At 54.6% G+C, this 57,671-nt stretch carries 53 protein-coding genes (1 of these 53 running past the window's edge); 19 read left to right on the top strand and 34 right to left on the bottom strand.

What is annotated here, in order from left to right:
* The 9 genes from dgoD to dnaA all read right to left on the bottom strand — a co-directional run.
* Positions 1 to 380, bottom strand: the start of a protein-coding gene (gene dgoD, locus C0560_RS00265) for a galactonate dehydratase (protein ID WP_102105116.1). The gene continues 769 nt to the left of window position 1, outside the view; only the first 380 of its 1,149 coding nucleotides appear in the window; it begins with the start codon at positions 378 to 380; its stop codon lies beyond the left edge, outside the window.
* A complete protein-coding gene (locus C0560_RS00260) occupies positions 377 to 994 on the bottom strand; it encodes a 2-dehydro-3-deoxy-6-phosphogalactonate aldolase (protein WP_100778273.1) in 618 nt (205 codons plus the stop codon). The genes dgoD and C0560_RS00260 overlap by 4 nt, the downstream gene beginning before the upstream one ends.
* Complete coding sequence (locus C0560_RS00255) at positions 978 to 1,856, bottom strand: 2-dehydro-3-deoxygalactonokinase (protein WP_248859379.1); 879 nt, start codon at positions 1,854 to 1,856, stop codon at positions 978 to 980. The genes C0560_RS00260 and C0560_RS00255 overlap by 17 nt, the downstream gene beginning before the upstream one ends.
* Positions 1,853 to 2,542 (bottom strand): D-galactonate utilization transcriptional regulator DgoR, encoded by a 690-nt coding sequence (dgoR, locus tag C0560_RS00250; protein WP_100778275.1) that lies wholly within the window; start codon positions 2,540 to 2,542, stop codon positions 1,853 to 1,855. Before dgoR ends, C0560_RS00255 begins: the two co-directional genes overlap by 4 nt.
* Before the next feature lie 223 nt (positions 2,543 to 2,765).
* The gene (yidA, locus tag C0560_RS00245) at positions 2,766 to 3,578 is read right to left on the bottom strand and encodes a sugar-phosphatase (RefSeq protein WP_248859378.1); all 813 of its coding nucleotides are present in this window, start codon (positions 3,576 to 3,578) and stop codon (positions 2,766 to 2,768) included.
* Positions 3,579 to 3,751: 173 nt separating this feature from the next.
* On the bottom strand, positions 3,752 to 6,166 hold the full coding sequence (gene gyrB, locus C0560_RS00240) for a DNA topoisomerase (ATP-hydrolyzing) subunit B (RefSeq protein WP_100778277.1): 2,415 nt from the start codon (positions 6,164 to 6,166) through the stop codon (positions 3,752 to 3,754).
* Positions 6,167 to 6,194: 28 nt separating this feature from the next.
* Positions 6,195 to 7,268, bottom strand: a complete 1,074-nt coding sequence (recF, locus tag C0560_RS00235; RefSeq protein WP_248859377.1) for a DNA replication/repair protein RecF — start codon at positions 7,266 to 7,268, stop codon at positions 6,195 to 6,197.
* Positions 7,268 to 8,368 (bottom strand): DNA polymerase III subunit beta, encoded by a 1,101-nt coding sequence (dnaN, locus tag C0560_RS00230; protein WP_100778279.1) that lies wholly within the window; start codon positions 8,366 to 8,368, stop codon positions 7,268 to 7,270. The genes recF and dnaN overlap by 1 nt, the downstream gene beginning before the upstream one ends.
* Positions 8,369 to 8,372: 4 nt before the next feature.
* Positions 8,373 to 9,767, bottom strand: coding sequence for a chromosomal replication initiator protein DnaA (gene dnaA, locus C0560_RS00225; RefSeq protein ID WP_100778280.1), 1,395 nt, complete (start codon positions 9,765 to 9,767; stop codon positions 8,373 to 8,375).
* Positions 9,768 to 10,367: 600 nt separating this feature from the next.
* On the opposite strand from dnaA, the gene rpmH reads away from it, so the two are divergent.
* From rpmH to C0560_RS00180, 9 genes are all read left to right on the top strand, one after another.
* The gene (gene rpmH, locus C0560_RS00220) at positions 10,368 to 10,508 is read left to right on the top strand and encodes a 50S ribosomal protein L34 (protein ID WP_003023858.1); all 141 of its coding nucleotides are present in this window, start codon (positions 10,368 to 10,370) and stop codon (positions 10,506 to 10,508) included.
* 16 nt (positions 10,509 to 10,524) lie between these two features.
* Positions 10,525 to 10,884, top strand: a complete 360-nt coding sequence (gene rnpA / locus C0560_RS00215; RefSeq protein WP_095284128.1) for a ribonuclease P protein component — start codon at positions 10,525 to 10,527, stop codon at positions 10,882 to 10,884.
* Entirely contained in the window at positions 10,848 to 11,105 is a 258-nt protein-coding gene (yidD, locus tag C0560_RS00210) for a membrane protein insertion efficiency factor YidD (protein WP_100778281.1), read from the top strand. The genes rnpA and yidD overlap by 37 nt, the downstream gene beginning before the upstream one ends.
* A 2-nt stretch (positions 11,106 to 11,107) precedes the next feature.
* Positions 11,108 to 12,754, top strand: coding sequence for a membrane protein insertase YidC (yidC, locus tag C0560_RS00205; RefSeq protein ID WP_123429747.1), 1,647 nt, complete (start codon positions 11,108 to 11,110; stop codon positions 12,752 to 12,754).
* A 72-nt stretch (positions 12,755 to 12,826) separates the two neighbouring features.
* Positions 12,827 to 14,191 carry a tRNA uridine-5-carboxymethylaminomethyl(34) synthesis GTPase MnmE gene (mnmE, locus tag C0560_RS00200; RefSeq protein ID WP_095284122.1) on the top strand — a complete coding sequence of 455 codons (1,365 nt, stop codon included), beginning with the start codon at positions 12,827 to 12,829 and terminating at the stop codon, positions 14,189 to 14,191.
* A gap of 111 nt (positions 14,192 to 14,302) precedes the next feature.
* Positions 14,303 to 15,478, top strand: a complete 1,176-nt coding sequence (locus tag C0560_RS00195; RefSeq protein WP_248859376.1) for an MFS transporter — start codon at positions 14,303 to 14,305, stop codon at positions 15,476 to 15,478.
* The gene (yidZ, locus tag C0560_RS00190; RefSeq protein ID WP_100778284.1) at positions 15,447 to 16,430 is read left to right on the top strand and encodes an HTH-type transcriptional regulator YidZ; all 984 of its coding nucleotides are present in this window, start codon (positions 15,447 to 15,449) and stop codon (positions 16,428 to 16,430) included. Before C0560_RS00195 ends, yidZ begins: the two co-directional genes overlap by 32 nt.
* A gap of 121 nt (positions 16,431 to 16,551) precedes the next feature.
* A complete protein-coding gene (locus C0560_RS00185) occupies positions 16,552 to 17,298 on the top strand; it encodes a 4'-phosphopantetheinyl transferase superfamily protein (protein WP_100778285.1) in 747 nt (248 codons plus the stop codon).
* Between the two features lie 37 nt (positions 17,299 to 17,335).
* On the top strand, positions 17,336 to 17,902 hold the full coding sequence (locus tag C0560_RS00180) for an NADPH-dependent FMN reductase (protein ID WP_102105123.1): 567 nt from the start codon (positions 17,336 to 17,338) through the stop codon (positions 17,900 to 17,902).
* A 38-nt stretch (positions 17,903 to 17,940) separates the two neighbouring features.
* On the opposite strand, the gene adeP is transcribed toward C0560_RS00180, so the two are convergent.
* Complete coding sequence (adeP, locus tag C0560_RS00175; RefSeq protein WP_142503673.1) at positions 17,941 to 19,278, bottom strand: adenine permease AdeP; 1,338 nt, start codon at positions 19,276 to 19,278, stop codon at positions 17,941 to 17,943.
* A gap of 166 nt (positions 19,279 to 19,444) precedes the next feature.
* Between adeP and yieH the strand changes: the two genes are divergently transcribed.
* A complete protein-coding gene (yieH, locus tag C0560_RS00170; protein WP_123429750.1) occupies positions 19,445 to 20,110 on the top strand; it encodes a 6-phosphogluconate phosphatase in 666 nt (221 codons plus the stop codon).
* Between the two features lie 96 nt (positions 20,111 to 20,206).
* On the opposite strand, the gene phoU is transcribed toward yieH, so the two are convergent.
* From phoU to glmU, 7 genes are all read right to left on the bottom strand, one after another.
* Positions 20,207 to 20,932, bottom strand: a complete 726-nt coding sequence (phoU, locus tag C0560_RS00165) for a phosphate signaling complex protein PhoU (protein ID WP_095284109.1) — start codon at positions 20,930 to 20,932, stop codon at positions 20,207 to 20,209.
* 26 nt (positions 20,933 to 20,958) lie between these two features.
* Positions 20,959 to 21,732, bottom strand: a complete 774-nt coding sequence (gene pstB / locus C0560_RS00160; protein ID WP_100778288.1) for a phosphate ABC transporter ATP-binding protein PstB — start codon at positions 21,730 to 21,732, stop codon at positions 20,959 to 20,961.
* Positions 21,733 to 21,778: 46 nt separating this feature from the next.
* On the bottom strand, positions 21,779 to 22,669 hold the full coding sequence (gene pstA, locus C0560_RS00155; RefSeq protein ID WP_100778289.1) for a phosphate ABC transporter permease PstA: 891 nt from the start codon (positions 22,667 to 22,669) through the stop codon (positions 21,779 to 21,781).
* The gene (gene pstC / locus C0560_RS00150; RefSeq protein ID WP_100778290.1) at positions 22,669 to 23,628 is read right to left on the bottom strand and encodes a phosphate ABC transporter permease PstC; all 960 of its coding nucleotides are present in this window, start codon (positions 23,626 to 23,628) and stop codon (positions 22,669 to 22,671) included. The genes pstA and pstC overlap by 1 nt, the downstream gene beginning before the upstream one ends.
* Positions 23,629 to 23,704: 76 nt before the next feature.
* Complete coding sequence (pstS, locus tag C0560_RS00145; protein ID WP_102105125.1) at positions 23,705 to 24,745, bottom strand: phosphate ABC transporter substrate-binding protein PstS; 1,041 nt, start codon at positions 24,743 to 24,745, stop codon at positions 23,705 to 23,707.
* A gap of 321 nt (positions 24,746 to 25,066) precedes the next feature.
* Positions 25,067 to 26,896: a glutamine--fructose-6-phosphate transaminase (isomerizing) gene (glmS, locus tag C0560_RS00140; RefSeq protein ID WP_248859375.1), complete on the bottom strand. Its 1,830-nt coding sequence runs from the start codon at positions 26,894 to 26,896 to the stop codon at positions 25,067 to 25,069.
* Positions 26,897 to 27,184: 288 nt separating this feature from the next.
* Positions 27,185 to 28,555, bottom strand: a complete 1,371-nt coding sequence (gene glmU / locus C0560_RS00135; protein WP_248859374.1) for a bifunctional UDP-N-acetylglucosamine diphosphorylase/glucosamine-1-phosphate N-acetyltransferase GlmU — start codon at positions 28,553 to 28,555, stop codon at positions 27,185 to 27,187.
* Positions 28,556 to 28,899: 344 nt separating this feature from the next.
* Between glmU and C0560_RS00130 the strand changes: the two genes are divergently transcribed.
* On the top strand, positions 28,900 to 30,996 hold the full coding sequence (locus C0560_RS00130) for a right-handed parallel beta-helix repeat-containing protein (RefSeq protein WP_248859372.1): 2,097 nt from the start codon (positions 28,900 to 28,902) through the stop codon (positions 30,994 to 30,996).
* Positions 30,997 to 31,298: 302 nt separating this feature from the next.
* Here C0560_RS00130 and C0560_RS00125 read toward each other — a convergent pair whose 3' ends face one another.
* From C0560_RS00125 to asnC, 13 genes are all read right to left on the bottom strand, one after another.
* Entirely contained in the window at positions 31,299 to 31,718 is a 420-nt protein-coding gene (locus C0560_RS00125) for a F0F1 ATP synthase subunit epsilon (RefSeq protein ID WP_248859370.1), read from the bottom strand.
* 20 nt (positions 31,719 to 31,738) lie between these two features.
* Positions 31,739 to 33,121 carry a F0F1 ATP synthase subunit beta gene (gene atpD / locus C0560_RS00120; protein ID WP_100778296.1) on the bottom strand — a complete coding sequence of 461 codons (1,383 nt, stop codon included), beginning with the start codon at positions 33,119 to 33,121 and terminating at the stop codon, positions 31,739 to 31,741.
* Positions 33,122 to 33,147: 26 nt separating this feature from the next.
* Positions 33,148 to 34,011 (bottom strand): F0F1 ATP synthase subunit gamma, encoded by an 864-nt coding sequence (gene atpG, locus C0560_RS00115; protein ID WP_100778297.1) that lies wholly within the window; start codon positions 34,009 to 34,011, stop codon positions 33,148 to 33,150.
* 50 nt (positions 34,012 to 34,061) lie between these two features.
* A complete protein-coding gene (atpA, locus tag C0560_RS00110) occupies positions 34,062 to 35,603 on the bottom strand; it encodes a F0F1 ATP synthase subunit alpha (RefSeq protein ID WP_100778298.1) in 1,542 nt (513 codons plus the stop codon).
* Positions 35,604 to 35,615: 12 nt separating this feature from the next.
* A complete protein-coding gene (atpH, locus tag C0560_RS00105) occupies positions 35,616 to 36,149 on the bottom strand; it encodes a F0F1 ATP synthase subunit delta (RefSeq protein WP_100778299.1) in 534 nt (177 codons plus the stop codon).
* Between the two features lie 14 nt (positions 36,150 to 36,163).
* Positions 36,164 to 36,634 carry a F0F1 ATP synthase subunit B gene (gene atpF / locus C0560_RS00100; RefSeq protein WP_015961084.1) on the bottom strand — a complete coding sequence of 157 codons (471 nt, stop codon included), beginning with the start codon at positions 36,632 to 36,634 and terminating at the stop codon, positions 36,164 to 36,166.
* A 47-nt stretch (positions 36,635 to 36,681) separates the two neighbouring features.
* Positions 36,682 to 36,921, bottom strand: a complete 240-nt coding sequence (gene atpE, locus C0560_RS00095; protein WP_000429386.1) for a F0F1 ATP synthase subunit C — start codon at positions 36,919 to 36,921, stop codon at positions 36,682 to 36,684.
* Positions 36,922 to 36,971: 50 nt separating this feature from the next.
* On the bottom strand, positions 36,972 to 37,787 hold the full coding sequence (atpB, locus tag C0560_RS00090) for a F0F1 ATP synthase subunit A (protein ID WP_100778300.1): 816 nt from the start codon (positions 37,785 to 37,787) through the stop codon (positions 36,972 to 36,974).
* Between the two features lie 8 nt (positions 37,788 to 37,795).
* Positions 37,796 to 38,176 carry a F0F1 ATP synthase subunit I gene (gene atpI / locus C0560_RS00085; protein ID WP_100778301.1) on the bottom strand — a complete coding sequence of 127 codons (381 nt, stop codon included), beginning with the start codon at positions 38,174 to 38,176 and terminating at the stop codon, positions 37,796 to 37,798.
* A 622-nt stretch (positions 38,177 to 38,798) separates the two neighbouring features.
* The gene (rsmG, locus tag C0560_RS00080) at positions 38,799 to 39,416 is read right to left on the bottom strand and encodes a 16S rRNA (guanine(527)-N(7))-methyltransferase RsmG (RefSeq protein WP_100778302.1); all 618 of its coding nucleotides are present in this window, start codon (positions 39,414 to 39,416) and stop codon (positions 38,799 to 38,801) included.
* A gap of 117 nt (positions 39,417 to 39,533) precedes the next feature.
* Positions 39,534 to 41,423, bottom strand: a complete 1,890-nt coding sequence (gene mnmG / locus C0560_RS00075) for a tRNA uridine-5-carboxymethylaminomethyl(34) synthesis enzyme MnmG (RefSeq protein WP_248859369.1) — start codon at positions 41,421 to 41,423, stop codon at positions 39,534 to 39,536.
* Between the two features lie 373 nt (positions 41,424 to 41,796).
* Entirely contained in the window at positions 41,797 to 42,246 is a 450-nt protein-coding gene (gene mioC, locus C0560_RS00070) for an FMN-binding protein MioC (protein WP_123429758.1), read from the bottom strand.
* 89 nt (positions 42,247 to 42,335) lie between these two features.
* Entirely contained in the window at positions 42,336 to 42,794 is a 459-nt protein-coding gene (gene asnC / locus C0560_RS00065; protein WP_088221282.1) for a transcriptional regulator AsnC, read from the bottom strand.
* Between the two features lie 150 nt (positions 42,795 to 42,944).
* Between asnC and asnA the strand changes: the two genes are divergently transcribed.
* The gene (gene asnA, locus C0560_RS00060) at positions 42,945 to 43,937 is read left to right on the top strand and encodes an aspartate--ammonia ligase (protein ID WP_102105131.1); all 993 of its coding nucleotides are present in this window, start codon (positions 42,945 to 42,947) and stop codon (positions 43,935 to 43,937) included.
* Here the strand turns inward: asnA and viaA are convergent, their stop codons facing one another.
* Entirely contained in the window at positions 43,938 to 45,389 is a 1,452-nt protein-coding gene (viaA, locus tag C0560_RS00055; RefSeq protein WP_248859367.1) for an ATPase RavA stimulator ViaA, read from the bottom strand.
* Complete coding sequence (gene ravA, locus C0560_RS00050; RefSeq protein ID WP_100778307.1) at positions 45,383 to 46,879, bottom strand: ATPase RavA; 1,497 nt, start codon at positions 46,877 to 46,879, stop codon at positions 45,383 to 45,385. The genes viaA and ravA overlap by 7 nt, the downstream gene beginning before the upstream one ends.
* Before the next feature lie 222 nt (positions 46,880 to 47,101).
* Here ravA and kup point away from each other — a divergent pair, with 222 nt between their 5' ends.
* The 7 genes from kup to rbsR all read left to right on the top strand — a co-directional run bounded on the left by kup (position 47,102) and on the right by rbsR (position 55,069).
* A complete protein-coding gene (gene kup / locus C0560_RS00045; protein WP_100778308.1) occupies positions 47,102 to 48,970 on the top strand; it encodes a low affinity potassium transporter Kup in 1,869 nt (622 codons plus the stop codon).
* Positions 48,971 to 49,196: 226 nt separating this feature from the next.
* Positions 49,197 to 49,616: a D-ribose pyranase gene (gene rbsD / locus C0560_RS00040; RefSeq protein WP_102105134.1), complete on the top strand. Its 420-nt coding sequence runs from the start codon at positions 49,197 to 49,199 to the stop codon at positions 49,614 to 49,616.
* A 7-nt stretch (positions 49,617 to 49,623) separates the two neighbouring features.
* Positions 49,624 to 51,129, top strand: coding sequence for a ribose ABC transporter ATP-binding protein RbsA (gene rbsA / locus C0560_RS00035; protein ID WP_107702587.1), 1,506 nt, complete (start codon positions 49,624 to 49,626; stop codon positions 51,127 to 51,129).
* Between the two features lie 4 nt (positions 51,130 to 51,133).
* Complete coding sequence (gene rbsC / locus C0560_RS00030; protein WP_100778311.1) at positions 51,134 to 52,099, top strand: ribose ABC transporter permease; 966 nt, start codon at positions 51,134 to 51,136, stop codon at positions 52,097 to 52,099.
* 27 nt (positions 52,100 to 52,126) lie between these two features.
* Positions 52,127 to 53,017, top strand: coding sequence for a ribose ABC transporter substrate-binding protein RbsB (gene rbsB / locus C0560_RS00025; RefSeq protein WP_100778312.1), 891 nt, complete (start codon positions 52,127 to 52,129; stop codon positions 53,015 to 53,017).
* Positions 53,018 to 53,125: 108 nt separating this feature from the next.
* Complete coding sequence (gene rbsK, locus C0560_RS00020; protein WP_102105138.1) at positions 53,126 to 54,055, top strand: ribokinase; 930 nt, start codon at positions 53,126 to 53,128, stop codon at positions 54,053 to 54,055.
* A 3-nt stretch (positions 54,056 to 54,058) separates the two neighbouring features.
* Complete coding sequence (gene rbsR / locus C0560_RS00015; RefSeq protein WP_100778314.1) at positions 54,059 to 55,069, top strand: ribose operon transcriptional repressor RbsR; 1,011 nt, start codon at positions 54,059 to 54,061, stop codon at positions 55,067 to 55,069.
* Here the strand turns inward: rbsR and mdtD are convergent.
* Both mdtD and C0560_RS00005 read right to left on the bottom strand, forming a co-directional pair.
* Complete coding sequence (gene mdtD / locus C0560_RS00010; RefSeq protein WP_100778315.1) at positions 55,017 to 56,444, bottom strand: multidrug transporter subunit MdtD; 1,428 nt, start codon at positions 56,442 to 56,444, stop codon at positions 55,017 to 55,019. The two genes, rbsR and mdtD, sit on opposite strands and share 53 nt — an antisense overlap.
* The gene (locus C0560_RS00005) at positions 56,441 to 57,148 is read right to left on the bottom strand and encodes a FadR/GntR family transcriptional regulator (RefSeq protein ID WP_107702591.1); all 708 of its coding nucleotides are present in this window, start codon (positions 57,146 to 57,148) and stop codon (positions 56,441 to 56,443) included. The genes mdtD and C0560_RS00005 overlap by 4 nt, the downstream gene beginning before the upstream one ends.
* Positions 57,149 to 57,671 lie beyond the last annotated feature (523 nt).

Genomic DNA, 57,671 nt, shown 5'->3' with positions numbered 1-57,671 from the left:
TCTGCCGGACGGTCACCGCCGACCCAGCTGTAGGCTTTAATTTTGTCGCGCACCAGACCGCCCATCAGCTGCCAGACAGGGGCGTTCAGCACTTTGCCTTTGATATCCCACAGCGCCTGATCGATACCGGCGATGGCGCTCATCAGGATCGGGCCGCCGCGATAAAATCCACCGCGGTACATTACTTGCCACAGGTCGTTAATACGCGCCGGGTCCTGACCGATCAGGAACTCTTTCAGCTCATGCACCGCCGCTTCAACGGTACGCGCGCGGCCTTCAATTACCGGCTCGCCCCAGCCGACGACGCCTTCGTCGGTTTCGATTTTTAGAAACATCCAGCGCGGGGGTAAACGGTACGTGGTGATGTTGGTAATTTTCATTTCACTGCCTCTCGATACGCCTTAACAAACGCGGCTGCCTGCGCTGCAGTACGCTCAACGGACTGCCCGGCGCGATAGAGATCGCTGCCAAGCCCTGCCCCTGCACAACCGGCATTCAGCCACTGCGTCAGGTTTTCCGGCGTCACGCCCCCCACGGCAAAGACCGGAACATCAGCCGGAAGTACCGCTTTCAGCGCTTTGATGTAATCCGGGCCGAAGGCCGACGACGGGAAAATTTTCAGCGCCTGCGCGCCCGCATCCAGCGCGGTAAAAGCTTCGGTGGCAGTCGCACAGCCAGGGCAGACGGTCATGCCGTAACCTACCGCGCGGCGGATGACCTCGGGCTGAATGTTTGGCGTGACGATAAGCTTGCAGCCCATACTGGCAAGTTGCTCTACCTGCTCGGGTTTTAAGACCGTACCCGCGCCAATTAACGCTCTGTCGCCAAACGCGTCCACCACTGCCGGGATGCTCTTTTCCCACTGAGGTGAATTGAGCGGGATTTCCACCGCGTCAAATCCGGCGTCGATGACTGCGCCCACGTGTGCGAGCGCGTCGTCCGGCGTAATGCCGCGCAAAATCGCGATGAGAGGGAGATTAGTTTGCCACTGCATGAGCGATGCTCCTTATACCTGCCTGGAATGCCACGTCGCCTTCAAGCGTTGAAACTTCGCGACCACAGGCGCGAAACGCCTGCTGGTAACGAGCGGTTAACGATGAACCCGCGACAAGGGTGATGTCCTGCTGCCCGGCGAACTGCTCGCCCAGGGTGGCGACTTCTGCGCCAATCAGCAGACCGGAGAGAAATTCGCTGACCTGTTCACGCGGGAGAGTCCCCAGCACGTGTGAAGCGCGAACTTCAAAAAGTTGTGGCAGAACGGCAGGCGAAGCGAGACCGCGTGCAAGCCCTGCAGCAAAAGCCTCAGGAGAGGGTTGCTGCTCCGGCAGGCCTGCTCCCACCAGCGAATGGCGCAGCAGCACGTGATGCAATTCGCCGGTCAGTACGGTCCGAAAATCGTGGATCTGCTCCGCGTCGGCTTGCACCCATTTACAGTGCGTGCCGGGCATAACATAGACAGAAGAAGGAGAAAGGGTGCGCGCGCCGAGCAGCTGTGTCTCTTCGCCGCGCATCACGTTATGGTTATCGTCACGGGAAACGCAAAGTCCGGGAATAATCCAGATATTGTCGCCAACGGACGTTAACGTCTCACCAATGGCAGAGAAATAGGCAGGAACAGGCAAGTACGGCGCGACTTTCCAGCCCACGTTGCTGCCTACCATCCCTGCCATGACCACCGGTGTCGCGCCTTCGCGCCAGTTTTCAGTGACTTCTGCTAACACCGCCTGAGGGGATTTACCGTTGAGGCGCGTGACGCCTGCTTCTGATTGCCTGTTATCCAGGCATTTATCGCCTTCATAAAGCCAGGCGCGCAGATTGGTCGATCCCCAGTCAATAGCGATGTAGCGAGATGTCATGTGATTTCCTTTAACCTTCGTGTCGAGCTGGCGATCATGGCGAGCGCCGCTTGCTCTGCCGCATTGCTGTCCTGATGTCGTATCGCATCGAACAGCACTTTATGTTCCTGCAGGGTCTTGGGCATGTTGGCCTCATCCCCCATCCAGGTCCGTTCAAAAACTGCGCGCTGTAGCGAGCTGATCGCCACGCTAAGCTGCTGTAAAACCGGGTTATGCACTGATTCCAGCACCGCCTCGTGATAGCGGATATCCGCTTCGTTAAAGGCGTCCCTGTCCTGGTTGTTGGCGATCATGTCGTTGAGCGCCGCTTCGATCTGGGCCAGGTCCCCTGATGTCGCCCGCTCGGCTGCCCAGCGGGCAATTGCCGGTTCCACCAGGTTTCGTACCTCGCTCATCGCACCGATGAGCTGCGGGTCGTCGTCGTTTGCCAGCACCCACTGCAGAACGTCGGTGTCGAGGTAGTTCCACTGTTTACGCGGGGCGACAAAGGCGCCGCGATAACGCTTCATTTCGATCAGCCGTTTCGCCATTAGCGAGCGAAACACTTCGCGGATGATGTTGCGCGAGGTTTCAAACTCCTCGCACAGCTCGGCCTCGGCGGGCAGCGGCGAACCCGGTACGTACTTACCGCTGACAATCTGATTGCCCAGCGCGATGACGATGCGGTCGGTTTTGTTGAGAGTCATGGAGAATCCTTGTTTCTTTTGTCCATCACTACTTTACCGCGACCGATGAGTTTCACCTCACTTTTGCAGTACAAACGTGAGGTTGTTCGTCAATTCCATGGCCGTAATGTAGTACAATCGCATTGTGTTGTACTACAATCCAGATCACAAAAAGAACAACCCATCGATCGACAGGCAAAAAAAAGCCCCGGTTAATCGCCGGGGCTGATGCGGTTGAGACGGTTTAGTTCAGCACGAACTTCTCGATCGCGTAGGCTACGCCATCTTCGAGGTTAGATTTGGTGACGAAGTTGGCCACTTCCTTCACCGACGGGATCGCGTTTTCCATTGCCACGCCCATACCCGCGTATTCGATCATCGCGATGTCATTTTCCTGATCGCCCAGGGTCATGATCTCTTCCGGCTTGATGCCCAGCGTATCGGCCAGCGATTTCACGCCGGTGCCTTTATTGACGCGTTTATCCAGGATTTCGAGGAAGTACGGCGCGCTTTTCAGCACGGTGTATTTCTCTTTCACTTCCGCCGGGATGCGGGCGATAGCCTGATCCAGAATCGCAGGCTCATCAATCATCATCACCTTCAGGAACTGCGTGGCCGGGTCCATATTTTCCGGCTCGCAGAACACCAGCGGAATGGTCGCCACGAAGGATTCATGCACGGTGTAGTAGCTGATGTCGCGGTTAGCGGTGTACAGCGTGTTGCGATCGAGCGCGTGGAAGTGAGAACCCACTTCGCGGGACAGTTTTTCCAGATACCGGTAATCGTCATAGCTCAACGCCGTTTGCGCGACCGTGCTGCCATCGCTGGCGTTCTGCACCAGCGCACCGTTGTAGGTGATGCAGTAATCGCCCGGTTGTTCCATGTGCAGCTCTTTCAGATAGCTGTGAACACCGGCATACGGACGCCCCGTGGTCAGTACCACGTTCACGCCTTTTGCACGAGCGGCGGCAATCGCATTTTTAACGGCTGGAGAGATAGTGTGGTCTGGCAGCAGCAGCGTGCCGTCCATATCGATTGCAATGAGTTTGATGGCCATGAGATCCCCGATTTAAATGAGTCTGTCCTCATGCTAACGCGATTCCGCACAGAAAACAGTAAAAGAGTCGTCGAGAAAGGGGGATGGGATTTAAAGAGGAGATTCCTCTTTTGCAGGCAAAGAAAAGCCCGGTGAGGCTACGCCTACCGGGCTTACAGAATCGACGGCCTGAATTAAATGTCGATATTCGCGGCTTTCAATGCGTTCTCTTCGATGAAGGCGCGGCGCGGTTCAACGGCGTCGCCCATCAGGGTAGTGAACAGCTGGTCAGCGGCGATCGCATCTTTCACGGTCACGCGCAGCATGCGGCGGCTTTCCGGGTCCATGGTGGTTTCCCACAGCTGATCCGGGTTCATTTCGCCCAGACCTTTATAACGCTGAATAGAGAGACCACGACGGGACTCTTTCACCAGCCACTCCAGTGCCTGCTCGAAGCTGGCAACCGGCTGACGGCGTTCGCCACGTTCGATAAACGCGTCTTCTTCGATAAGACCACGCAGTTTTTCGCCCAGCGTGCAGAGACGACGGTATTCGCCACCGGTCACAAACTCGTGATCCAGCGGATAGTCGGTGTCTACGCCGTGTGTACGTACGCGGATGATTGGCTCGAACAGGTGCTGTTCAGCGTTCTCGCGAACGTCAAACTGCCACATGCTGCCGTGCTGCTCGCTTTCGTTCAGCTCAGTCACCAGGGCGTTCACCCAGCGCGTCACTTTCTGCTCGTCGCTGAGATCGGCTTCAGCCAGCGTCGGCTGATAAACCAGCTCTTTCAGCAGCGTGCGCGGGAAGCGACGCTCCATACGACCAATCATTTTCTGCGTCGCATTGTACTCAGAGACCAGTTTCTCCAGTGGCTCACCCGCCAGCGCCGGAGCGTGGGCATTCGCATGCAGGGTAGCGCCATCCAGAGCGATAGAGATCTGATACTGATCCATCGCTTCGTCGTCTTTAATGTACTGTTCCTGCTTGCCTTTCTTCACTTTGTACAGCGGTGGCTGTGCAATGTAGATGTGGCCGCGTTCAACTATTTCTGGCATCTGACGGTAGAAGAAGGTCAACAGCAGCGTACGGATGTGTGAACCATCGACGTCCGCATCGGTCATGATGATGATGCTGTGATAGCGCAGTTTGTCCGGGTTGTACTCGTCGCGACCGATGCCGCAGCCGAGGGCGGTGATCAGCGTCGCCACTTCCTGAGAGGAGAGCATTTTGTCAAAGCGCGCTTTCTCAACGTTCAGGATTTTACCTTTCAGCGGCAGAATCGCCTGGTTCTTACGGTTACGGCCCTGCTTCGCAGAACCGCCCGCGGAGTCCCCTTCCACCAGGTACAGTTCGGAGCGAGCCGGATCGCGTTCCTGGCAGTCCGCCAGTTTGCCCGGCAGACCGGCCAGATCCAGCGCACCTTTACGACGGGTCATTTCACGAGCTTTACGCGCCGCTTCACGGGCACGCGCCGCATCAATGATTTTGCCGACAACGATTTTCGCGTCAGACGGGTTTTCCAACAGGTATTCGCTCAGCAGTTCGTTCATCTGCTGTTCAACCGCAGATTTCACCTCGGAAGAGACCAGTTTGTCTTTGGTCTGAGAGGAGAATTTCGGGTCTGGCACTTTCACGGAAACCACAGCAATCAGGCCTTCACGGGCATCGTCGCCGGTGGCACTGACTTTCGCTTTTTTGCTGTAGCCTTCTTTGTCCATGTAGGCGTTCAGGGTACGGGTCATGGCGGTACGGAAGCCGACCAGGTGCGTACCACCGTCACGCTGTGGAATGTTATTGGTGAAGCAGTAGATATTTTCCTGGAAACCGTCGTTCCACTGCAGCGCCACTTCCACGCCGATACCGTCTTTTTCGGTGGAGAAGTAGAAGATATTTGGGTGGATCGGCGTTTTGTTCTTGTTGAGGTACTCAACAAACGCCTTAATGCCGCCTTCGTAGTGGAAATGATCTTCTTTACCGTCGCGCTTATCGCGCAGGCGGATGGACACGCCGGAGTTCAGGAACGACAGCTCGCGCAGACGTTTTGCCAGAATGTCGTATTCGAAGTCAGTCACATTAGAGAAGGTTTCGTGGCTCGGCCAGAAACGCACGGTGGTCCCGGTTTTTTCCGTTTCGCCAGTAACCGCCAGCGGTGCCTGTGGCACGCCGTGGGTATACACCTGGTGATGGATTTTACCTTCGCGGTAGATAACCAGTTCCAGCTTCTGCGACAGGGCGTTAACAACGGAAACGCCCACGCCGTGCAGGCCGCCGGACACTTTATAGGAGTTGTCATCGAATTTACCGCCTGCGTGCAGGACGGTCATGATCACTTCCGCAGCGGATACGCCCTCTTCCGGGTGAATGCCGGTCGGAATACCACGGCCATCATCCTGTACGGAAACGGAGTTATCGCCGTGGATGGTGACGATAATATCTTTACAGTGACCCGCGAGCGCTTCGTCGATAGCGTTATCCACAACCTCGAATACCATGTGGTGCAGACCGGTGCCGTCATCGGTATCGCCGATATACATACCTGGGCGCTTACGCACCGCATCCAGTCCTTTCAGGACTTTGATACTGGAGGAGTCATAAGAATTCGACATCAACGTTTCTCGCTCATTTAATCTTGGGTTAATCCGTTATTTTACCCTTTTCCACGGTGAACATCTTCGAATTTTTGTCCGACATGTCCATAACGTGTTCAGCGCTAATGGCGCTGACGAAAACCTGCGACTGCGTGGCTTTTAAGCGGCTGGCAAGCAGCCCGCGCCGTGCATCGTCGAGTTCCGAGGCAAAATCATCTATTAGATACAGGCAACGTCGCCCACTCTCGCGAGTTAAAAACTCACCCTGCGCCAGGCGCAGTGCGCACATCAAAAGCTTGAGTTGCCCGCGCGACAGCGTGTCTTCCACCGGCGCACCGTCGGCGCGAATGCGGAAATCCGCTTTGTGCGGGCCGTGTGCGGTGTAGGTCAGCATACGGTCACGCTCGAAGCCTTTCTCCAGTACCTCGGCATAATCCGTCTCTTTCTCCCAGCCACGCTGGAAGGAGAAGGTCAGAGAAAACTCGGGCAAAAACTGTTTACAGGTATCAGCCATATCTTCGGCGATACCTGCGCTGTATTCGGCACGCCAGCGGCTGATTTGTTCCGCAAGCGGAACCAATTCCATATCCCACGGGCGCAACTGGGCATAGCGGGTCACCTGACGCAGCGCGGCGTTGCGATGTTTAAGCAGCCGTTTCAGGTTGCTCCAGGCAGTAAAGAAACCCGCTTCGTTGTGAAAGCATCCCCAGTCGAGGAAGGCTCTTCGGTATTTGGGGCCGCCATTGAGTAATGTAAACCCCTCTGGCGTAATCAGCTGCATGGGCATCAGCAGCGCCAGTTCAGCCACTTTATGGCCGTCGGTGCCGTCGATACGCACTTTGCTGTCGCCCAGCTTGTCTTTCGTCAGGCCAATCGAGGTTTCACGCTCGCTGCCCTGAAGTCGTCCGTGCAGCACAAATGCGTCCTGCTCGTGACGAATAACGCGACCAATCTGCAGGCTGCGAAACGCACGACCGTGGCCAAGCGTGTAGATGGCTTCCAGCACGCTGGTTTTGCCGCTACCGTTCGCGCCAACCAGGAAATTAAAGCCGGGGGATAAAGCGAGATCCGCGCTTTCGATATTGCGAAAGTCGCGGATCAGCAAGCGGGTGAGCGACATTACAGTCTCATTGGCATGACAACATAAGCCGCGCTTTGGCTAGCAGCATCTTCAATCTGTACGCTTGAAACCGAATCGGTCAGCAGAATGCGCACGTTTTCGCATTTCAGCGCATTGAGCACATCCAGCACGTAGCTAACGTTAAAGCCGATTTCCATTTCAGTACCGGCGTAGGTGACGTCCAGAATCTCTTCTGCCTCTTCCTGCTCCGGGTTGTTGGCGGTGATTTTGATCTGGTTTTCACTCACATACAGGCGCACGCCGCGGAATTTCTCGTTAGAGAGGATCGCCGCACGGGCAAAAGCCTGTTTGAGGATATCGCAGCCCGCTTCCAGCGTTTTGTCGGGATTTTTCGGCAATACGCGGCGATAATCCGGAAAACGACCGTCAACCAGCTTCGACGTGAAGATAAAATCACCCACGTGAGCGCGAATATTATTGCTGCCGATCTGCACGCGCAGCGGAGTATCACCGCCGTCGAGCATACGCATCAGCTCAATCACACCTTTACGCGGGACGATCACCGAATGGTTGGGCAGCGTCACGCCAATCGGCATGGAACAGACTGCCAGACGGTGGCCGTCTGTCGCCACGGTACGCAGTTCTTCACCTTCGGTTTCGAACAACATGCCGTTTAAGTAGTAGCGAACGTCCTGATGCGCCATCGAGAACTGGGTCGCTTCAATCAGACGTTTCATCGTCGCCTGCGGCAGGGTGAATTCGACTTCACTCTGCCAGTCGTCCAGATTCGGGAAGTCCGCGGCAGGCAGTGTAGAGAGCGAGAAACGGCTGCGGCCAGAGCGAACCAGAATACGGTCGCCTTCCAGCTGGACAGCAATTTCAGCGCCTTCCGGCAGCCCACGGCAGATATCAAAGAATTTACGCGCCGGAACGGTGGTGGCACCCGCATCATGCGGTTGAGAAAGTGTCACGCGCGCGACCATTTCCATTTCGAGGTCTGTGCCGGTCAGCGACAGCGTACCGTCAGCGACCTGAAGCAGCAGGTTTCCAAGAATAGGCAGCGTCGGGCGGCCACCTAATGGGCCACTCACCTGTTGCAGCGGTTTTAATAAATGTTCACGTTCAACGGTAAATTTCATAGCATCACGATGATAATGTTCTGATTAAATTGGAGAAATCTTCTTTTATGTCGTGGCTTTCTTCGCGTAACTGCTCGATCTTGCGACAAGCGTGCAGCACGGTCGTATGGTCACGGCCACCAAACGCATCGCCGATTTCCGGCAGACTGTGGTTGGTTAATTCCTTCGCCAGCGCCATCGCCATCTGACGTGGTCTCGCCACCGAGCGGGAACGACGTTTAGACAACAAATCTGCCACTTTGATTTTGTAGTACTCAGCCACGGTCTTCTGAATATTGTCGATAGTGACCAGTTTTTCCTGTAACGCCAGCAGATCGCGCAGCGCTTCACGCACAAAATCGATGGTAATCGCCCGGCCAGTAAAGTTGGCGTTGGCGATCACGCGGTTCAGTGCGCCTTCGAGTTCACGCACGTTTGAGCGCAGACGCTTCGCAATAAAGAACGCCACTTCACCCGGCAGGCGAATGTCGTTTTCATCGGCTTTTTTCATCAGGATCGCAACGCGGGTTTCCAGCTCCGGTGGCTCGATCGCCACGGTCAGGCCCCAGCCGAAGCGGGATTTCAGACGATCCTCAACTCCATTGATCTCTTTCGGGTAACGATCCGAGGTCAAAATGATCTGTTGGTTACCTTCCAGCAGGGCATTGAAGGTGTGGAAAAACTCTTCCTGGGATCGTTCTTTATTCGCAAAGAACTGGATGTCATCGATCAGCAGCGCATCAACAGAACGGTAGTAGCGTTTAAACTCTTCGATCGCGTTGTTTTGCAGGGCTTTTACCATGTCCTGAACGAAGCGCTCGGAGTGCATATACACCACTTTCGCATTGGGCTTACGCGCCACAATGCCGTTGCCCACCGCGTGTAACAGGTGAGTTTTACCGAGACCCGTGCCGCCATACAGGAACAGCGGGTTATAGGCGCCGCCTGGGTTGTCCGCAACCTGACGAGCCGCCGCACGGGCCAGCTGGTTCGATTTACCCTCAACGAAGTTATCGAAGGTGTGCTTCACGTTAACGTTGGAGCGGTAGGTGGGTTCAGCCGGAGCCGGAACGTTGTCCCAGCCAGAACGCGCGGGCTGAATAATGCGCGGTGTCGGGACGTGAATCTGGGCCGGAGCCGCCACGTTTACCGTCTCTCTGACGGTTTGCGTGACCGGTTTAGTACCGACTTCAAAACGCAGCTGCGGGGCATCAGTGCCGCAGAAATCATTGAGCAATCCATTGATATTATTTAGGTATTTATCCCTTACCCAATCGAGCACGAAACGGTTTGGCGCATACAAAGCCAGCGTGTTATCGCTCAGTTCCGCCTGCAACGGGCGGATCCACATACTGAATTCTGTGGCTGGTAACTCATCCTGCAATCGGGCAAGACACTGCTGCCAAAGCGAAAGTGACACGGCGGACTCCACTCGAACAATAAAAGAAAGATACTGAATATTCGTGATTGTTGGCACACGTCGACAAGACCCTGTGCAAAGGGTGACGTGCGAATTGCTATCTGCAATTTTTACCTGACCAGACCCCTTTGGATCCCGATCAGGACCGCGGATCATAGCCTAAACTGAGCCAGAGATCTTCTGTTTCTCACAGATTCTTCCCGATTTATCCACAGGAAGATCCGAAACCGGGTAAGTGTAAACGATCCTGGAGGGAGTGCCCCACGATTTAGCCCGCATATTGGAAAAATTAATGAGCACAGACAATTTTTTGCTTAAAAGATCTAATGATGATCCTGGACGATCCTTGCGCTTTGGTTGGGAGGTCGTATAATCCCCCACCCGGCGCGTGATGCTCGTCCTCCGCGCGGGACGCTGCTCATTTTCCACACGAAATCGTGCGGAAATACGCGGGAAATAAGGAAAGAGAATTGACTCCGGAGTGTACAATTATTACAATCCGGCCTCTTTAATCACCCACGCTGAGGCGTTAGTCGTTCGATAATCGTTCGGGTATACGCGAAAGTCAGTGAATTTATTCAAGTTTAGGTAGAAATCGCCATGAAACGCACTTTTCAACCGTCTGTACTGAAGCGCAACCGTTCTCACGGCTTCCGTGCTCGTATGGCTAATAAAAATGGTCGTCAGGTTCTGGCACGTCGTCGTGCTAAAGGCCGTTCTCGTCTGACCGTTTCTAAGTAATAAAAGCTAACCCCTGGTGGTTAAGCTAGCATTTCCCAGGGAGTTACGTTTGTTAACTCCCACTCATTTCACTTTCGTCTTCCAGCAGCCACAACGGGCTGGCACGCCGCAAATCACCATCCTCGGCCGCCAAAATTCGCTGGGGCATCCCCGCATCGGTCTAACTGTCGCCAAGAAAAACGTTAAGCGTGCGCATGAACGCAATCGGATTAAACGTCTGACGCGTGAAAGCTTCCGTTTACGTCAACATGAACTGCCTTCAATGGATTTCGTGGTGGTGGCTAAAAAAGGGGTTGCCGACCTCGATAACCGTGCTCTCTCGGAAGCGTTGGAAAAACTATGGCGCCGCCATTGTCGCCTGGCTCAAGGGTCCTGATAGCCTGTATTCGGGTCTATCAGCGCCTGATCAGTCCGCTGCTCGGGCCGCATTGTCGTTTCACTCCAACCTGTTCCAGCTACGGAATTGAGGCATTGCGCAGGTTTGGAGTGATAAAAGGCAGTTGGTTGACGGTGAAACGCGTATTAAAATGCCACCCTTTACACCCTGGTGGTGACGACCCCGTCCCACCCGGACCATTTGATACCAGAGAACACTAACGATGGATTCGCAACGCAATCTTTTAGTCATCGCTTTGTTGTTCGTGTCTTTCATGATCTGGCAGGCATGGGAGCAGGATAAAAATCCTCAACCACAGCCGCAACAGACCACGCAGACAACGACCACCGTAGCGGGTAGCGCCGCCGACCAGGGCGTACCGGCCAGTGGCCAAGGGAAGCAGATTACGGTGAAAACCGATGTGCTTGAGCTGACTATCAACACCCGTGGTGGCGATATTGAGCAGGCACTGCTGCTGACTTACCCGAAAGAGCTGAAGTCAAACGAGCCGTTCCAGTTGCTGGAAACGACGCCTGAGTTCCTGTATCAGGCTCAGAGCGGTCTGACCGGTCGTGATGGCCCGGACAATCCGGCTAATGGCGCTCGTCCGCTGTATAACGTCGACAGTGACACCTTTGTACTGGCTGATGGTCAGAACGAACTCGCGATCCCGATGACTTACACTGACGCCGCGGGCAACACCTTCACCAAAACCTTCACCCTGAAACGCGGTGAGTATGCGGTGAATGTGGGCTATAACGTGCAGAACGCCAGTGAGAAACCACTGGAAGTTTCCACGTTTGGTCAGCTGAAGCAGTCCATCAATCTGCCGTCTCACCGTGACACCGGAAGCAGCAACTTTGCGCTGCACACCTTCCGTGGCGCGGCGTACTCCACGCCAGATACCAAGTACGAGAAATACAAATTCGACACCATCGCCGATAACGAAAACCTGAACGTCAGTGCTAAAGGCGGTTGGGTTGCGATGCTGCAACAGTATTTCGCGACAGCGTGGGTGCCAAATAACAACGGTACCAACAACTTCTACACTGCGAATCTGGGCAATGGTATTGCGGCTATCGGCTACAAATCGCAGCCGGTTCTGGTTCAGCCTGGTCAAACAGGTCAACTGGCCAGCACCCTGTGGGTCGGTCCTGAAATTCAGGACAAAATGGCAGCCGTGGCACCGCATCTGGATCTGACCGTAGATTACGGTTGGTTGTGGTTCATCTCTCAGCCGCTGTTCAAACTGCTGAAGTGGATCCACAGCTTCCTGGGTAACTGGGGCTTCTCCATTATCGTTATTACCTTCATCGTTCGTGGCATCATGTACCCGCTGACCAAAGCGCAGTACACCTCCATGGCGAAGATGCGTATGCTGCAGCCGAAGATTGCGGCGATGCGTGAGCGTCTGGGCGATGATAAACAGCGTCAGAGCCAGGAAATGATGGCCCTGTATAAAGCAGAGAAAGTAAACCCACTGGGTGGTTGCTTCCCGCTGCTGATTCAGATGCCAATCTTCCTTGCGCTGTACTACATGCTGATGGGTTCCGTTGAGCTGCGCCACGCGCCATTTGCTCTGTGGATCCATGACTTGTCTGCACAGGACCCGTACTACATCCTGCCGATCCTGATGGGCGTGACGATGTTCTTCATCCAGAAGATGTCGCCAACCACCGTGACCGACCCGATGCAGCAGAAGATCATGACCTTCATGCCGGTCATCTTCACCGTGTTCTTCCTGTGGTTCCCGTCAGGTCTGGTGCTGTACTATATCGTCAGCAACCTGGTGACCATCATCCAGCAGCAGCTGATCTACCGTGGTCTGGAAAAACGTGGCCTGCATAGCCGCGAAAAGAAAAAATCCTGATTCGGTAAGAGAACGCTAAAATAAGGGCGGTCATTTGACCGCCTTTTTTATTTGTATTTGACGAGACATCCCATGAGCCATAACGACACGATCGTCGCCCAGGCAACCCCACCGGGACGCGGTGGTGTAGGCATTCTGCGTATCTCCGGCCTCAAGGCGCGCGAGGTGGCCGAAGCCGTGCTGGGCAAACTGCCAAAGCCCCGTTACGCCGACTACCTGCCGTTTAAAGATGCAGACGGTACCGCGCTGGATCAGGGCATCGCGCTCTGGTTCCCAGGTCCGAACTCCTTTACCGGTGAAGACGTACTGGAGCTGCAGGGCCACGGCGGTCCGGTGATCCTCGACCTGCTGTTAAAACGTATTCTGACCTTGCCGGGCCTGCGTATTGCTAAGCCGGGCGAGTTCTCCGAGCGTGCGTTCCTCAACGACAAGCTCGACCTGGCACAGGCCGAAGCCATTGCTGACCTGATCGACGCCAGCTCTGAACAGGCGGCACGTTCTGCCCTGAACTCCCTGCAGGGCGCATTTTCCGCACGCGTGAACCATCTTGTGGAAGCACTCACTCACCTGCGAATCTACGTGGAAGCTGCCATCGACTTCCCCGATGAAGAGATCGACTTCCTCTCCGACGGTAAAATCGAAGCGCAGTTGAACAGCGTCATGTCCGATCTCGACGCCGTGCGCGCCGAAGCGCGACAGGGCAGCCTGCTGCGCGAAGGGATGAAAGTGGTTATCGCCGGTCGCCCTAACGCCGGGAAATCGAGCCTGCTGAACGCCCTGGCGGGCCGCGAAGCGGCGATCGTGACGGATATTGCCGGCACGACCCGCGACGTACTGCGTGAGCATATTCATATCGACGGTATGCCCTTGCACATTATCGACACCGCCGGTCTGCGCGACGCCAGCGACGAAGTGGAGCGCATCGGTATCGAGCGTGCGTGGCAGGAGATCGAGCAGGCTGACCGCGTGCTGTTTATGGTCGACGGAACCACCACCGACGCCGTCGATCCCGCTGAAATCTGGCCGGACTTTATCGCCCGTCTGCCCGCCAAACTACCGATTACCGTGGTGCGTAACAAAGCCGACAAAACAGGTGAAACGCTGGGGCTGAGCGATGTGAATGGTCACTCACTCATCCGTCTGTCGGCGCGTACCGGCGAAGGCGTTGATGACCTGCGTAACCATCTCAAACAGAGCATGGGCTTTGATACGAGCATGGAAGGCGGTTTCCTGGCCCGTCGCCGCCACCTCCAGGCGCTGGAACAAGCGGCTAATCATCTCGATCAGGGCAAAGCACAGCTGCTCGGTGCCTGGGCGGGTGAACTGCTGGCGGAAGAGCTGCGTCTTGCGCAGCAGAGCCTGAGTGAAATTACCGGTGAGTTTACTTCCGACGATTTGCTGGGCCGCATCTTCTCAAGCTTCTGTATCGGGAAATAACCTCCCACCTCAAAGGTGATTTCCTCCTGGGAAATCACCTTTGTCCAAATGGCAACTCGCTTCTTCCCGTTTCTCCCCCTATGCTTCCAGCCTGCCGATCATGGGGGGTTTATGGCGCGTTTTCTGTTTTGTAGTTTTGCACTGGTTCTGCTTTATCCATCGGGCATTGATATGTATCTGGTCGGCCTGCCGCACATCGCGCAGGATCTGGGGGCCAGTGAAGCGCAATTGCATATCGCGTTTTCCGCCTATCTGGCAGGGATGGCGTCGTCGATGGTATTTGCCGGTAAGATTGCCGACAAAGCCGGGCGCCAGCCGGTGGCGATTACCGGTGCGGTGATTTTCGCCCTGGCTTCGGTCCTCTGCTCAATGGCGCAGGACAGCACGCTGTTCCTGACCGGGCGCTTCATTCAGGGCATTGGGGCGGGCGGCTGTTATGTGGTCGCGTTTGCCATTCTGCGCGATACCCTGAGTGCGCAGCGCCGCGCGAAGGTGCTTTCGATGCTTAACGGTATCACCTGCATTATTCCGGTGCTGGCTCCGGTGATCGGTTATCTGATTATGCTCAAACTGCCGTGGCAGAGCCTGTTCTGGACGATGGCGGTGATGGGCCTGCTGGTCTTTATCCTTTCTATCACCGTGCTGAAAGAGACGCATCCTGGCTCGCATCACGCGGGGAATGCCGCGACGATTCACCCGGCCGAAAAGCTCCTGAACCGCTTTTTCATCAGCCGTCTGCTGATCACCACCTTAAGCGTCGTGGTAATCCTCACCTATGTAAACGTTTCCCCGGTTTTACTGATGGAAACCATGGGCTTTGATCGCGGGGAATACTCCTCGGTAATGGCCTTAACGGCAATGGTCAGCATGGCGGTCTCATTCTCGACACCGTTCGCCCTTAACGTCTTCAGCCAGCGCAGCCTGATGCTGACCTCGCAGATCCTGTTCCTGATGGCCGGTGTGGTGCTGGCGACCGCAAGTTCCCACGCCATTATGCTGGCGGGGATTACCCTGATCTGCGCCGGTTTCTCGGTAGGGTTTGGCGTCGCGATGAGTCAGGCGCTGGGGCCGTTCTCCCTGCGCGCCGGTGTGGCCAGCTCTGCGCTCGGTATCGCTCAGGTGTGCGGTTCATCCCTGTGGATTTGGCTGGCGGCGGTGATAGGTCTTAATGCGCTGAATATGCTGATCGGGATTCTGATTGGCTGTAGCATGGTCTGCATTCTGTTAATCATGGCGATACGGCCCGCAGCGCACTATGAAGAAGCCCATCAGCAGTCTCGATCTTAACCTCCTGCTGTGCCTGCAGCTGTTGCTGCAGGAACGCAGCGTCACGAAAGCAGCAAAACGGATGAACGTCACGCCGTCTGCGGTCAGTAAATCGCTGGCGAAACTGCGCGACTGGTTTGACGATCCGCTGTTTGTGAAAACGCCGCTGGGCCTGCTGCCCACGCCGCTAACGGTGAGTCTTGAGCAAGATCTGACGGACTGGATGCAGATTGGCAATCAGATCCTGGATAAACCCCACCACGATTCCCCCTGCGGGCTGAAATTCGAGCTGGCGGCGGAAACGCCGTTGATGCTGATTCGCTTTAACGCTCTGTTAGAGCAGGTGAATCAGCGTTATCCGCAGGCCACCGTGCGGATGCGTCACTGGGATTACGACTCGCTGGATGCCATCACGCGCGGCGAGGTGGATATTGGTTTTACCGGGCGCGAAACGCATCCTCGCTCGCGCGAACTGTTAAAGCTGCTCCCGTGGTTTATCGACCACGAAATCCTCTTTAGCGACCGCCCGTGCGTCTATCTGCGCGAAGACCATCCGGCGCTGCAGGAAGAGTGGAATCTCGACACCTTTTTACGCTACCCCCACATCAGCATCTTCTGGGAGCGCAGCGACACCTGGGCGCTGGACGAAGTGCTGAAAGAGATGGGCCGCGAGCGCAACATTGCCCTGAGCCTGCCGGGCTTTGAGCAGTCGATGTTTATGGCAGCACAACCCGACCACAACTATATTGCCACCGCGCCGCACTACTGCCATCACTACAATCAGCTCCACCAGCGTAAGCTGGTGAGTCGCCCCATTCCCATCGACGACGCGCAGGCCGAAAAGCTCAACGTACCTTTCACCCTGATCTGGCATAAGCGCAACAGTCACAACCCGAAAATCATCTGGCTGAAAGAGACGATCAAAGCGTTGTACTGCGATTCTCTGCGCCAGAGATCCGATTTTTCCCTCTAAAAATGTAAAGTTCGGTCCCCGGGCTTCTCATTAGTGGATTTACCCATTAAAAGAGAGGCTCAGTTAAGCGATAATCATGTAACCGTTTAACCTGTCTCTGACCATTATCATGGAGCGAAAAATGGCAACGCATTTTGCAAGAGGGATCCTGACCGAAGGACGACTGGTGTCTGTCAGACTCTCCTCTTCCTGCCACAACGAGGCGCGCAAGCTTCCGGATCACCGACGCTCGCGCTTTTTGGCCTCCAGGGCGTTACTGTCCGAGCTGCTGTTTATGCTCTACGGCACCAGCGAACTGCCGGAGATGATCACCCAGCCTGAAGGCCGCCCTGTTTTTGCTGACCCGGCGCTACCGCGTTTTTCCATCGCCTACACGGGAAATATTGTTGGCGTGGCCCTTACAACGGAAGGCGATTGCGGACTGGATATGGAACTCCAGCGCGCGACTCGCGGTTTCCACGGCCCTCACGCGCACGACGCCTATCCTTTATCGAGCAATGAAAAGCTGTGGGTGCGTAATCAAAACGACCCCAACGAAGCTAAAGCGCAGCTCATTACCTTGCGTCAGAGTATTCAAAAGCTCTCCGGCTGTGCGGCAGACGACGCCAGCCTGCTCCAGCTGCTCCCCGGTTCAGGACGCCTGCGCGCAACCAAAGCGGCGCGCGTGGAGGCCCTCAGCGACGCCGAAGACGTGCTGATCTGGTCGATTGCCGTCACCCCTGCGATTGAGCGCCTGAAGATCTGGGAATTTGACAGCCGACACGGATGGCATAGCCTTCCTGATGTTCCAGCGCGCGCCAACGAACCCGCCGCGCGCCTGATGAGATTAACCAGTTTACCGGCAGAAAAAGCACTTACCCTTAACTGACCCGCTGATGGGCCATCATGATGAAAAAGGAGTAATCATGTCTGATACGTTGAAAGTTGTTACGTTACTGGGAAGCCTGCGCAAAGGTTCATTTAACGGGATGGTTGCCCGCACGTTGCCTAAGCTGGCACCGGCAGGAATGGAGGTCTCCGCGCTGCCATCGATCGGCGATATTCCTCTGTATGACGCCGATGTTCAGCAGGAAGAAGGGTTCCCGCAAAGCGTTGAAGCGCTGGCTGAGCAAATTCGCCAGGCCGATGGCGTGGTCATTGTGACGCCGGAGTACAACTATTCGGTGCCGGGCGGGTTGAAGAATGCAATCGACTGGCTTTCCCGTTTACCTGAGCAGCCGCTTTCCGGCAAGCCGGTGCTGATCCAGACCAGCTCCATGGGCGCGATTGGCGGCGCACGCTGCCAGTATCATCTGCGTCAGATTCTGGTGTTCCTGGATGCAATGGTGATGAACAAGCCGGAATTTATGGGCGGCGTGATTCAGAACAAAGTGGATACGCAGACGGGCGAAGTGGTGGATCAGAGCACGCTGGATCATCTGACCGGTCAATTGACCGCGTTTGGAGAGTATATTCAGCGGGTTAAAGCGTAAGGGAATCAGCCCTTTCCCGGCGGGAAAGGGCTTTTTGTTTATTTCGCGTCAATAAATACAATCTTCAGCACAAACAGCAGCGCCACCACGATCACGCATGGGCTGAGTTCGCGGAAACGACCGGTACCGATTTTCATCACGCAGTAGGAGATGAAGCCCAGAGCGATACCTTCGGTGATGGAGAAGCTAAACGGCATCATCACAGCGGTAATAAACGCCGGAACCGCTTCGGTTAAATCTTCCCACTTCACACGCGACAGGCTCGACGTCATCAGCACGCCAACGTAAATCAGTGCGCCAGCAGCCGCGTACGGTGGAACCATCCCCGCCAGCGGAGAGAGGAAGATCACCAGCAGGAACAGCAGGCCCACGACGACGGCGGTCAGACCGGTACGGCCACCGACGGAGACGCCGGATGAGGACTCAATGTACGCCGTAACAGAAGAGGTCCCGATGAAAGAACCGGCAACAGACGAGATGCTATCCACATACAGCGCCTGTTTCATGCGCGGGAATTTGCCTTTCTCATCCGCCAGACCCGCTTTATCGGTCACACCGATAAGGGTACCGGAGGAGTCGAACAGGTTCACCAGCATGAAGGAGAAAATCACACCCGCCAGGCCCAGATTAAACGAACCTGCCAGATCGACGTGACCAATCACTGTTGTCACACTTGGCGGTGCAGAAACGATGCCGTTGTAATGCACGTCACCCAGCATCCAGCCGAACAGGGTGGTCACGATAATAGAGACCAGCACCGCGGCGTGAATATTACGGGATGCCAGAATCGCGATGATGAAGAAGCCCAGCACGCCCAACAGCACGCTGTGTGAGGTCAGGTTACCGATGCTCACCAGGGTTTCCGGGTTAGCGACGATCACACCCGCGTTTTTCAGCCCCATCATACCGATAAACAGACCGATACCACTGGTGATACCGACACGCAGGCTCACCGGGATATTGGCAATCATCCAGTAACGTACGCGGAAAATGGTCAGCAGCAGCAGGCCTACCGCACCCCAGAAGATGGCGCCCATACCCACTTGCCACGGCAGACCCATCGCCTGCACAACCACGAATGCGAAGAAAGCGTTCAGACCCATTGCCGGTGCCAGTGCAACCGGAAGGTTAGCGAACACGCCCATCAGGATGCTGCCGAGTGCAGCGATCAGACAGGTGGTCACGAAGACCGCGCTGGTGTCCATGCCAGCCACGCCCAGAATCTGCGGGTTAACAAAAACGATATAAACCATCGTCAGGAAGGTGGTAAAACCGGCGATCACTTCAGTGCGTGCCGTTGTGCCGTGCTCGCGCAGTTTAAACACGCGCTCAAGCAGACCCTGACCAGATGTCTGGGTAGTGTGTTGTTGGCTCATCATCAGTTTCCGAACAAGGAGGGAAAAATCCGTCGCTATCCTATACCAAAATGCGACAATAGGCGCGTTTGCGAGCGACTTTTTTTCATTGATTTTGCTTATACGGCAACGATTGCGTCCCGCAAATTGCATTACGTAAACGTTAAACTTGTTAAAAGGGAAAGGCATGTCCGGAATTGAAGCGGTATTTTTCGACTGCGACGGTACGCTGGTCGACAGTGAGGTCATTTGTTCCCGTGCGTATGTCAGCATGTTCCAGGAATTCGGCATTACGCTCGATCTTGAAGAGACGTTCAAGCGCTTCAAAGGCGTCAAACTCTACGAGATCATCGACATTATCAACGCTGAGCACGGCGTCAGTCTGGCGAAGGCCGACTTAGAACCCGTTTACCGCGCCGAGGTCGCACGCCTTTTCGACTCGGAACTGGAGGTCATCGCCGGGGCAAACGCCCTGCTGGATTCGATGGCTGTGCCGATGTGCGTGGTGTCAAACGGCCCGGTCAGCAAAATGCAGCACTCCCTCGGCAAGCTTGAAATGTTGCACCATTTCCCGGAAAAACTGTTCAGCGGCTACGATATCCAGCGTTGGAAGCCCGATCCGGCCCTGATGTTCCACGCCGCGAAAGCGATGAACGTGAACGTTGAAAATTGCATTCTGGTGGATGATTCCAGCGCAGGCGCGCAGTCCGGGATTGATGCAGGGATGGAGGTGTTTTACTTCTGTGCCGATCCGCATAACAAACCGATCAGCCACCCAAAAGTGACGACCTTTACCGATCTGGCGCAGTTGCCGGAATTGTGGAAAGCGCGTGGGTGGGATATTACGCGTTAATGAAAAAAGCCGGACAGCGCTCGCGCTTATCCGGCCTACAAATCCGTGGTTTTTCAGGCCCGGCAAGCGTCGCGCTACCGGGCTTTTTTCAGCGGATCACTCTTTCGGGTCTTTCCCCGCCAGCAGCTTGTCCAGCTCATCCCCGCCCACGTGACGGAAATCCTGTCCCTTCACGAAGTAGAAGATGTATTCACAAATGTTCTGGCAGCGGTCGCCGATACGCTCGATAGAGCGTGCACAGAACAGGGCGGTCAGGACGCTCGGAATGGTGCGCGGATCTTCCATCATGTAGGTCATCAGCTGACGCACAATGCCTTCATACTCCTGGTCGACCTTCTTGTCTTCACGGTAGATACGCACCGCTTCATCAAGATCCATACGCGCGAACGCATCCAGCACGTCATGCAGCATCTGCACCGTATGACGGCCCAACGATTCCAGGCTCACCAGCAGCGGCTGGTGCTGGTGGGAGAACTTCTCGAGCGCGGTGCGGCAGATTTTGTCCGCCACGTCGCCAATGCGCTCCAGCTCGGCGATAGTTTTGATGATCGCCATCACCAGACGCAGGTCGCTCGCCGTCGGCTGACGTTTCGCGATGATACGAACGCAGGCTTCGTCGATCGCCACTTCCATCATGTTGACGTTTTTGTCGCCTTCAACAACGCGCTTTGCCAGCTCGCTGTCCTGGTTGTGCATGGCGGTGATCGCATCAGACAGTTGTTGCTCGACCATGCCGCCCATCGTCATCACCTGGGTGCGGATACTTTCCAGCTCTGCGTTGAACTGGCCGGAAATGTGTTTATTTAGATTGAGGTTATCCATGGTTTCTCCACATGCACTAAGGCAAATCAACCGTAGCGGCCAGTAATATAATCTTCGGTTTGTTTCTTCGCGGGCTTGGTGAACAGATCGTCCGTGTTGCTGAACTCAATCAACTCGCCCAGATACATAAATGCCGTATGGTCGGAACAACGCGCAGCCTGCTGCATGTTGTGGGTCACGATCACCACGGTGTAATCCTGTTTCAGCTCGGTGATCAGCTCTTCAATACGACCGGTGGAGATCGGGTCCAGGGCTGAGCACGGCTCATCCAGCAGCAACACTTCCGGGCGAATGGCGATACCCCGCGCAATGCACAGACGCTGCTGCTGACCACCGGAGAGAGAGTATCCGCTCTGGTGCAGTTTATCTTTGGTTTCGTTCCATAATGCGGCTTTGGTCAAGGCCCACTGCACGCGCTCGTCCATATCGGCACGGGAGAGTTTTTCGAACAAACGCACGCCAAACGCGATGTTGTCGTAGATCGACATCGGGAACGGCGTCGGTTTCTGGAACACCATCCCCACTTTGGCACGCAGCAGGGCGATATCCTGGGTATTGGTCAGAATGTTGTCGCCATCCAGCAGAATTTCGCCTTCCGCGCGCTGCTCCGGATACAGCTCAAACATCTTGTTAAAGGTGCGCAGCAGCGTGGATTTGCCACAACCTGATGGACCGATAAATGCCGTGACCTGGTTCTTGGCGATATCCAGGTTGATGTTTTTCAGGGCATGGAATTTACCGTAGTAGAAGTTCAAATCACGAACCTTGATCTTACCCGGTGCAGTATCAACCATACTCATTGACTCATTTCCTCATTCGGCGCCGCGTGATGCCGCGCCGTCAAAATTAACCGTGTTTCTGCTTCGCGAAGATGACGCGCGCCAGAATGTTCAGCAACAGTACGCAAAGGGTAATAATCAGCACGCCGGCCCAGGCCAGCTGCTGCCACTCCGCGAACGGGCTCATCGCAAATTTAAAGATAGTGACCGGCAGGTTGGCGATGGGCTGCATCATGTCCGTGCTCCAGAACTGGTTGGAGAGCGCGGTGAACAGCAGCGGCGCGGTTTCACCCGCAATACGCGCAATTGCCAGCAGGATACCGGTCATGATCCCCGAGACCGACGCTTTCAGCGTGATCGCCGAAATCATTTTCCATTTCGGTGTGCCGAGTGCGTAGGCCGCTTCGCGCAGGCTGTCCGGCACCAGTTTCAGCATGTTCTCGGTGGTACGAATAACGATAGGCACCTGCAGCAGCGCCAGCGCAATCACGCCCGCCCAGCCGGAGAAGTGCTCCATCTGCGCTACCACAATGGTGTAGACGAACAGACCGACAACGATAGACGGCGCAGAGAGCAGGATGTCGTTGATGAAACGAATCACTTCCGCGACCCAGGATTTACGGCCATATTCCGCCAGATAAATCCCCGCCATGATCCCGAGCGGCGTACCGACTGCGGTCGCCCACAGGATCAGCAACCCGCTGCCCGCCAGGGCGTTCGCCAGGCCACCGCCCGCCGTATTCGGCGGCGGCGTCATTTCGGTGAACAGGGCAATCGACATCCCGTCGATGCCGCGCGTAATGGTAGAAAACAGGATCCACACCAGCCAGAACAGGCCAAACGCCATCGTTGCCATCGACAGCGTCAGCGCCAGACGGTTCTTCATGCGGCGGCGCGCCTGCATTTTGCGGCGAGATTCAGCCAGTTCAGCGGTGGATTGCATTTCGAGAGTCGTCATTAGCGTGCCCCCTCACTTTTTGCGAGGCGCATGATCATCAGCTTGGAGATCGCCAGAACAATAAAGGTGATAACAAACAGAATCAGGCCCAGCTCCATCAGTGCCGCCACGTGCAGCCCAGATTCCGCTTCGGCGAACTCATTCGCCAGCGCAGAGGTGATACTGTTGCCCGGCATATAGAGCGAAACGCTGTCGAGCTGGTAGGTGTTACCGATGATAAAGGTCACGGCCATGGTTTCACCCAGCGCGCGCCCGAGGCCCAGCATGATACCGCCGATAACACCATTTTTGGTGAACGGCAGGACGATACGCCAGATCACTTCCCAGGTGGTGCAACCGATCCCGTAGGCCGACTCTTTCATCATCACCGGGGTTTGTTCGAAGACATCGCGCATGACCGCCGCAATGTACGGAATAATCATGATGGCGAGAATTACGCCTGCCGCCAGAATACCAATCCCGAAGGCCGGACCGGAGAACAGCGCGCCCACAAATGGAATGTTGGAGAGGATATTCCCCACCGGCTCCTGGAAGTAGGTCGCGAACAGCGGCGCAAAGATGAACAGGCCCCACATGCCGTAAACGATACTCGGGATCGCCGCCAGCAGTTCAATCGCAATACCCAGCGGGCGTCGCAACCAGCCAGGCGCCAGCTCCGTCAGGAACAAGGCGATACCAAAGCTCACCGGAACGGCAATCAGCAGGGCGATAAACGAGGTCACGAGCGTGCCGTAAATCGGCACCAGCGCACCGTAGATATCGTTTGGCGCGTCCCACTCTTTGGTCCACAGGAAGGAGAAACCGAATTTCTGGATGCTCGGCCAGGAGGAGAAAATCAGGGACACGATAATGCCGCCCAGCAGCAATAGCACAATCAGCGCAGCCAGTCGGACCAGCGCGCTGAAAATCTTGTCACCATGTTTCCCCGGAGGGCTAAAAGCAGGCTTGGTTGCAGCCATAAATCACTCTTCTGTTAAATACGTTTTACGAATAAGGGCGGGTGAAATCACCCGCCATTTTCGTCAGAATGCTGAATCAGTACAATGCTTTACCGCTGCTATCTTTTACGTTGGTTTTCCATGCAGCACGAATCTGCTCAACCACGCTGTCTGGCAGGCTGGCGTAATCCAGGTCATTAGCCTGTTTGCCGCCGTTTTTGTACGCCCAGTCGAAGAACTTCAGCACTTCGGCGCCCTGCTCAGGTTTCTTCTGATCTTTGTGGATCAGGATGAAAGTGGTGGAGGTAATTGGCCACGCCTCGTCACCTTTCTGGTTAGTCAGGTCCTGCGCGAAAGATTTGCTCCAGTCTGCGCCTTTGGCAGCGTTCGCAAAGTTCTCTTCAGTCGGGCTAACCGGTTTGCCGTCGGCAGAGATGAGCTTGGTGTAAGCCAGGTTGTTCTGCTTAGCATAAGCGTACTCTACGTAGCCGATTGAGCCAGGCAGACGCTGTACGAATGCGGCGATACCGTCATTACCTTTGCCGCCCAGACCCGTCGGCCAGTTCACGGTAGAGCCAGAACCGACTTTGGATTTCCACTCTTCGTTCACTTTCGCCAGGTAGCTGGTGAAGACGAAGGAGGTGCCGGAACCGTCAGCGCGACGAACCACAGCGATGTTCTGCGAAGGCAGTTTTACACCTGGGTTCAGTTTGGTGATGGCTTCGTCATCCCATTTTTTGATTTTGCCGAGATAGATATCACCCAGCGTTTTGCCATCCAGCACCAGTTCGCCAGATTTGAGGCCAGGGATATTCACGGCCAGCACAACACCACCGATCACGGTCGGGAACTGGAACAGACCTTCCTGAGCCAGTTTGTCATCAGACAGCGGAGCGTCTGATGCGCCGAAATCAACGGTATTCGCCGTAATTTGTTTAACGCCACCGGAGGAGCCGATACCCTGATAGTTAACCTTGTTGCCGGTTTCTTTCTGGTAAGTATCAGCCCATTTGGCATACACCGGCGCAGGGAATGTTGCACCAGCGCCAGTCAGGCTTGCTTCTGCGAATACAGAGAAAGCGCTCAGAGATAAGGTCGCGGCGACAACAGTTGCGACAGTGGTACGCATAACTTTCATAATGTCTCCTGCAAGATTTCGTAAATCATTGTTTGAGTGGCTACGATGAGCAAAATAGGACAAACAGGTGACAGATAAATGTACGAATTATGACAGTTTTATGACACTGAAAGTTTGACTTAAGATTTCACAAAATTAGACTTAATAATCATCGCGTTAGCCACTTATGTGACAGTGGGATTTCAGAAAAATTTTCTTTCTGTGACACAGTAATGTGTAGCTGAAGATGACAGATTGTCATAAATAAAAAAAATAAGAATGGATGAAAAACGAACCGGGAAGGGATAAAAAAGCTCCACCCGAAGGTGGAGCCTGAAGGGATTATTCTACGGTGACGGACTTCGCCAGGTTACGCGGCTGGTCAACGTCGGTGCCTTTGATCAGCGCGACGTGATACGCCAGCAGCTGCAGCGGAACGGTGTAGAAGATCGGGGCAATGACCTCTTCCACATGCGGCATCTCAATGATGTGCATGTTGTCGTTGCTGACGAACCCGGCGTCCTGATCGGCGAAGACGTAAAGCTGGCCGCCACGGGCACGCACTTCTTCGATGTTCGATTTCAGTTTTTCCAGCAATTCATTGTTCGGTGCAACGACGATGACCGGCATATCTGCATCAATCAGCGCCAGCGGGCCGTGTTTCAGCTCGCCTGCGGCGTAGGCTTCCGCATGAATGTAAGAGATCTCTTTCAGCTTCAGCGCGCCTTCCAGCGCGATAGGGTACTGATCGCCACGACCGAGGAACAGCGCGTGGTGTTTGTCAGAGAAATCTTCAGCCAGCGCTTCGATGCGTTTGTCCTGGGACAGCATCTGCTCGATACGGCTCGGCAGCGTCTGCAGCCCGTGAACGATATCGTGCTCGATAGACGCATCCTGGCCTTTCAGACGCGCCAGTTTCGCCACCAGCATCAACAGCACAGTCAGCTGGGTGGTGAACGCTTTGGTCGATGCCACGCCGATTTCGGTGCCGGCTTTGGTCATCAGCGCCAGATCCGATTCACGTACCAGAGAAGAACCCGGCACGTTACAGATCGCCAGCGAACCAAGATAACCCAGCTCTTTCGACAGACGCAGTGCTGCCAGGGTATCCGCCGTTTCACCGGACTGGGAAAGGGTGATCATCAGGCTGTTACGGCGCACCGCTGATTTGCGGTAGCGGAATTCCGAGGCGATTTCGACATCGCACGGTACGCCCGCCAGCGCTTCAAACCAGTAGCGCGACACCATCCCCGAGTTGTAAGAGGTCCCGCAGGCCACAATCTGAATATGCTCGACGTTGGCCAGCATTTCGTTGGCGTTAGCGCCCAGCTCGCTGAGATCCACCTCGCCGTGGCTGATACGCCCGGTCAGGGTGTTCTTGATCGCGTTCGGCTGCTCGTAGATCTCTTTCTGCATGTAGTGACGGTACGCGCCTTTGTCGCCCGCGTCGTACTGCAGGTTGGATTCGATCTCCTGACGCTTCACCTGCGCGCCGGATTTATCAAAGACCGTCACACTGCGACGGGTCACTTCCGCGATATCGCCCTCTTCCAGGAAGATGAAGCGACGGGTCACCGGCAGCAGTGCCAGCTGATCGGAAGCAATGAAGTTTTCGCCCATCCCCATTCCGATCACCATCGGGCTACCGGAACGTGCCGCCAGCAGGGTGCCCGGATCGCGGGAATCCATAATCACTGTACCGTACGCACCGCGCAGCTGAGGAATGGCGCGCAGCACCGCTTCACGCAGCGTACCGCCCTGCTCCAGCTCCCAGTGAACCAGGTGAGCGATAACTTCGGTGTCAGTTTCAGAGACAAAAGTGTAGCCACGCCCTTTCAACTCTTCGCGCAGCGGTTCGTGGTTTTCGATAATGCCGTTATGCACCACCACGATGTGTTCAGACACATGCGGGTGGGCGTTACCTTCAGACGGTTCACCGTGCGTTGCCCAGCGGGTGTGCGCGATGCCTGTTCCGCCGTGCAGCGGCGTTTCTTCCGCGGCTTGCGCCAGCATTTGCACTTTACCGAGACGGCGCAGGCGGGTCATGTGACCTTCTGCATCAACCACTGCCAGACCGGCAGAGTCATAGCCACGGTATTCCAGACGGCGTAAACCTTCGAGAAGGATTTCAGCAATATCACGCTGCGCAACTGCGCCAACAATTCCACACATAGTTAGATTTCCTGATAATGGCGATTTGCCATGCGTTGTCGCTGACCTGTATTACTCTTCGTCTTTTACGCTGTGACTGTATTGGCGGGCATGTTTTCCGCCGGGTCACAACGCGAAATCCTTTGAGTAATGCCCGTTAGGGCGCCCCGAGCCTTGTAGAGAGTGGGGTTATATTTATAGGTACTGCCTTTGGGCGGGGGATTATGTTATCCCCTCATCCCCTGTCCACCGGCAATGCCGACAGACAAATTCGTCGGGCGAGTAAGCGAAGTGCCACCCGCCCTGGTTTTACTTTTTCTTCACCGGACGCTGCCAGCCTTGCTTGTGAACTTGCGGTACGCGGCTGAGCACCAGCTCATTGTCCGCCACATCGCGCGTCACGGTCGTTCCGGCGGCGATGGTCACACCGTTGCCGACGGTGACCGGAGCCACCAGCTGCGTATCGGAGCCAACAAACACATCGTTACCGATAATGGTTTTAAACTTGTTCGCGCCATCGTAGTTACAGGTGATGGTACCCGCACCGATATTGACGTTATCGCCAATTTCCGCGTCGCCCAGATAGGTCAGATGACCGGCTTTGGAGCCTTTACCCAGACGCGCTTTTTTCATCTCGACGAAGTTACCGACGTGAGCGCCTTCCAGCAGCTCAGCGCCTGGACGCAGACGCGCGAACGGCCCGATGGTGCAGGCCGCTTCCAGATGCGCATCTTCCACCACGCTATACGGGCTGATTTCGCAGTCATCGCCAATCACGCTATTTTTGATCACGCAGCCGGTACCGATTTTGACGCGATTCCCCAGCGTGACCTGACCTTCAATAATAACGTTAGTGTCGATTGCCACATCACGCCCGTGAATCAACGCCCCGCGCAGATCAAAACGCGCCGGATCGCGCAGCATGACACCTGCCAGCAGCAGCTTTTCAGCCTGCTCAGCCTGGTAAACGCGCTCAAGACGGGAGAGCTGCAGACGGTTGTTCACGCCCTCAACTTCGCTCAGGCGATCGGGATGAACCGCCACGATCTCGTTACCTTCCTGGTGCGCCAGGGCAATGATATCGGTGATGTAGTATTCACCCTGGGCATTGTTGTTGTTCAGTTTAGCCAGCCAGCGCTTCATGTCAGCGCCGTTGGCAATCAGGATTCCGGTATTGATTTCCTGAATCTGACGCTGTTCGTCAGAGGCATCTTTGTGCTCAACGATACCGGTCACTTTGCCATTTTCACGCGTGATACGGCCATAGCCTGTCGGGTCGTCCAGTTTGACGGTCAGTAAACCGATGCCGCCCTGCGGTTTGGCTTCACGCAGGCGAGTCAGGGTTTCCACCGCGATCAGCGGGACATCACCGTAGAGCATCAGAATGTCTTCGTCATCCGCAAAGAACGGCGCGGCCTGCTGCATCGCATGGCCCGTTCCCAGCTGTTCTGCCTGAAGTACCCAGTTGAGTTTGTCATCGCGCAGCGTTTGCTTAAGCAGATCGCCGCCGTGGCCGTACACCAGATGCACTTTGCTGGCGCCCAATTCGCTTGCGGCATCAATGACATGCTGCACCATTGGCTTTCCTGCCAGGGTGTGAAGCACCTTAGGAAGATCGGAATACATGCGGGTACCTTTGCCTGCGGCAAGAATGACCACGCTCATCGTATTGTTCAACATACGCGTCCTGACTGTAATTTGAGTGAGAAGTAAAACCCTTTGACGTTGAAAATTCTACATATTTTGCGCCATAAAATGGACTGCTGGTAAAACGCTCAACATCGGCTGCTTATCGCTATTTGAGGATAGATTTGAGGCCAGAGTAAATCACTTTTTCTCTGGAAAATAGCTTTCTTGCGGCAAGTCGTAAGCGTTCACAACAGGTTAGCTATTTTTTCGCCTCAAGAATAAAGATCGCTCTAAAGCAAAACAGCGTTTTAATTATTCAATATTGTGACATCTAAAAAAGAAACAGCGTTTCATCTTGATGATAATGGCGCTCAATTATCAATCAGGAGAATAAAATGAATTATAAAATACCTCTGGCCCTAATGATGTGTAGCTCCTTTGCTGTCTCGGCTGCTGAGCAGCACGTCTGGAAAGCCATTGCCTTTGGGCAGTCTACGGATCTGAATTTTTCCTCGAACGTCCTGCCGGAAAAAATCGGCGTCAACGATGTCACCATTGATGGCAAAAAACTTACGCCGCAGGACACTGCGGATCTCACGAAACCCGTCACCCTTGAAAGCCGGGGCGGTAAGATCGCCAACTCTCACGATGGGTTAACCTTTTTCTATACCGAACTGCCCACCAGCGACAATTTCGAACTGCAGGCTACCGTTCGGGTTGAGCAGTTTGGGCCTGAGAATGGCGCAAAACCCGCCGCGCAGGAGGGGGCTGGCCTGCTGGTGCGTGATGTAATCGGTGTGCCGCGCCAGCAGCCGCTCAAGGAGGGCTATGAAGAGTTTCCTGCCGCCTCCAACCTGGTGATGAACGCCATCATGACGCAGGATAAAAAGGACAATGTGCGGGTAAAAATGCAGGCGATCACCCGCGAGGGGATTTCTCAACCCTGGGGCAATGCGGGTGCAGGAATCAAAAAGCAAAGCTACAAAGAGGAGATCGACCTGAGCCAGACGCCGGAATTCCGTCTGAAACTGCAACGAACCAACGACGGATTTATTACAGCCTGGTCGCCCGTCGGCAGCGATGCCTGGGTGAGCCAAAGCGTGCCACGCGCGGATCTTATTTCAGTGCAGAAAAGGGACCATTATTACGTCGGCTTCTTCGCCTCACGTAATGCAAAAATAACGGTGTCAGATGCCTCTCTCATGACTTCAGCGGCAGAAACGGTCACCTCAAAACCCTGGCAGGCAAAAGCGCTGCCGGTGGTGGTGCAGCTGAATTCCGCAGCGAAAAGCACATCAGAGAAGTATCAGGTGCAGGCCCGGGCGAATAGCGACGGCGTTTTCAGCGTGCGTCAGAACGAAGTGGTGATCGGTAATGATAAAGCGGTCAAAGCCGGAGAGATGTACTCCCTGCCGACCACGCTGACAGAGACCAATGCCTTTAACCTGAGCTTTACGCCCGCGCAGGGAGATACGGTTCATCAGCAGTTCACTGTCGAGAAGGTCGATGGTTTTACGGCACAGACACTTTACGCCGCACCTGACGGCACGGCCAACGGACAGGGAACGATCGCCTCGCCGCTGGATTTGGCGAGTGCAATTAACCTGCTTGCACCGGGCGGCACCCTTATCCTGAAAGCCGGAGAGTATCCGCGCAGCGATATCCCACTGGCGGCCAGCGGTCATGCCGAACAGCGTAAAACGTTGCAGGCAGAAGGCAAAGCCGTGATCCATGGTCTGCTGGTGGACGCCAGCTACTGGAACATTAAAGGCGTCGATATTACGGACAAAAGCCTGCGCATCCAGGGCAGCCATAACCTGATTGAAAATGTGACCGCATACCGTAACGACGATACGGGCATTCAGATATCGTCCCCGGATAACGTGGGCCGACCGCTGTGGGCAAGCGATAACCGGGTGATCAACTCTGAGTCTTACGCCAACGTTGATCCCGGCAAAATCAATGCCGATGGGTTTGCGGTGAAGATGCGCGTGGGTGAGGGCAATCGTCTGGAGAACTGCTATTCCCACGACAATATCGACGATGGCTTTGACCTGTTTAATAAGATAGAAGACGGCGCAAATGGGGTTGTGGTGATCGAGAACTCTATCGCCCGCAATAATACCAGCAACGGCTTTAAACTGGGGGGAGAGGGGCAGCCAGTGGCGCATGAAGTGCGTAACAGCAAGGCGGAAGGGAATCAGCTGGACGGGTTTACCGACAACTTCAATCCCGGGAAACTGGTGGTGACGAACAATGTGGCGGTGGACAATCAGCGATTTAACTTTATCTTCCGTCCGAGTCCGTATGGAGATGCCTCAACGCAGGGTATTTTCAGCAGGAACAAATCCGTGCGGACAAAACCGGGCCGCTATGACGATGCCGTGGTCGGCAATATTGATGAGACGAATTATTTTATCGCGGACGGGAAAAGCGTGAATAACAGCGGGGAAGTGCTGCCAGATGGCGCTTCGCTTATCACACAACGGTAAGCGTGGCGCCACTCGGCATACAGCAGATTACAGATTGAACGTGCCGAAAGAGACGTTCATATTGCTGAAGAGAGCGATGACTTTATTGATCAGTTTCATGTTGGTATCCCAATGTTGTTGGAGTTAATTATGTGACACACATCACAAAAAGAAGTCTACTCCTCAATATTTAACCGATCAATATTTTTGTGATGAAAATCACAAAAAATTAAAACACCTTTTCAGTTCCATAAAATCTGAAACGCAGCCATAAAAAAAGCCAGTCTGAAACCAGACTGGCTTTTGTGCTTTTCAAGCCGGTGTTACATCGCTTTTTTGGTCAACTCGATAACGCGCNGTTTCGCGATCGCTTTGGCCAGCTCAGCTGAGGCCTGTGCGTAATCCACGTCGCCGTGAGAGCTCTTAATGTGCTCTTCCGCTTTACGCTTGGCTTCCAGAGCTCGCGCTTCGTCGAGATCCTGGCCACGAATAGCGGTATCAGCAAGAACGGTCACACTACCAGGCTGCACTTCAATCATGCCGCCGGACAGATAGATAAACTCTTCATGACCGAACTGTTTCACGATGCGGATCATACCAGGCTTAATGGCGGTGAGCAGCGGTGCGTGCCCTGGGAAAATACCCAGTTCACCTTCACTACCCGTTACCTGGATTTTTTCGACCAGACCAGAGAACAGCTGTTGCTCTGCGCTGACGACGTCCAGGTGGTAAGTCATTGCCATATCACCCTCCGATTAAGGCGTTAAAGTTTTTTGGCTTTTTCCACGGCTTCGTCGATGGAACCAACCATGTAGAACGCCTGCTCTGGCAGGTGATCGTATTCGCCTTCCATGATGCCTTTAAAGCCACGGATGGTGTCTTTCAGGGAAACGTATTTACCCGGAGAACCGGTGAATACTTCCGCAACGAAGAACGGCTGGGACAGGAAGCGCTGAATCTTACGCGCGCGAGCTACCACCAGTTTGTCTTCTTCAGACAGCTCATCCATACCCAGGATGGCGATGATGTCTTTCAGTTCCTGGTAACGCTGCAGCAGGGACTGTACGCCACGCGCGGTGTCGTAGTGTTCCTGACCAACAACCAGTGGATCCAGCTGACGGCTGGTGGAGTCCAGCGGGTCAACGGCCGGGTAGATACCCAGAGACGCGATCTGACGGCTCAGTACCACGGTTGCATCTAAGTGAGCAAAGGTGGTGGCTGGTGATGGGTCAGTCAAGTCATCCGCAGGTACGTATACCGCCTGTACGGAGGTGATAGAACCGGTTTTGGTTGAAGTGATACGTTCCTGCAGAACGCCCATCTCTTCCGCCAGAGTCGGCTGATAACCTACCGCTGAAGGCATACGACCCAGCAGTGCAGATACTTCAGTACCGGCCAGGGTGTAACGATAGATGTTATCGACGAACAGCAGTACGTCACGACCTTCGTCACGGAACTTCTCAGCCATAGTCAGGCCGGTCAGTGCCACACGCAGACGGTTTCCTGGTGGCTCGTTCATCTGGCCGTAAACCAGGGATACTTTATCCAGAACGTTGGAATCGGTCATTTCGTGGTAGAAGTCGTTACCCTCACGAGTACGCTCACCCACGCCTGCAAACACGGAGTAACCGGAGTGCTCGATCGCGATGTTACGGATCAGCTCCATCATGTTTACGGTTTTACCTACACCCGCACCACCGAACAGACCGACTTTACCGCCCTTAGCAAACGGACACATCAGGTCGATAACTTTGATGCCGGTTTCCAGCAGTTCCTGAGAGCTTGACAGCTCTTCGTAGGAAGGTGCTGCACGGTGGATTGCCCAACGGTCTTCTTCACCGATGTCGCCTTTCATATCGATCGGCTGACCCAGCACGTTCATGATACGACCCAGCGTTGCTTTACCAACCGGGACTTCGATCGGGTGCTCGAGGTCTTTTACTTCCAGACCACGACGCAGACCGTCGGAAGAACCCATGGCGATGGTACGCACGATACCACCACCGAGCTGCTGCTGAACTTCCAGCACCAGGCTCTCATTACCATTCATAACCTCAAGAGCATCGTACACGCGCGGTACGGCATCCTGAGGGAATTCGACGTCAACCACGGCGCCGATTACCTGGACAATTTTTCCAGTAGCCATCTTGAATCCTCTACGAATTAACCTGGTTATACCGCGGATGCACCACCGACGATTTCGGTGAGTTCCTGAGTAATGCTGGCCTGACGAGCTTTGTTGTATACCAACTGCAGCTCTTTAATCAGGCTGCCGCCATTGTCGGTCGCGGCTTTCATCGCCACCATACGTGCGGCCTGCTCGCTGGCCAGGTTTTCTACCACGCCCTGATAAACCTGAGATTCAACGTAACGACGCAGCAGGGTATCCAGCAGCGGTTTCGGATCGGGTTCATACAGATAATCCCAGGCTTTATGTTTTAACTCTTCATCTTCTGATGCCGGCAAAGGCAGCAGCTGAGTGAGTGTCGGAACCTGAGACATGGTATTAATAAATTTGTTGCTGACAACGTACAGCCTGTCCAGACGGCCTTCATCATAGGCCTGCAACATCACTTTAACCGGGCCGATCAGTTCGGACAGGGACGGGTTATCACCCATGCCAGTCACCTGAGCGACAATATTGCCACCCACTGAATTAAAGAAAGAAACGCCCTTGGAGCCGATCATCGCGATATCGCTCTGAACGCCTTTGTCGGACCAGACTTTCATATCCGCCAGCAGCTTTTTGAACAGGTTAATGTTCAAGCCACCGCACAGACCACGGTCGGTAGACACCACCAGGTAGCCCACGCGTTTAACGTCGCGTTCTTCCAGGTAAGGATGCTTATATTCCAGATTACCGTTCGCAAGGTGACCAATCACTTTGCGCATGGTATCTGCATAAGGACGGCTGGCCGCCATGCGATCCTGCGATTTACGCATTTTGGAAGCGGCGACCATTTCCATCGCTTTAGTGATCTTCTGCGTGTTCTGGACGCTTGCGATCTTACTACGTATCTCTTTTGCGCCGGCCATGAGCTTCTCCTCAATGCCTTGCGGCCTGTCCTAAGACAAGCCGCCGGACGTTACCAGGACTGGGTTGCTTTGAAGGAATCGAGGATAGCTTTCAGCTTGCCTTCGATTTCGTCGTTATAGCCACCGGACTGGTTGATCTCTTGCATCAGCGGAGCGTGATCACGGTCAACGTAAGCCAGCAGTGCGGCTTCGAAGCTACCGATTTTCGCCAGTTCCACATCTTCGAGGTAACCGCGTTCAGCCGCGAACAGCACCAGGCCCTGTTGTGCAACAGACATAGGGGCATACTGTTTCTGTTTCAGCAGCTCGGTCACTTTCTGACCATGGCTTAACTGCTTACGGGTCGCTTCATCCAGATCGGAAGCGAACTGAGAGAACGCAGCCAGTTCACGATACTGTGCCAGAGCGGTACGAATACCACCGGACAGTTTCTTGATGATCTTAGTCTGAGCAGCACCACCCACACGGGATACGGAGATCCCTGGGTTAACCGCAGGACGAATACCGGAGTTGAACAGGTTGGTTTCGAGGAAGATCTGACCATCGGTAATGGAAATTACGTTGGTCGGAACGAACGCAGAAACGTCACCCGCCTGGGTTTCGATAATCGGCAGAGCAGTCAGAGAGCCGGTTTTACCTTTAACTTCACCATTGGTGAATTTCTCAACGTATTCCGCGTTAACGCGGGATGCGCGCTCCAGCAGACGGGAGTGGAGATAAAATACGTCGCCCGGGAATGCTTCACGTCCTGGTGGACGACGGAGCAGCAGGGAAACCTGACGGTAAGCAACAGCCTGTTTAGACAGGTCATCGTATACGATCAGCGCATCTTCACCGCGGTCACGGAAGTATTCGCCCATTGCGCAACCGGCATATGGCGCCAGGTATTGCAGTGCAGCAGATTCAGAAGCGGTTGCAACCACAACGATGGTGTTTGACAGCGCGCCGTGCTCTTCCAGTTTACGAACCACGTTAGAAATGGTGGACGCTTTCTGGCCGATAGCCACGTACACACATTTAATGCCGGAATCGCGCTGGTTGATGATCGCATCGATTGCCATCGCGGTTTTACCGGTCTGACGGTCACCGATGATCAGTTCACGCTGACCACGACCGATTGGGATCATGGCATCAACGGATTTGTAACCCGTCTGCACTGGCTGATCAACGGACTGACGTTCGATAACGCCCGGTGCGATAACTTCGATTGGCGAGAAGCCATCGTTATCAACTGGACCTTTACCGTCGATTGGTGCACCCAGGGTGTTCACCACGCGACCCAGCAGGCCACGGCCAACTGGAACTTCAAGAATACGACCAGTACATTTGACTTTCATGCCTTCGGCAAGGTCAGCGTACGGGCCCATAACTACAGCACCTACGGAGTCGCGCTCCAGGTTCAGTGCGATAGCGTAACGGTTTCCCGGCAGGGAAATCATCTCACCCTGCATACAATCGGCAAGGCCGTGGATGCGGATAACACCGTCACTTACAGAAACAATAGTACCTTCGTTGTGAGCTTCACTCACAACACTGAACTGAGCAATGCGCTGCTTGATCAGTTCGCTGATTTCGGTGGAATTCAGTTGCATGCTCCAGTCCCCTTAAGACTGCAAGACGTCTGCAAGGCGTTCAAGACGGCCGCGTACGCTGCCATCAATGACCATATCACCCGCTCGGATGATTACGCCTGCCATTACAGACTTATCGATTTTGCAATTCAGCTTAACTTTGCGTGACAGACGTTTTTCCATCGCGGCGGTGATCTTCGCAAGCTGTTCTTGGCTCAGTTCATTCGCAGAGGTTACTTCAACTTCGGCGGTAGCTTCACTGAGGGCACGTAAGTGCTCAAACTGCTCGAGAACATCCGGGAGCACTCGCAGACGACCATTCTCAGCCATGACCTTAATCAGGTTCTGGCCGTTGTCATCCAGTTGCTCACCACAAATGGCGATAAACGATGCAGCAAGGGTTTCAGGTGCTAAGGCACCGGAAAGCATCTCAGCCACTTGCTCGTTTTTCGTTACCTCAGCGGCAAACGCCAGCATATCCTGCCAGCGATCGACATTTTGGTGTTCGACAGCAAAGTCAAAAGCTGCTTTGGCGTAGGGGCGAGCTACCGTAACAAATTCAGACATCAGCCCCTCCCTCCTTACAGTTCAGCGACAAGTTTGTCCACGATGTCGCTGTTAGCAGCTTCATCCACGGAACGTTCGATGATCTTCTCGGCGCCAGCAACAGCCAGAATCGCAACCTGCTTACGCAGTTCTTCACGAGCACGTTTACGCTCAGCATCAATTTCAGCCTGAGCTTGTGCAACGATCTTAGTACGTTCCTGTTCTGCTTCAGCTTTGGCTTCGTCCAGGATCTGAGAACGGCGCTTGTTAGCCTGTTCAATGATTACCTGAGCTTCAGCTTTCGCTTTTTTCAGCTGGTCTGTCGCGTTGGCCTGTGCAAGGTCCAAATCTTTCTTAGCGCGCTCTGCGGAAGCCAGACCGTCAGCAATTTCTTTCTGACGTTTCTCGATGGCTGCCATTAAAGGCGGCCATACATACTTCATGCAGAACCAGACAAAGAGAATAAACGCGATGGCCTGGCCGAGGATTGTTGCGTTCATGTTCACAGCACAATACCTCTTAAATTTCTGTGGCTTGGGTTTTTAAAAACGACTTACGCGACAGCAAACATCACGTACAGACCCAGACCTACAGCGATCATCGGGATTGCATCCACCAGACCCATAACGATAAAGAACTGAGTACGCAGCAGAGGAATCAGATCCGGTTGACGCGCAGCGCCTTCCAGGAATTTGCCCCCGAGGATGCCGATACCGATCGCAGCACCGATAGCCGCCAGACCCATCATCACAGCGGCAGCCATGTACAGCAGATCCATATTCAGGTTTTCCATGACAGTCTCCAGTTTGTTTCAATAAAAACGTAGTAGTGGTGGTTAAAAAATCAGTGCTCTTCAGACGCCATCGACAGATAGACGATCGTCAGAACCATGAAGATAAAGGCTTGCAGCGTAATGATCAGGATGTGGAAAATGGCCCATGGCACATTCAGAACCCACTGTGACCACCACGGCAGAAGACCCGCGATCAGAATGAAAATCAGCTCACCCGCATACATGTTACCGAACAGTCGCAGACCAAGTGAAACCGGTTTGGACAGCAGGCTTACGCCTTCCAGGATCAGGTTGACCGGAATGAACGCCCAGTGGTTGAACGGCTGCAAGGTAAGCTCTTTCACAAAGCCGCTTACGCCTTTCATTTTGATGCTGTAGAAAAGAATCAGGATGAATACGCCCAGCGCCATGGACAGGGTGATGTTCACGTCAGCAGACGGAACCACACGCAGTGCCGGCAGGCCGAGAACATGCTCACCGATGTACGGCAGCAGGTCGATAGGCAGAAGGTCCATCAGGTTCATCAGGAAGACCCAGACGAAGACAGTCAGCGCCAGCGGAGCAATCAGCTTGCTCTTACCGTGGTACATGTCTTTGACGCTGCCATGAACGAAGCCGATGACTAATTCGATAGCCGTCTGGAATTTCCCTGGAACACCGCTGGTCGCCTTTTTAGCAACGCTACGGAACATGGCCAGGAACAACAGACCCAACACCACCGAGAAAAACATGGAGTCAATGTTGAGCGTCCAGAAGGTGGCCGGGGGGTTATGCGGATCCACCAGCGAGAATGTACGCAGGTCCATCTGAAGGTTCGTCAGATGGTGACCTATGTAATCCTGCGGCGTCATATTTTCTGAAGCCATGATGCCTTTTACCCTTTGTTGTTGATTACAGCTGGCGCCAGAACTTGTACCACCAGCACCAAAACCCACGTCGCGATCAGCGGCAAAAATACCACTTTGAAAACAGCCAGCGCCAACACCAGGAAGGCAAAGGTTAGCAACACCTTACACACTTCGCCAAGAGCGAAGGACCAGGCCACGCGGCCTTTGGCAGGTGTATGCGCCTGATGACGCCAGGCAAAAATCATAAACAACATGTTTGGCAAAACCACTGCCAAACCTCCACACACTGCGGAGATGCCCCAGAAGGGGTCTTTGAGGCAGAACAGCAGTCCACTTGCTATCACCGCCAGAAACTGAATGAACAGAAGCTTACGAGCAACGTTTCGACTCAAGAGCGACACAGACATCACGTTTTTACTCCTGCTCCCTTCGAGGTATGTCGCGTGTCGTATAAAACGTCCTTTAAGGCTCAGAGTCAAGCATCAAAAAGCGGTCAAATTATACGGTGCGCCCCCGTGATTTCAAACATTAAGTAGCGAAAAGGTGAATAAATGTTTAAATAATTTTCCCCACCGCTATTTTTTAACTTTTCGCCAAACCACGACCCATCCGATAAAACTGCAAACTGCGCAGAAACATTGATGATAAAGCGTGCACGAGATCACAAAATGCACATTTACGATAAGGTCTTATTTATCAAATCAATAATTTGGTTTAATTCATCTTTATGATATTAAAGACAAATGACAGCAACTATTTTCAAAACAGCCCCGTACACAACAAAAACCTTTCATTGACATTTTTAATAAATAAATAACATCACCAACTCATCACTGAATTCCACTTTTAGCAGACTGATATTTTCAATGTTGACTATATTTGGTGTTAACGAGATAAATCAGGTTAACACCAAGAAAAACCTCGGTAACAACAAGGTTAAATGCAGTCCGGTGAGGTTCCTTCCTTAGGGCCGTTTTTTAACACTTTAAGAACCGCACGAATTCCACATTTTTTATTTAATTTTTAAAATTAGTTTGCCTTAATTATCACCAAATGGCGTTCGCCATCGAGCTGTGGAACCTGTAACTTCACAATCGACTCGACCACATAGCCAACCGGGAGCTGGGCGATTTCATCCTCAGGCACCAGGCCTTTGAGCGCGTAAAAACGCCCTTCCTGCGCTGGCAGATGCTTACACCAGCTGACCATATCGTTGAGTGACGCAAACGCGCGGCTAATCACGCCGTCAAACGGCGGCTCAGACGGAAACGCCTCTACCCTGCTCTGAACCGGCTCGATATTGTTGATTTTCAGCTCATGCTGCACCTGACGCAGGAAGCGCACGCGCTTGCCCAGGCTGTCCAGCAGCGTGAACTGGCACTCAGGCCGTACGATGGAGAGCGGAATGCCTGGCAGACCAGGGCCGGTCCCCACATCGATGAAACGCTCACCCTGCAGGTAAGGCGCAACCACAATGCTGTCGAGAATATGGCGAATCAGCATCTCGTTGGGATCGCGTACCGACGTGAGGTTGTACGCTTTGTTCCATTTGTTCAGCATATCGACATAGGCCACCAGCTGATTTTTCTGGTGATCGGTGAGCGAAATACCTGCTTCATCCAGCAGACGAGAGAGTTTGTTGAGCACGGTGAATACCTGTCTGAAATAATGAGCCCGGTGGCGTTAACGCTTACCGGGCCTACGATACGAACTGTAGCGGGTCAGCGAAGCGCCACCCGCCAAAATGGCAAAAATCGCCTGATGTTAAGCGCTGCGGCGCAGCATACCTTGTTTTTTCAGCCATACCAGCAGAATAGAGATGGCTGCTGGCGTCACGCCGGAGATGCGAGATGCCTGGCCGATCGACACCGGTTTGTGATCGTTCAGTTTCGCGATCACCTCGTTTGACAGCCCCGTTACCTGACGGTAATCCAGCATCGCAGGCAACAAGGTGTTCTCGTTACGCTGCTGCTTTTCGATCTCATCCTGCTGACGCGCGATGTAACCTTCGTATTTGACCTGAATTTCGACCTGCTCGGCCGCTTCGGCATCGTCGAGACCCGGCGCGAACGGCGTCATCTGCACCAGCTGCTCGTAAGTCATCTCCGGACGACGAAGAAGATCTTCCCCGCTGGCTTCGCGTGAGAGCGGCGCGGTCAAGTGAGCGTTCACTTCGGCTGCGGATTCCGCCAGAGGATTCACCCATGAGGTTTTCAGGCGCTGACGCTCGGTCTCAATGCGCTCCAGCTTCTGGTTGAAACGCGCCCAGCGTTCGTCATCCACCAGGCCCAGCTCGCGGCCCATTTCGGTCAGGCGCAGATCGGCGTTGTCTTCACGCAGCATCAGACGATATTCCGCGCGAGAGGTGAACATACGGTACGGCTCTTTTGTACCGAGCGTGCTGAGATCGTCCACCAGCACGCCAAGGTAGGCCTGATCGCGACGCGGTGACCAGCCCTCTTTTTCCGCAGAGAAGCGGGCGGCGTTAAGACCGGCCAGCAGGCCCTGGGCTGCAGCTTCTTCATAACCGGTGGTGCCGTTAATTTGTCCCGCGAAGAACAGGCCCTGGATAAATTTGCTCTCCAGCGTCGGTTTCAGATCGCGCGGGTCGAAGAAATCGTACTCAATAGCGTAACCTGGACGAACGATTTTTGCTTTCTCCATGCCCTGCATTGAGCGAACAATTTGCATCTGCACGTCGAACGGCAGACTGGTGGAGATGCCATTCGGGTAAATTTCGTTGGAGGTGAGTCCTTCCGGCTCCAGGAAGATCTGGTGCTGGTTACGATCGGCAAAGCGCATAACTTTGTCTTCGATCGACGGGCAGTAACGTGGACCGATCCCTTCGATCACGCCTGCGTACATCGGGCTACGATCGAGGTTATTGCGGATCACGTCATGGGTTTTCTCATTGGTGTGCGTGATGTAACACGGCACTTGCTGCGGATGCTGCGCCGCAGACCCCATGAACGAGAAGACCGGCATCGGGTTGTCACCGTGCTGCTGTGCCAGCACGCTAAAATCGATGGTGCGGGCGTCAATACGCGGCGGTGTCCCGGTTTTCAGGCGGCTGACGCGCAGCGGCAGCTCGCGAAGACGACGGGAAAGTGGAATGGACGGCGGATCGCCAGCACGGCCACCGCTGTAGTTATCCAGACCAATATGAATTTTTCCATCGAGGAAAGTCCCGACCGTCAGCACCACGGCTTTGGCACGGAACTTCAGTCCCATCTGGGTGACGGCACCGACGACACGATCGTTCTCAACGATAAGATCTTCAACCGCCTGCTGGAAGATCATCAGGTTCGGCTGGTTCTCCAGCGCAGTACGAACGGCCTGGCGGTACAGCACACGGTCTGCCTGAGCACGAGTGGCGCGAACGGCGGGTCCTTTGCTCGCGTTTAGTATCCTAAACTGAATGCCAGCCTGATCGATCGCTTTCGCCATCAAGCCGCCCAGAGCATCCACTTCTTTTACCAGGTGTCCTTTCCCAATGCCGCCAATCGCCGGATTACAGGACATTTGTCCCAGCGTGTCGATATTGTGTGTCAAAAGCAGGGTCTGTTGACCCATACGCGCTGCGGCCATTGCGGCCTCAGTGCCTGCGTGACCCCCGCCAATGATGATGACGTCAAAAGGATCCTGATAAAACATGCTTTCCTGCCTTGCGTAAAGCGGTTTGAAAATGGATTTAAGCCCGGGCCGTGGATTCTACTCAAGTTTAGTCTTTCGAGAAAGCATTGGGATCTTGGCTATTAAAAAGAAGATCTTCTTATTTAGAGATCTGTTTTACTATGATCTCTTATTAGGATCACCTTCTCGTGTGGATAAGTCGGATCCGGTCATAAAGATCATAAGGATAGAAAGGATCGTTTGCTGTGAATGATCGGTGATCCTGGACCGTATAAGCTGGGGTTAGATCCGGTACTTATGCACAGGTCAAAAACCAGCCAACGGTTATACCTTGGATAACTACCGGTTGATCCAAGGTTTTAACCAGACTTATCCACATCTGATCGCACGATCTTTAAGCGTTATTGAGTAAATTTTTCCATTCACCCAGCCATTCTTCGGCTGGATCCTCCGGAATATCGTGATCGAGGATGTTGATCTTCAGCGTTTCGCCGATCTGTTTCGCTCCACACGACGCGAGCGCCGCTTCTACTTTCTCTACTGCACCACAAAAGGTGTCGTATTCGCGGCTACCTATCCCAATCGCGCCAAAACGCACGGCTGACAGATTAGGACGTTGCTCGAGAAGCTCATCATAGAAAGGTTGCAGGTTATCAGGGATATCGCCCGCACCGTGCGTGGAGGTAATCAGCAGCCAGATCCCATCAGCAGGGAGATCTTCCAGTAACGGTCCATGCAGGGTTTCGGTCGAGAAACCTGCGTCTTCCAGCTTTTCCGCGAGATGTTCTGCAACATATTCTGCGCCGCCAAGAGTACTGCCACTGATAAGAGTAATATCTGCCATGATCGCTCGCTCATATAAAGAGGGGATCATTGTACGCTGTGAGCGAGCTGGGATCTACCTGTGGAAAATGTGGTAATTAAATGGCGCCGCTAGGGCCGGATGGTGCGCATAATCGGGTTCTGCAGGGAGATCAGCGTCTCGGTGGACTGAATTTCATCAATTGTTTGGATCTTGTTGATAAGTACCTGCTGCAGGGCATCGATCGATTTACACATGACCTTAATAAAGATGCTGTAGTGGCCAGTGGTGTAATAGGCTTCGGTCACCTCTTCCAGACTTTCGAGCCGGGCCAGCGCAGAGGGGTAATCTTTTGCGCTTTTCAGAATGATGCCAATAAAACAGCAGACGTCATACCCGAGCTGTTTTGGACTGACGTCAATCCGCGCCCCGGTGATAATCCCCGCTTGCTTCATCTTCTCCACGCGAACGTGAATCGTCCCTGGGCTGACGCCAAATTGTTTAGCCAGTTCGGCATACGCCGTGCGCGCATTGGCCATTAACGCTTCGAGGATGCCGCGGTCCAGATTATCGATCTGATAATTTTCCATAGTATTTTCTTATGAAGATTGAGTAATCACTCTATTCTAGCGCCATATTTTAACGAATCAAAAGTGAAGCAGGCTTTTTGTTGTTGGATTATTGTATTTAGTGCCGTTTTTGTTGCTTAATTAATATCAACAGGACGCAGGAGTATAAAAATGAAAACCGCTTACATCGCAAAACAACGCCAGATCAGTTTCGTTAAATCCCATTTTTCACGTCAGCTTGAAGAGAAACTTGGCCTCATTGAAGTCCAGGCTCCGATTCTGAGCCGCGTCGGCGATGGGACGCAGGACAACCTGTCTGGTTGCGAAAAAGCGGTACAGGTAAAAGTGAAAACCTTGCCAGACGCCCAGTTCGAAGTGGTTCATTCACTCGCGAAATGGAAGCGTCAGACACTGGGACAACACGACTTCAGCGCGGGCGAAGGGCTTTACACGCACATGAAAGCCCTTCGCCCCGATGAAGACCGCCTGACGGCCATCCACTCCGTTTACGTTGACCAGTGGGACTGGGAGCGTGTAATGGGTGATGGGGAACGTCACTTAGGGACGCTGAAATCCACTGTAGAGGCCATCTACGCGGGGATCAAAGCAACCGAAGCGGCGGTGAGCAAAGAGTTCGGACTGGCACCGTTCCTGCCAGACTCGATCCACTTTGTTCACAGCCAGGATCTACTGAGCCGTTTCCCGGATCTCGATGCCAAAGGCCGTGAGCGCGCGATCGCTAAAGAGCTGGGCGCGGTATTCCTGATCGGTATCGGTGGCAAACTTTCTGACGGACAGCGCCATGACGTGCGTGCTCCGGATTACGACGACTGGAGCACCCGCGACGAGCGAGAATTAGCCGGTCTGAACGGCGATATTCTGGTGTGGAACCCGATTCTGGAAGATGCGTTTGAGCTTTCTTCCATGGGGATCCGCGTGGATGCCGACGCCCTGAAGCGCCAGCTGGCGGTGACGGGAGATGAAGATCGCCTGAAACTTGAGTGGCACCAGGCCCTGCTGCGCGGCGAAATGCCGCAAACTATCGGCGGCGGTATCGGCCAGTCACGCCTGACAATGCTGTTGCTGCAGTTGTCCCATATCGGGCAGGTTCAGTGTGGGGTGTGGCCGCATCAGGTGCGTGAAAGCATCGGCTCTCTGCTTTAATTAACGCCGCCAGCGCCTGACCAGGCGGCTGCGTAACCCGGTATCAAAGCGCCAGATATGATCGAAAATGCGCATGATGCCGGGCTTTCCATGTTGCGACATCGCCACCGCATGAAAGCGGTGCTGGTGATCCCGCTGTAATGATTTCACCTTTGTGACCACGTCGTCCGGCAGTCGCTGCGCAATAAAATCGGAAATGACCACCGCATCCGCGTCATACCAGTCCCCGCCCTGCATGCGTTCTGCGATAGCGCGAAAACAGCTGGCGATATCGGTTCCGCCGCGAAAGCGCTGGCTCAAAAAGCGGATCGCCTGTTCGATACCCTGCTCACTCGTCAGTTCGTATCCCACCACTTCGCTGGAAAACAGCATGATATAACAGCGACGCCGGTCGGCGAGGGCGACGCGCATCAGTGCCAGGCAAAACGCTTTGGCACACTGTTCGTTAAAGCCGCCCATCGAACCGGATGTATCAACGCAGACAATGAAGGGGCCGCGCGGCTGTTCGTCGAAATCCTGATGAACGACCGGACGCTGGCTGATTTTTTCGCGCCAGGATTCGCCGTGCAGGCGATAGGTAAGCAGCTGTTTCTCCACCAGCCGCCGGTAGAACTCATACTCCAGCTCGGTGATCCCAAGCGTCGCCAGCTCTGTCGGCAGCAGGCGCAGGATGTCATCGCTCTGCTGTAAACCGTCGACCTGTTCCGGCACGGTTGCCGGTTCGCGAACCAGTGTGCGGAAGGTTTCCATTGGCGCGTCTTTTTTCGGCACCGACTTCGCCTCCCGCGAGCGGCCAAGCTGCTCCGCGAGCTGCATCAGCTCGGGCTGCTGTGCCAGAAAATCGCCGTATTTAACGATCAACTGATAGTCGCCGCGCTGGATCTGCCCGGCGCTCATATCCCAAAGTCTTCCGGCGGCGTTTTCGTTCTCCACCAGCACTTGCTCCAGCTGCCCACTCAGCGTCATCCGCTCCTGAACTTCACTGAGCAGCTGATCGCGCTCCTCCTCCAGCAACTGCTGGTTGAGCGACGTGGTCTGCACCACCAGACTGAGCCGCCATCGCTGCAGGAAAAGCGTATGCAGCGCCGGAGTAAAGGTGGCGTTGTCCGAGACCAGCTTGCGGGCCTGGGCGGCGTACGGGGAGTGCACTTTATCGAGCAGCGTCAGGATCTGGGGAAGCTGAACGATAAATTGCGGTGTGGATAACCGCTGGCACTGCTGGTAGCAGGCCACTTCTTCCGTAAGCTCTGGCGGGACTTCGGTCTCTTTTAGCCGCTGGCGCAGGCTATCTCGCCAGCGCGGGATATCGTCGGTGACGGCTTTTTTAATGCGCGGAAACTTTTCAAAGAATGCGGCCAGCTGGGGAGAGGCGAGTAAGGTCAGGACGACCTCTTCAATCAGCCCCTCTTCACCAACCGCCAGCATCACATTGAGCGTATCCAGCGTTAGCATTGACGCGCCTGTTTGATCTGCGCGCTGACATCCTGCAGGCTGGCTTCGATGCGACCCAACCAGTCGCTATGTATAAAGAGGCATTTTTGCTGTTCGCTGAAGCGCGTGTGCTGCTGATGCCACTCCGTATCCAGCGCGTCAAGCTGCTGTTTTATCTCTTCCGGCACGTTATCCGAGGCATTTCCCGGCAGGGCGAGGCGTGAACCCTGCAGGCTCACATCGCGGATCACCAGATGCATGCTGGTATCCACTTCCAGGTTCAGCACCTGGGCAAAGCCGATGCCGTTGAGTTTTCCACGGATTTCGCCATTTTTATCCAGCCACTGCGACAGCGCTTCGCGCTCAATGGTGATGTGAACCACCTGCATATCGTGCAGTTTTAACGGCTGCTGGAGTAAGAGCGTCAGGGTCGTGTCCGTCAGCTCTGTGGGCAACTCGTAGTGCGGTTTACGTGAGAACATCCCGCCGAGACGGCTCACCTTCAGTGCCGTTTTGTCGCTTTGCTGCTGCTGAAGCTGGATGCGTCGCTGGGTGATGGCGCCCAGCTGGTTGAGCATTGCCTGCTGCCCCCACGCGTGTCCGGTCATCAAAACGTCCAGCTGCTGTTCCATCAGGTGCATCCCTTCCGCATCGTGCCACAGGCAGTCTTTCAGCAGGATAAGATCGATGGGGGCGACGGAATCCCGGCCGCTGAACAAAGCACTGGACTGTAACAGGCGGATCGCCTTTTTCCAGCGCCGATCCGAGACATACGGCGCGGCCGGCAATAAATCCAGCTGCTGGCGCAGCATAAAGATCAGTTCAAAAACGGCGTCCGGCAGTTTGATTTTGCCGATATCCTGCTGCCACTGCTGGTACTCGTCGTCAGTCACCTGTAATGACGGCGCCACCGGGTTTTCATTTTCGTCCTGCTGGCTCACCAGCATCGAGCGGAAATTCGACTTGTCCTGCACTTTATCCAGCCACAGGCGAATCAGCATGCGGTCATACAGCGCTTCAAGGCTGCTGTCGGCTTCAGGCAGTTCGTTGGACGCTGCCACCAGCAGGCGCATCGGGATTTTTTCTTCATAAGCGCCATTACGAAAGCGACGTTCGTTGATGGCGGTAAGCAGGGTGTTCAGGATCGCCGGGCCGGCTTTCCAGATCTCATCCAGAAAGACAATTTCAGCCTCGGGCAGATACCCTGCCGTTAATCGTTGATAGCGACCTTCATCTTTCAGGGCCTGAATGGAAAGCGGGCCAAAAACCTCTTCCGGGGTGGAGAAACGGGTCATCAGATATTCAAAGGCGCGCGCGTTCTGGAAGGCAAATTTCAGTCGACGCGCAATCAGGCTTTTGGCGATGCCGGGCGGGCCGAGCAGGAACACACTTTCGCCGCTGAGCGCTGCCAGCAAACAGAGCCTGATCGCATGGCTGCGTTCGAAAAGGCCTTTCTCCAGCGCACCGCTGAGACGGGAAATTCTTTCTGCTAATAAATGTGAGTGAGCCATAATTGTGTTGCGTCCTTTCGGCGTCGTCGCAGCTAATTGATGCGAGTATAGACGTTTCAGCATGGGCTGGTAATAGACTGAAGTGCGGCGTTATTTTCTTTGCGCTACATTAATAGGGTTGCATTTAGGGGTACGATCTTGCGATTAATCGTGCATACTGTGCGCCTTTTTGTGGGCCAAGGGACTAAGCACACATTTGTTATACAACGAAAAGACTAGTCTATGAGCACTGATAATAAGCAATCATTAAGCGCTATAACGCTTGCGGCCATTGGGGTTGTGTACGGTGATATCGGTACCAGCCCGCTCTATACGCTTCGCGAATGTCTGTCCGGTCAGTTTGGTTTTGGTGTTGAACGTGACGCCGTTTTTGGCTTTTTGTCACTCATCTTTTGGCTGCTGATCCTGGTGGTTTCCGTTAAGTATCTCTCCTTTGTCATGCGCGCGGATAACGCCGGTGAAGGCGGGATCCTGACCCTCATGTCTCTTGCCGGGCGTAATACATCGGCAAAAATGACCTCGTTCCTGGTGATTATCGGCCTGATCGGTGGCAGCTTCTTCTATGGAGAAGTGGTGATTACCCCGGCGATTTCGGTGCTCTCAGCAATTGAGGGGCTGGAGATTATTGCGCCGCAGCTGGATACGTGGGTCGTTCCGCTCGCCATCATTGTGCTGACGCTGCTGTTTGCTATTCAGAAGCACGGTACGGGGCTGGTGGGTAAACTCTTTGCACCCATTATGCTGGCATGGTTCCTGATTCTGGCGGCACTCGGTCTGCGCAGTATTATCGCCAACCCAGAAGTGCTGCAGGCGCTGAACCCAATGTGGGCGGTCCACTTCTTCCTGGAATACAAAACGGTTTCGTTCGTCGCGCTGGGCGCCGTGGTGCTGTCGATCACCGGTGTGGAAGCGCTGTATGCGGATATGGGGCACTTCGGTAAGCTGCCGATTCGTCTGGCCTGGTTCACCGTGGTTCTGCCGTCTCTGGTGCTGAACTATTTCGGTCAGGGCGCGCTGCTGCTCAAACATCCGGAAGCGATCAAGAACCCGTTCTTCCTGCTGGCGCCTGACTGGGCGCTGGTGCCGATGCTTATCCTTGCCACTCTGGCGACGGTCATTGCCTCTCAGGCGGTTATTTCCGGCGTCTTCTCCCTGACGCGCCAGGCGGTTCGTCTGGGCTATCTGTCGCCGATGCGCATCATTCATACCTCGGAGATGGAGTCCGGCCAGATCTACATTCCGTTCATCAACTGGCTGCTCTACTTCGCCGTGGTGATCGTGATTGTCAGCTTCGAGCACTCCAGCAACCTGGCCGCGGCGTACGGTATTGCGGTGACGGGTACGATGGTGCTGACTTCGATTCTCTCGACCACTGTGGCGTACCGGAACTGGCACTGGAATAAATTCCTGGTTGCGCTGATTCTGGTGGGCTTCCTCTGCATCGATGTACCGCTGTTCTCAGCAAACCTCGACAAAATTGTCTCCGGCGGCTGGCTGCCGTTGACCCTGGGGCTGGTGATGTTCCTGGTGATGACCACCTGGAAGAGCGAGCGCTTCCGCCTGCTGCGACGTATGCACGAGCACGGTAACTCTCTGGAAGCGATGATTGCCTCGCTGGAGAAATCTCCGCCGGTGCGCGTGCCTGGCACCGCAGTTTATATGTCACGCGCGCTGAACGTGATTCCGTTTGCCCTGATGCACAACCTCAAGCACAACAAAGTGCTGCACGAGCGCGTGATCCTGCTGACGCTGAGAACCGAAGATGCGCCATACGTCCACAACGTGCGCCGTGTGCAGATCGAACAGCTTTCTCCGACCTTCTGGCGCGTGGTGGCGAGTTACGGCTGGCGCGAAACGCCGAACGTGGAAGAGGTGTTCCACCGCTGTGGTCTGGAAGGGCTGAGCTGTCGAATGATGGAAACCTCGTTCTTTATGTCGCACGAGTCGCTGATTGTCGGCAAACGCCCGTGGTATCTGCGTCTGCGCGGCAAGCTGTACCTCATCCTGCAGCGTAACGCCCTGCGCGCACCTGACCAGTTTGAAATCCCGCCTAACCGCGTGATTGAATTAGGGACGCAGGTCGAGATTTAACCTCCGCAACACCTTCTCCCGGTGACGCTTCGCTTGCACGGCCCTACGAAACTGTAGGCCAGATAAGCGAGGCGCCACCACGTAAAAAACTTCCCGAAATGCCCCCACATTTCACTTAGCGAAACGTTTCGACGTTGATCACAATTCTGTTACGTCATGATGGTTTTCTGAACACTCTTGCGGCTACACTTCTTTTAGCGAAACGTTTCGCTAGTGGAGCAAGAAAATGAAGAAAGGCACGGTACTCAATTCTGAAATCTCGTCGGTTATTTCCCGTCTTGGGCATACCGATACGCTGGTGGTTTGCGATGCAGGCTTACCGGTTCCGCGCAGCACAACCCGTATTGATATGGCGTTAACGCAGGGCGTGCCCTCGTTTATGCAGGTACTGGGCGTGGTGACGTCGGAGATGCAGGTTGAGGCAGCCATTCTCGCGACGGAGATCAAACAACATAATCCGCAACTCCACGAAACGTTGCTCAGCCATATTGAGCAACTGCAACAACACCAGGGAAACACCATAGAAATTCGTTACACAACGCACGAGCAATTCAAACAACAAACCGCAGACAGTCAGGCGGTGATTCGCAGCGGGGAGTGTTCCCCGTATGCGAATATCATTCTCTGTGCTGGCGTCACGTTCTGAGGCCATCATGGACGCATTATTGCAACTCAAAGGGATCGATAAATCGTTCCCGGGCGTAAAAGCCCTCTCCGGTGCCGCGTTAAACGTTTACTCCGGGCGCGTTATGGCGCTGGTGGGTGAAAACGGCGCTGGCAAATCCACAATGATGAAAGTGCTCACCGGCATTTATGCCCGTGACGCCGGAACGCTGCTGTGGCTGGGGAAAGAGACGACCTTCACCGGACCTAAATCCTCTCAGGAAGCCGGGATTGGCATTATCCACCAGGAGCTGAACCTGATCCCGCAGCTCACCATTGCGGAAAACATCTTCCTGGGCCGTGAATTCGTTAATCGCTTTGGCAAAATCGACTGGAAAAAGATGTACGCCGAAGCCGACATTCTACTGGCGAAGCTGAATCTGCGCTTTAAAAGCGACCGTCTGGTAGGCGACTTGTCTATTGGCGATCAGCAGATGGTGGAAATCGCCAAAGTGCTGAGCTTCGAGTCGAAAGTCATCGTTATGGATGAACCGACCGACGCCCTGACCGATACAGAAACCGAATCCCTGTTCCGCGTGATCCGCGAGCTGAAATCTCAGGGGCGCGGGATCGTCTATATATCTCACCGCATGAAAGAGATCTTCGAGATTTGCGATGACGTGACGGTATTCCGCGACGGGCAATTTATTGCCGAGCGCGAGGTCTCCTCGCTGACCGAAGATACGCTGATTGAGATGATGGTGGGGCGCAAGCTGGAAGAACAGTATCCGCGTCTCGACAAAACGCCGGGCGCTGTCCGCCTGAAAGTCGACAATCTGTGTGGGCCGGGCGTAAACGATGTCTCCTTCACGCTGCGTCAGGGCGAAATCCTTGGCGTGGCCGGGCTGATGGGGGCCGGGCGTACCGAGCTGATGAAAGTGCTGTACGGCGCGCTGCCGCGCACCAGTGGTTACGTCACCCTCGACGGCCATGAAGTTGTCACCCGCTCTCCACAGGATGGGCTGGCGAACGGCATCGTCTATATCTCCGAAGACCGTAAGCGCGATGGCTTAGTGCTCGGGATGTCGGTGAAAGAGAATATGTCCCTGACGGCGCTGGGCTACTTCAGCCGCAGCGGCGGCAGCTTGAAGCACAAAGACGAACAGCAGGCGGTCAGTGATTTTATTCGCCTGTTTAACGTGAAAACGCCGTCGATGGAACAGGCAATCGGCCTGCTCTCCGGCGGTAATCAGCAGAAAGTGGCGATTGCCCGCGGTCTGATGACGCGTCCAAAAGTGTTGATCCTCGACGAACCAACCCGTGGCGTTGACGTGGGCGCCAAGAAAGAGATTTATCAGCTGATCAACCAGTTCAAGGCTGACGGTCTGAGCATCATTCTGGTCTCTTCCGAGATGCCAGAAGTATTAGGCATGAGCGATCGCATTATCGTCATGCATGAAGGGCATCTCGGCGGTGAATTCACTCGCGAGCAGGCCACCCAGGAAGTTCTGATGGCTGCCGCTGTGGGCAAGCTTAATCGCGTGAATCAGGAGTAAGAAGATGACTACCCAGGCTGTTTCTGGTCGCCGCTATTTCACCAAGGCATGGCTGTTGGAACAAAAATCACTGATTGCGCTGCTGGTGCTGATCGCGATTGTGTCGACCATGAGCCCGAACTTTTTTACCGTCAATAACCTGTTCAATATTCTCCAGCAGACGTCCGTGAACGCCATTATGGCGGTCGGCATGACGCTGGTTATTCTGACGTCGGGGATCGACCTGTCCGTCGGTTCTCTGCTGGCGCTCACCGGCGCGGTAGCGGCTTCAATTGTAGGGATTGAGGTTAACGCGCTGGTGGCTATCGCCGCTGCCCTGGCGTTAGGCGCCGCAGTGGGTGCAGTCACCGGGATGATTGTGGCTAAAGGCCGCGTGCAGGCGTTTATCGCCACGCTGGTGATGATGCTGCTGCTGCGCGGTGTCACGATGGTGTACACCAACGGCAGCCCCGTGAATACCGGCTTTACCGATAACGCCGATCTGTTTGGCTGGTTCGGTATTGGTCGTCCGCTGGGTATCCCGACGCCGGTGTGGATTATGGGTATCGTCTTCCTGGCGGCCTGGTACATGCTGCACCACACGCGCCTCGGTCGTTATATCTATGCGCTGGGCGGTAACGAAGCGGCGACGCGTCTCTCCGGTATTAGCGTCAATAAAGTCAAAATTATTGTCTATTCCCTGTGCGGCTTGCTGGCATCGTTGGCAGGTATTATCGAAGTGGCGCGCCTCTCTTCTGCGCAGCCGACAGCGGGTACGGGCTATGAGCTGGATGCGATTGCCGCCGTGGTACTGGGGGGTACGAGCCTGGCGGGGGGTAAAGGTCGCATTGTTGGGACATTGATCGGCGCACTGATTCTTGGCTTCCTGAATAATGGTTTGAATTTGTTAGGTGTTTCCTCCTATTACCAGATGATCGTTAAAGCAGTGGTGATTTTGCTGGCGGTTCTGGTAGACAACAAAAAACAGTAACTGACGACACTACAGGACATCTCTGATATGAACATGAAAAAACTGGCTACCCTGGTTTCTGCTGTGGCACTGAGCGCAACCGTTAGTGCGAACGCAATGGCGAAAGACACCATCGCGCTGGTCATCTCGACCCTGAATAACCCGTTCTTCGTTTCCCTGAAGGATGGTGCGCAGAAAGAAGCCGACAAACTGGGTTATAACCTGGTGGTTCTAGACTCTCAGAACAACCCGGCGAAAGAGCTGGCTAACGTTCAGGACTTAACCGTTCGTGGCACCAAAATCCTGCTGATCAACCCAACCGACTCTGATGCGGTCGGTAACGCCGTGAAGATGGCCAACCAGGCGAAAATCCCGGTAATCACTCTTGACCGTGTGGCGACAAAAGGTGACGTCGTTAGCCATATCGCGTCTGATAACGTGCTGGGCGGTAAAATCGCGGGTGATTACATCGCGAAGAAAGCAGGCGAAGGCGCCAAAGTGATCGAACTGCAGGGTATCGCAGGGACATCCGCAGCGCGTGAGCGTGGCGAAGGTTTCCAGCAAGCCGTGGCAGCCCACAAATTTAACGTCCTGGCCAGCCAGCCTGCTGACTTCGACCGTACTAAAGGCCTGAACGTTATGCAGAACCTGCTGACGGCGCACCCTGAAGTGCAGGCTGTCTTCGCACAGAACGATGAAATGGCACTCGGCGCGCTGCGTGCGCTGCAGACTGCCGGTAAATCGGATGTGATGGTGGTTGGTTTTGACGGCACGCCAGACGGTGAGAAAGCCGTAAATGATGGCAAACTGGCGGCAACCATCGCGCAGCTGCCTGAGCAGATTGGTGCGACGGGTGTTCAGACTGCGGATAAAGTGCTGAAGGGCGAGAAAGTCCAGGCGAAATATCCGGTTGACCTGAAGCTGGTCGTCAAGCAGTAATAGGCGATTCAGGCGGTCGTCTGACGGCCTGAGGGACTACAAATAAAGAAAAGTGTGGCATACGCCACCGGGTAAAACCGGTGGCGATCTTTACTGGACAGCTCAAACATGAAAACCGCAGTTAATCTCGTCGTCCTTGGCAGTATTAATGCCGATCACATTCTTAACCTTGATGCTTTCCCCACGCCTGGCGAAACCGTCACCGGTAATCAGTATCAGGTGGCTTTCGGCGGTAAAGGCGCGAACCAGGCGGTGGCCGCCGGTCGCAGCGGCGCTAATATTGCATTTATCGCCTGTACCGGCGATGACGATACGGGCGAGCGCGTGCGTAAACAGCTGGAGAGCGACCATATCGATATCTCACCTGTCAGCGTGGTGGGCGGGGAATCGACGGGCGTGGCGCTGATTTTTGTCAACGCAGAAGGTGAGAATGTCATCGGTATTCATGCGGGTGCCAATGCGGCGCTGACCATCGAACGCGTGGAAGCGCAGCGAGGATTGATCTCCAGCGCCGAAGCGCTGCTGATGCAGCTCGAATCGCCGGTCGAAAGCGTGCTGGCGGCCGCGAAAATTGCACATGAAAATCATACCACTGTCGTACTTAACCCTGCTCCAGCGCGTCTATTATCAGACGAGTTGCTGGCGCTGGTGGACATCATCACCCCGAACGAAACGGAAGCCGAAAAGCTGACGGGCATTCGCGTGGAAAATGATGACGACGCGGCGCGTGCCGCTCAGGCGCTGCACGATAAAGGTATCGGTACGGTCATCATTACGCTCGGAAGCCGTGGCGTATGGGCGAGCGTCAACGGCGAAGGTCGTCGCGTTCCCGGCTTTAAGGTCAAAGCGATTGATACGATCGCGGCGGGAGATACTTTTAACGGTGCGCTGGTTACGGCGCTGCTGGAAGGTGGCTCGCTGGACAATGCCATCCGCTTCGCTCATGCCGCAGCCGCGATTGCGGTGACACGCAAAGGGGCACAGCCTTCCGTTCCATGGCGCAAAGAGATTGATGAATTTTTGAGTCAGCAGAGGTAACGCTTGGCCACAATGAAAGATGTCGCCCGCATGGCGGGCGTTTCTACTTCGACGGTTTCCCATGTCATCAATAACGATCGCTTTGTCAGCGAGGCGATACGGGAAAAAGTCGACGCTGCCATTAAAGACCTCAACTACGCTCCTTCGGCGCTCGCACGCAGTCTTAAGCTTAATCAGACGCACACCATCGGCATGTTGATCACCGCCAGTACTAACCCGTTTTATTCTGAGCTGGTGCGCGGCGTTGAGCGTAGCTGCTTTGAGCGGGGTTACAGCCTGGTGCTGTGTAACACCGAGGGCGACGAACAGCGTATGAACCGTAATCTGGAAACGCTGATGCAAAAACGCGTCGATGGATTATTGCTTCTGTGCACCGAAACGCACCAGCCCTCCAAAGAGATCATGCAGCGCTATCCCTCCGTTCCAACGGTGATGATGGACTGGGCGCCCTTCGACGGGACCAGCGATCTGATTCAGGATAACTCGCTGCTGGGCGGGGATATGGCGACGCAGCATTTGATTGATAAAGGCTACAGCCGCATCGCCTGCATTACCGGGCCGCTGGATAAAACTCCGGCGCGTTTACGTCTCGAGGGATTTCTCGCTGCCATGGAGCGCGCGGGGCTGCCCGTTCCGGACGGATATCGCATCACCGGCGATTTTGAATTTAACGGTGGTTTTGAGGCGATGCAAAAACTGCTGGCGCAAGACGTGCGTCCGCAGGCGGTATTTATCGGTAACGATGCGATGGCTTTTGGTGCGTATCAGGCGTTGTATCAGGCGGGATTACGCGTTCCCCAGGATATGGCGGTGATTGGTTACGATGATATCGAGCTGGCTCAGTTTATGACGCCGCCGCTGACCACCATTCATCAGCCGAAAGATGAACTGGGCGAGCTGGCGATCGATGTGTTGATTCATCGTATGGCACAGCCCGCACTTCAGCAGCAACGTTTGCAGCTTACTCCTGTTCTGATGGAACGCGGTTCTGTTTCGGCTGGTGGCGATCTTTAATCAAATTGCGGCCATCTTTGGGTTTGAGCAGCATGAACACCAGCGCCGAGACCACCGTCAGTGCGCCCATCGTGATAAAGGTGTAATGGAACTGCTCAACCGTGTTCGTCCCTTCCATCCCTTCATAGACGCGCAGCACCGCTGCGCTCACCGCCACGCCTAAACTGATCGACAGCTGCTGCGTCACAGCCAGCACGCTGTTGCCGCCACTGGCATTTTCGTCGGTGAGATCCGCGAGGCTGATGGTATTCATCGACGTAAACTGGATAGACATCGCCATGCCCAGGATAAAGAGCGGGAGCAGCAGCATCCACGCCGGGAAGGCGGCGGACTGAAGCGAAAACTGCGCAATCATTAGACCGATAAAGACCGTGACACCCACCAGCGTTTTACGATAGCCCAGCCGACGCAAAATCTGCGTCACCATCGATTTCGCCAGAATTGACCCGACGGCGGTCGGGGCCATCATGCACCCGGCTATCAGCGCCGGATAGCCAAACCCTACCTGCAGCATCAGCGGCATCAGGAAGGGCACGCAGCCGGTACCCAGACGCGAAGCGATGTTTCCGGCAATCCCCACCGAGAAAGTTCGGGTTTTGAACAGCAGCAATGAAATCAGCGGCGTCGGATGACGACGCGCGTGACGTATATAGAGAAGGAAAAGCAGGATGCCGCTCAGAATGATAGAAAGGGCGATCCAGGTGGCGACGATTTTCTCGCCAAATAACTCCATGCCGGTGGAGAACAACACCAGGCTCAGGCCGAACAGGAAAAAGCCGCCCATATCAAAGCTGCGTTTTGGCGTGGTGAAGTTCGGCATATATTTGCGGGCGTAGCAAAGGCCTGCCACGCCAATCGGAATATTGATGAGGAATATCCAGTGCCAGCTCGCCCAGGTGACCAGCACGCCGCCAAGAACCGGCCCGAGAATGGGGCCGACCAGACCGGGCATGGTCACAAAGTTCAGTACCGGTAAAAGCTCGCTGCGCGGGTAAGCACGTAACAGCGCCAGGCGTGCGACCGGCATCATCATTGCGCCGCCGATGCCCTGCAGGATACGGAAGACAACCAGCTCCGCCAGGGATGTCGAAAGTGCACAGGCCAGCGAACCGAGCGTAAACAGAGTGACGGCGAGCATAAAGATTCGACGTGTACCGAAGCGGTCCGCCAGCCAGCCGCTGACCGGGATCAACATTGCGACGGTCAGCGTATAGCTGATGATGGCGGATTGCATCGCCAACGGGGAGCGGTTGAGACTTTCGGCAATGGCCGGGAGGGCCGTGTTAAGAATGGTGGCATCCAGCGCCTGCATAAAGAAAGCCATTGCCGCAATCCATGGCAATCCCGCCATGCTGCGTGCTTTTTTCTCAGTCATTGATTGTCCGGTTGTTGGTGTGGTGTTGCTAATAAAACCTGGCAGGCGAGTAAAGCGCGCTGTCCGTCGCTCTCCTGAATGGCATCGACAATTGCCTGGTGCTGGTCCAGCTTCACCACGTCATTCTGAGTAATAGAAGCAAAGTAGGTGTGATACACCGAATGGAACAGGGAGGCAAAGGAGGTCAGGAAAGGGTTTCCACTCATCGCGTAAATTTGCTCGTGCCAGGACATATCCACTTCAATCCAGCGCTGACGGTTGAAATGCTGCTTCAGGAAGGTCATTTCGTCCATCAACGTATTAAGCTGTGCTTTTTGCTCGGCGCTGCCTTGCACGGCGGCGAGCAGACATGCCTGAGGTTCGAGGCTGCCACGCATAACCAGGAAATGCTCCACAACCTGATGGAAGTTCTCTTCGGTCATCCACCACGAGAGCAGCTCCTGGTCGAGGAAGTTCCAGTTGCTCTGAGGCATCACGCGAGTTCCGATGCGTGGGCGCGGAAGCACCATGCCTTTCGCGGTTAAGGTTTTTACCGCTTCACGCACGGCGGTACGGCTCACGCCAAACTGTTCACCCAGCTCCATTTCACCGGGAAGAATGCTTCCGGGCATATATTTTCCTGCCAGAATGCGTTGGGCCAGTTTCTCTGCCAGCACGTAAGAGAGGTTTTTTTGGGCGGCCAGCTGTTGCGCGCTTAAGGGCATCGCTCTTATTCCTTAATAGTACATGCTGTTAAGTATGCCATCAGGCGTGTGTTTGTGACTGCAAAAACAGCAAATAGGACAGTTTGTGGCTTGTTAACCGGCGTTTTGGCGAAAAAAGATACGGTCAGAAAGTTTTTTTACATTTCCTCTTGTCACCTCAGAATAACTCCCTATAATGCGCCTCCACTGACACGGAACAACGGCACGCAAGCCGCCGGGACAGCAGGGGTTCAGCGATGAACGCCGACAGCGAAAAGCGAAATTAAACGCTTGACTCTGAATGAGGAAAACGTATTATACGGGACCTCGCAACGGTGAGCGAAAGCCGCGTTGCACTGCTCTTTAACAATTTATCAGACAATCTGTGTGGGCACTCAAAGTGACATGGATTCTAAACGTCGCAAGACGCTAAATGAATACCAAAGTCTCTGAGTGAACATACGTAATTCATTACGAAGTTTAATTCACGAGCATCAAACTTAAATTGAAGAGTTTGATCATGGCTCAGATTGAACGCTGGCGG

Source organism: Lelliottia sp. AC1 (genome assembly GCF_023278595.1).
Taxonomy (GTDB): domain Bacteria; phylum Pseudomonadota; class Gammaproteobacteria; order Enterobacterales; family Enterobacteriaceae; genus Enterobacter; species Enterobacter nimipressuralis.
Note: the sequence above shows the minus strand (reverse complement) of the source record. Positions and strands in the feature narration are given on the sequence as shown.

Bases quoted from the DNA above. Each gene is read 5' to 3' on its own strand.
- atpD (WP_100778296.1), bottom strand. From the start codon at position 33,121: ATGGCTACTGGAAAAATTGTCCAGGTAATCGGCGCCGTGGTTGACGTC.
- yieH (WP_123429750.1), top strand. From the start codon at position 19,445: ATGTCCGGAATTGAAGCGGTATTTTTCGACTGCGACGGTACGCTGGTC.
- yidD (WP_100778281.1), top strand. From the start codon at position 10,848: ATGGCGCCGCCATTGTCGCCTGGCTCAAGGGTCCTGATAGCCTGTATT.
- glmU (WP_248859374.1), bottom strand. From the start codon at position 28,555: ATGTTGAACAATACGATGAGCGTGGTCATTCTTGCCGCAGGCAAAGGT.
- dgoR (WP_100778275.1), bottom strand. From the start codon at position 2,542: ATGACTCTCAACAAAACCGACCGCATCGTCATCGCGCTGGGCAATCAG.
- pstB (WP_100778288.1), bottom strand. From the start codon at position 21,732: ATGAGTATGGTTGATACTGCACCGGGTAAGATCAAGGTTCGTGATTTG.
- rbsA (WP_107702587.1), top strand. From the start codon at position 49,624: ATGGACGCATTATTGCAACTCAAAGGGATCGATAAATCGTTCCCGGGC.
- pstC (WP_100778290.1), bottom strand. From the start codon at position 23,628: ATGGCTGCAACCAAGCCTGCTTTTAGCCCTCCGGGGAAACATGGTGAC.
- ravA (WP_100778307.1), bottom strand. From the start codon at position 46,879: ATGGCTCACTCACATTTATTAGCAGAAAGAATTTCCCGTCTCAGCGGT.
- dnaN (WP_100778279.1), bottom strand. From the start codon at position 8,368: ATGAAATTTACCGTTGAACGTGAACATTTATTAAAACCGCTGCAACAG.
- pstA (WP_100778289.1), bottom strand. From the start codon at position 22,669: ATGACGACTCTCGAAATGCAATCCACCGCTGAACTGGCTGAATCTCGC.
- asnC (WP_088221282.1), bottom strand. From the start codon at position 42,794: ATGGAAAATTATCAGATCGATAATCTGGACCGCGGCATCCTCGAAGCG.
- yidZ (WP_100778284.1), top strand. From the start codon at position 15,447: ATGAAGAAGCCCATCAGCAGTCTCGATCTTAACCTCCTGCTGTGCCTG.
- C0560_RS00005 (WP_107702591.1), bottom strand. From the start codon at position 57,148: ATGCCCTTAAGCGCGCAACAGCTGGCCGCCCAAAAAAACCTCTCTTAC.
- rbsD (WP_102105134.1), top strand. From the start codon at position 49,197: ATGAAGAAAGGCACGGTACTCAATTCTGAAATCTCGTCGGTTATTTCC.
- C0560_RS00180 (WP_102105123.1), top strand. From the start codon at position 17,336: ATGTCTGATACGTTGAAAGTTGTTACGTTACTGGGAAGCCTGCGCAAA.
- viaA (WP_248859367.1), bottom strand. From the start codon at position 45,389: ATGCTAACGCTGGATACGCTCAATGTGATGCTGGCGGTTGGTGAAGAG.
- phoU (WP_095284109.1), bottom strand. From the start codon at position 20,932: ATGGATAACCTCAATCTAAATAAACACATTTCCGGCCAGTTCAACGCA.
- C0560_RS00255 (WP_248859379.1), bottom strand. From the start codon at position 1,856: ATGACATCTCGCTACATCGCTATTGACTGGGGATCGACCAATCTGCGC.
- rbsC (WP_100778311.1), top strand. From the start codon at position 51,134: ATGACTACCCAGGCTGTTTCTGGTCGCCGCTATTTCACCAAGGCATGG.
- glmS (WP_248859375.1), bottom strand. From the start codon at position 26,896: ATGTGTGGAATTGTTGGCGCAGTTGCGCAGCGTGATATTGCTGAAATC.
- mnmG (WP_248859369.1), bottom strand. From the start codon at position 41,423: ATGTTTTATCAGGATCCTTTTGACGTCATCATCATTGGCGGGGGTCAC.
- atpI (WP_100778301.1), bottom strand. From the start codon at position 38,176: ATGTCTGTGTCGCTCTTGAGTCGAAACGTTGCTCGTAAGCTTCTGTTC.
- yidA (WP_248859378.1), bottom strand. From the start codon at position 3,578: ATGGCCATCAAACTCATTGCAATCGATATGGACGGCACGCTGCTGCTG.
- asnA (WP_102105131.1), top strand. From the start codon at position 42,945: ATGAAAACCGCTTACATCGCAAAACAACGCCAGATCAGTTTCGTTAAA.
- atpG (WP_100778297.1), bottom strand. From the start codon at position 34,011: ATGGCCGGCGCAAAAGAGATACGTAGTAAGATCGCAAGCGTCCAGAAC.
- atpE (WP_000429386.1), bottom strand. From the start codon at position 36,921: ATGGAAAACCTGAATATGGATCTGCTGTACATGGCTGCCGCTGTGATG.
- kup (WP_100778308.1), top strand. From the start codon at position 47,102: ATGAGCACTGATAATAAGCAATCATTAAGCGCTATAACGCTTGCGGCC.
- C0560_RS00130 (WP_248859372.1), top strand. From the start codon at position 28,900: ATGAATTATAAAATACCTCTGGCCCTAATGATGTGTAGCTCCTTTGCT.
- C0560_RS00185 (WP_100778285.1), top strand. From the start codon at position 16,552: ATGGCAACGCATTTTGCAAGAGGGATCCTGACCGAAGGACGACTGGTG.
- adeP (WP_142503673.1), bottom strand. From the start codon at position 19,278: ATGAGCCAACAACACACTACCCAGACATCTGGTCAGGGTCTGCTTGAG.
- mnmE (WP_095284122.1), top strand. From the start codon at position 12,827: ATGAGCCATAACGACACGATCGTCGCCCAGGCAACCCCACCGGGACGC.
- mioC (WP_123429758.1), bottom strand. From the start codon at position 42,246: ATGGCAGATATTACTCTTATCAGTGGCAGTACTCTTGGCGGCGCAGAA.
- yidC (WP_123429747.1), top strand. From the start codon at position 11,108: ATGGATTCGCAACGCAATCTTTTAGTCATCGCTTTGTTGTTCGTGTCT.
- rbsB (WP_100778312.1), top strand. From the start codon at position 52,127: ATGAACATGAAAAAACTGGCTACCCTGGTTTCTGCTGTGGCACTGAGC.
- rbsK (WP_102105138.1), top strand. From the start codon at position 53,126: ATGAAAACCGCAGTTAATCTCGTCGTCCTTGGCAGTATTAATGCCGAT.
- rpmH (WP_003023858.1), top strand. From the start codon at position 10,368: ATGAAACGCACTTTTCAACCGTCTGTACTGAAGCGCAACCGTTCTCAC.
- atpA (WP_100778298.1), bottom strand. From the start codon at position 35,603: ATGCAACTGAATTCCACCGAAATCAGCGAACTGATCAAGCAGCGCATT.
- C0560_RS00195 (WP_248859376.1), top strand. From the start codon at position 14,303: ATGGCGCGTTTTCTGTTTTGTAGTTTTGCACTGGTTCTGCTTTATCCA.
- pstS (WP_102105125.1), bottom strand. From the start codon at position 24,745: ATGAAAGTTATGCGTACCACTGTCGCAACTGTTGTCGCCGCGACCTTA.
- atpB (WP_100778300.1), bottom strand. From the start codon at position 37,787: ATGGCTTCAGAAAATATGACGCCGCAGGATTACATAGGTCACCATCTG.
- C0560_RS00260 (WP_100778273.1), bottom strand. From the start codon at position 994: ATGCAGTGGCAAACTAATCTCCCTCTCATCGCGATTTTGCGCGGCATT.
- atpH (WP_100778299.1), bottom strand. From the start codon at position 36,149: ATGTCTGAATTTGTTACGGTAGCTCGCCCCTACGCCAAAGCAGCTTTT.
- gyrB (WP_100778277.1), bottom strand. From the start codon at position 6,166: ATGTCGAATTCTTATGACTCCTCCAGTATCAAAGTCCTGAAAGGACTG.
- recF (WP_248859377.1), bottom strand. From the start codon at position 7,268: ATGTCGCTCACCCGCTTGCTGATCCGCGACTTTCGCAATATCGAAAGC.
- mdtD (WP_100778315.1), bottom strand. From the start codon at position 56,444: ATGACTGAGAAAAAAGCACGCAGCATGGCGGGATTGCCATGGATTGCG.